This window comes from Streptomyces sp. NPDC001668 (assembly GCF_042893155.1).
Lineage (GTDB): Bacteria > Actinomycetota > Actinomycetes > Streptomycetales > Streptomycetaceae > Streptomyces.
In genome coordinates this window covers 1-56,354 of record NZ_JBIAUQ010000009.1, presented here as the reverse complement: position 1 = coordinate 56,354, position 56,354 = coordinate 1, and the positions used below count along the sequence as shown (strand labels likewise).

50 protein-coding genes and 5 pseudogenes (1 of these 55 running past the window's edge) are annotated in these 56,354 nt (G+C 68.1%); 22 read left to right on the top strand and 33 right to left on the bottom strand.

From position 1 onward, the window contains the following. The 11 genes from ACFYZ8_RS26300 to ACFYZ8_RS26250 form a co-directional block, all read left to right on the top strand. Nucleotides 1-1,391, top strand: partial view of an ABC transporter substrate-binding protein gene (locus ACFYZ8_RS26300; protein ID WP_388539750.1) — the 3' portion only. It extends 136 nt beyond the left edge of the window; the window shows 1,391 of its 1,527 coding nt (coding positions 137-1,527); the start codon falls outside the window, past its left edge; the stop codon is at nt 1,389-1,391. 43 nt (nt 1,392-1,434) lie between these two features. Continuing rightward, nucleotides 1,435-2,361: an ABC transporter permease gene (locus tag ACFYZ8_RS26295; protein WP_388539752.1), complete on the top strand. Its 927-nt coding sequence runs from the start codon at nt 1,435-1,437 to the stop codon at nt 2,359-2,361. Beyond that, nucleotides 2,358-4,130 carry a dipeptide/oligopeptide/nickel ABC transporter permease/ATP-binding protein gene (locus ACFYZ8_RS26290; RefSeq protein ID WP_388539755.1) on the top strand — a complete coding sequence of 591 codons (1,773 nt, stop codon included), beginning with the start codon at nt 2,358-2,360 and terminating at the stop codon, nt 4,128-4,130. The genes ACFYZ8_RS26295 and ACFYZ8_RS26290 overlap by 4 nt, the downstream gene beginning before the upstream one ends. A gap of 1 nt (nt 4,131) precedes the next feature. Further along, complete coding sequence (locus ACFYZ8_RS26285) at nt 4,132-4,974, top strand: ABC transporter ATP-binding protein (protein WP_388539758.1); 843 nt, start codon at nt 4,132-4,134, stop codon at nt 4,972-4,974. Then, entirely contained in the window at nt 4,971-7,064 is a 2,094-nt protein-coding gene (locus ACFYZ8_RS26280; RefSeq protein ID WP_388539760.1) for a PKD domain-containing protein, read from the top strand. Before ACFYZ8_RS26285 ends, ACFYZ8_RS26280 begins: the two co-directional genes overlap by 4 nt. 287 nt (nt 7,065-7,351) lie before the next feature. Further along, on the top strand, nt 7,352-7,663 hold the full coding sequence (locus ACFYZ8_RS26275; protein WP_388539889.1) for a GNAT family N-acetyltransferase: 312 nt from the start codon (nt 7,352-7,354) through the stop codon (nt 7,661-7,663). Between the two features lie 193 nt (nt 7,664-7,856). After that, nucleotides 7,857-8,888: a TIM barrel protein gene (locus tag ACFYZ8_RS26270; RefSeq protein WP_388539763.1), complete on the top strand. Its 1,032-nt coding sequence runs from the start codon at nt 7,857-7,859 to the stop codon at nt 8,886-8,888. Next, the gene (locus ACFYZ8_RS26265) at nt 8,885-9,793 is read left to right on the top strand and encodes a transketolase (protein WP_388539766.1); all 909 of its coding nucleotides are present in this window, start codon (nt 8,885-8,887) and stop codon (nt 9,791-9,793) included. The genes ACFYZ8_RS26270 and ACFYZ8_RS26265 overlap by 4 nt, the downstream gene beginning before the upstream one ends. Then, nucleotides 9,790-10,743 carry a transketolase family protein gene (locus tag ACFYZ8_RS26260; protein WP_388539769.1) on the top strand — a complete coding sequence of 318 codons (954 nt, stop codon included), beginning with the start codon at nt 9,790-9,792 and terminating at the stop codon, nt 10,741-10,743. Before ACFYZ8_RS26265 ends, ACFYZ8_RS26260 begins: the two co-directional genes overlap by 4 nt. Next, the gene (locus ACFYZ8_RS26255; protein WP_388539772.1) at nt 10,743-12,212 is read left to right on the top strand and encodes an FGGY family carbohydrate kinase; all 1,470 of its coding nucleotides are present in this window, start codon (nt 10,743-10,745) and stop codon (nt 12,210-12,212) included. Before ACFYZ8_RS26260 ends, ACFYZ8_RS26255 begins: the two co-directional genes overlap by 1 nt. A gap of 171 nt (nt 12,213-12,383) precedes the next feature. Continuing rightward, nucleotides 12,384-13,316 (top strand): sugar-binding transcriptional regulator, encoded by a 933-nt coding sequence (locus ACFYZ8_RS26250; RefSeq protein WP_388539774.1) that lies wholly within the window; start codon nt 12,384-12,386, stop codon nt 13,314-13,316. A 20-nt stretch (nt 13,317-13,336) separates the two neighbouring features. Here the strand turns inward: ACFYZ8_RS26250 and ACFYZ8_RS26245 are convergent. Continuing rightward, nucleotides 13,337-13,960: pseudogene (locus ACFYZ8_RS26245) on the bottom strand (transposase). A gap of 166 nt (nt 13,961-14,126) precedes the next feature. Here ACFYZ8_RS26245 and ACFYZ8_RS26240 point away from each other — a divergent pair. Further along, nucleotides 14,127-14,986 (top strand): IS5 family transposase gene (locus tag ACFYZ8_RS26240; protein ID WP_388539892.1). Its coding sequence is split into 2 segments (ribosomal slippage): nt 14,127-14,474 and nt 14,477-14,986, totalling 858 coding nucleotides; the frame shifts between segments, so codons are not numbered across the junction. Nucleotides 14,987-15,101: 115 nt separating this feature from the next. Here ACFYZ8_RS26240 and ACFYZ8_RS26235 read toward each other — a convergent pair. The 4 genes from ACFYZ8_RS26235 to ACFYZ8_RS26220 all read right to left on the bottom strand — a co-directional run bounded on the left by ACFYZ8_RS26235 (nt 15,102) and on the right by ACFYZ8_RS26220 (nt 17,776). After that, entirely contained in the window at nt 15,102-15,890 is a 789-nt protein-coding gene (locus ACFYZ8_RS26235) for a peptidoglycan-binding protein (RefSeq protein ID WP_388539777.1), read from the bottom strand. Continuing rightward, complete coding sequence (locus ACFYZ8_RS26230) at nt 15,887-16,048, bottom strand: hypothetical protein (protein ID WP_388539779.1); 162 nt, start codon at nt 16,046-16,048, stop codon at nt 15,887-15,889. The genes ACFYZ8_RS26235 and ACFYZ8_RS26230 overlap by 4 nt, the downstream gene beginning before the upstream one ends. A gap of 74 nt (nt 16,049-16,122) precedes the next feature. Then, nucleotides 16,123-16,797, bottom strand: coding sequence for a peptidoglycan-binding protein (locus tag ACFYZ8_RS26225; protein WP_388539781.1), 675 nt, complete (start codon nt 16,795-16,797; stop codon nt 16,123-16,125). Nucleotides 16,798-16,828: 31 nt separating this feature from the next. Next, on the bottom strand, nt 16,829-17,776 hold the full coding sequence (locus ACFYZ8_RS26220; protein ID WP_388539784.1) for an endonuclease/exonuclease/phosphatase family protein: 948 nt from the start codon (nt 17,774-17,776) through the stop codon (nt 16,829-16,831). A gap of 424 nt (nt 17,777-18,200) precedes the next feature. On the opposite strand from ACFYZ8_RS26220, the pseudogene ACFYZ8_RS26215 reads away from it, so the two are divergent. Then, a pseudogene (locus tag ACFYZ8_RS26215) lies at nt 18,201-18,949 on the top strand (transposase family protein). Here ACFYZ8_RS26215 and ACFYZ8_RS26210 read toward each other — a convergent pair. Genes ACFYZ8_RS26210 through ACFYZ8_RS26200 form a run of 3 tightly spaced genes read right to left on the bottom strand, consistent with a single transcriptional unit; the run spans nt 18,927 to nt 19,870 of the window. Next, entirely contained in the window at nt 18,927-19,343 is a 417-nt protein-coding gene (locus tag ACFYZ8_RS26210; protein ID WP_388539786.1) for a hypothetical protein, read from the bottom strand. The pseudogene ACFYZ8_RS26215 and the gene ACFYZ8_RS26210 sit on opposite strands and share 23 nt — an antisense overlap. 60 nt (nt 19,344-19,403) lie before the next feature. Next, entirely contained in the window at nt 19,404-19,565 is a 162-nt protein-coding gene (locus ACFYZ8_RS26205) for a hypothetical protein (protein WP_388539789.1), read from the bottom strand. Then, a complete protein-coding gene (locus tag ACFYZ8_RS26200; protein WP_389050130.1) occupies nt 19,562-19,870 on the bottom strand; it encodes a hypothetical protein in 309 nt (102 codons plus the stop codon). The genes ACFYZ8_RS26205 and ACFYZ8_RS26200 overlap by 4 nt, the downstream gene beginning before the upstream one ends. A gap of 792 nt (nt 19,871-20,662) precedes the next feature. On the opposite strand from ACFYZ8_RS26200, the gene ACFYZ8_RS26195 reads away from it, so the two are divergent. Then, a complete protein-coding gene (locus ACFYZ8_RS26195) occupies nt 20,663-21,844 on the top strand; it encodes an alpha/beta hydrolase family protein (protein WP_388539795.1) in 1,182 nt (393 codons plus the stop codon). 48 nt (nt 21,845-21,892) lie between these two features. Here ACFYZ8_RS26195 and ACFYZ8_RS26190 read toward each other — a convergent pair whose 3' ends face one another. Further along, nucleotides 21,893-23,014 carry an IS630 family transposase gene (locus ACFYZ8_RS26190; RefSeq protein WP_388539797.1) on the bottom strand — a complete coding sequence of 374 codons (1,122 nt, stop codon included), beginning with the start codon at nt 23,012-23,014 and terminating at the stop codon, nt 21,893-21,895. A gap of 581 nt (nt 23,015-23,595) precedes the next feature. On the opposite strand from ACFYZ8_RS26190, the gene ACFYZ8_RS26185 reads away from it, so the two are divergent. Then, on the top strand, nt 23,596-24,351 hold the full coding sequence (locus ACFYZ8_RS26185) for a hypothetical protein (protein ID WP_388539800.1): 756 nt from the start codon (nt 23,596-23,598) through the stop codon (nt 24,349-24,351). 9 nt (nt 24,352-24,360) lie between these two features. Here the strand turns inward: ACFYZ8_RS26185 and ACFYZ8_RS26180 are convergent. The 7 genes and pseudogenes from ACFYZ8_RS26180 to ACFYZ8_RS26150 all read right to left on the bottom strand — a co-directional run. Beyond that, a pseudogene (locus ACFYZ8_RS26180) lies at nt 24,361-24,700 on the bottom strand (IS630 family transposase); the annotation flags it as partial. Beyond that, nucleotides 24,697-25,211 (bottom strand): annotated as a pseudogene (locus tag ACFYZ8_RS26175) (winged helix-turn-helix domain-containing protein). The pseudogenes ACFYZ8_RS26175 and ACFYZ8_RS26180, both read right to left, overlap by 4 nt. Nucleotides 25,212-25,270: 59 nt before the next feature. Beyond that, entirely contained in the window at nt 25,271-26,275 is a 1,005-nt protein-coding gene (locus ACFYZ8_RS26170) for a phage tail tip lysozyme (protein ID WP_388539803.1), read from the bottom strand. Nucleotides 26,276-26,696: 421 nt separating this feature from the next. After that, nucleotides 26,697-27,103: pseudogene (locus tag ACFYZ8_RS26165) on the bottom strand (transposase); the annotation flags it as partial. Between the two features lie 219 nt (nt 27,104-27,322). Further along, on the bottom strand, nt 27,323-27,775 hold the full coding sequence (locus ACFYZ8_RS26160) for a transposase (RefSeq protein WP_388539805.1): 453 nt from the start codon (nt 27,773-27,775) through the stop codon (nt 27,323-27,325). A gap of 60 nt (nt 27,776-27,835) precedes the next feature. Further along, a complete protein-coding gene (locus ACFYZ8_RS26155; protein ID WP_388539807.1) occupies nt 27,836-28,084 on the bottom strand; it encodes a hypothetical protein in 249 nt (82 codons plus the stop codon). Further along, a complete protein-coding gene (locus ACFYZ8_RS26150; RefSeq protein ID WP_388539810.1) occupies nt 28,081-29,418 on the bottom strand; it encodes a S8 family serine peptidase in 1,338 nt (445 codons plus the stop codon). Before ACFYZ8_RS26150 ends, ACFYZ8_RS26155 begins: the two co-directional genes overlap by 4 nt. 399 nt (nt 29,419-29,817) lie before the next feature. On the opposite strand from ACFYZ8_RS26150, the gene ACFYZ8_RS26145 reads away from it, so the two are divergent. From ACFYZ8_RS26145 to ACFYZ8_RS26135, 3 genes are all read left to right on the top strand, one after another. Next, nucleotides 29,818-30,198 carry a hypothetical protein gene (locus ACFYZ8_RS26145; RefSeq protein ID WP_388539813.1) on the top strand — a complete coding sequence of 127 codons (381 nt, stop codon included), beginning with the start codon at nt 29,818-29,820 and terminating at the stop codon, nt 30,196-30,198. Next, nucleotides 30,198-31,661, top strand: coding sequence for a M14 family zinc carboxypeptidase (locus ACFYZ8_RS26140; RefSeq protein ID WP_388539815.1), 1,464 nt, complete (start codon nt 30,198-30,200; stop codon nt 31,659-31,661). Before ACFYZ8_RS26145 ends, ACFYZ8_RS26140 begins: the two co-directional genes overlap by 1 nt. 291 nt (nt 31,662-31,952) lie before the next feature. Beyond that, entirely contained in the window at nt 31,953-33,194 is a 1,242-nt protein-coding gene (locus ACFYZ8_RS26135; RefSeq protein WP_388539894.1) for an IS701 family transposase, read from the top strand. A 231-nt stretch (nt 33,195-33,425) separates the two neighbouring features. On the opposite strand, the gene ACFYZ8_RS26130 is transcribed toward ACFYZ8_RS26135, so the two are convergent. Then, a complete protein-coding gene (locus ACFYZ8_RS26130; protein WP_388539817.1) occupies nt 33,426-34,736 on the bottom strand; it encodes an aminotransferase class V-fold PLP-dependent enzyme in 1,311 nt (436 codons plus the stop codon). Between the two features lie 79 nt (nt 34,737-34,815). Further along, complete coding sequence (locus tag ACFYZ8_RS26125) at nt 34,816-36,084, bottom strand: MFS transporter (protein WP_388539820.1); 1,269 nt, start codon at nt 36,082-36,084, stop codon at nt 34,816-34,818. A gap of 87 nt (nt 36,085-36,171) precedes the next feature. Here ACFYZ8_RS26125 and ACFYZ8_RS26120 point away from each other — a divergent pair, with 87 nt between their 5' ends. After that, complete coding sequence (locus ACFYZ8_RS26120) at nt 36,172-36,645, top strand: winged helix-turn-helix transcriptional regulator (RefSeq protein WP_388539823.1); 474 nt, start codon at nt 36,172-36,174, stop codon at nt 36,643-36,645. Nucleotides 36,646-36,665: 20 nt separating this feature from the next. On the opposite strand, the gene ACFYZ8_RS26115 is transcribed toward ACFYZ8_RS26120, so the two are convergent. The 9 genes from ACFYZ8_RS26115 to ACFYZ8_RS26075 form a co-directional block, all read right to left on the bottom strand. After that, the gene (locus ACFYZ8_RS26115) at nt 36,666-37,184 is read right to left on the bottom strand and encodes a hypothetical protein (RefSeq protein WP_388539826.1); all 519 of its coding nucleotides are present in this window, start codon (nt 37,182-37,184) and stop codon (nt 36,666-36,668) included. 37 nt (nt 37,185-37,221) lie between these two features. Further along, complete coding sequence (locus tag ACFYZ8_RS26110) at nt 37,222-38,907, bottom strand: DUF885 domain-containing protein (RefSeq protein ID WP_388539829.1); 1,686 nt, start codon at nt 38,905-38,907, stop codon at nt 37,222-37,224. 70 nt (nt 38,908-38,977) lie between these two features. Further along, nucleotides 38,978-40,240, bottom strand: a complete 1,263-nt coding sequence (locus ACFYZ8_RS26105) for an acetyl-CoA carboxylase biotin carboxylase subunit family protein (RefSeq protein WP_388539832.1) — start codon at nt 40,238-40,240, stop codon at nt 38,978-38,980. After that, nucleotides 40,240-41,562 (bottom strand): acetyl-CoA carboxylase biotin carboxylase subunit family protein, encoded by a 1,323-nt coding sequence (locus ACFYZ8_RS26100; protein ID WP_389050113.1) that lies wholly within the window; start codon nt 41,560-41,562, stop codon nt 40,240-40,242. The genes ACFYZ8_RS26105 and ACFYZ8_RS26100 overlap by 1 nt, the downstream gene beginning before the upstream one ends. Further along, nucleotides 41,559-42,995 (bottom strand): acetyl-CoA carboxylase biotin carboxylase subunit family protein, encoded by a 1,437-nt coding sequence (locus ACFYZ8_RS26095; RefSeq protein WP_388539837.1) that lies wholly within the window; start codon nt 42,993-42,995, stop codon nt 41,559-41,561. Before ACFYZ8_RS26095 ends, ACFYZ8_RS26100 begins: the two co-directional genes overlap by 4 nt. A gap of 66 nt (nt 42,996-43,061) precedes the next feature. After that, nucleotides 43,062-43,814, bottom strand: a complete 753-nt coding sequence (locus ACFYZ8_RS26090; protein WP_109284699.1) for a hypothetical protein — start codon at nt 43,812-43,814, stop codon at nt 43,062-43,064. A 53-nt stretch (nt 43,815-43,867) separates the two neighbouring features. Then, nucleotides 43,868-44,167 carry a 2Fe-2S iron-sulfur cluster-binding protein gene (locus tag ACFYZ8_RS26085; RefSeq protein ID WP_388539840.1) on the bottom strand — a complete coding sequence of 100 codons (300 nt, stop codon included), beginning with the start codon at nt 44,165-44,167 and terminating at the stop codon, nt 43,868-43,870. Continuing rightward, nucleotides 44,164-45,159: an NAD(P)/FAD-dependent oxidoreductase gene (locus ACFYZ8_RS26080; protein ID WP_388539843.1), complete on the bottom strand. Its 996-nt coding sequence runs from the start codon at nt 45,157-45,159 to the stop codon at nt 44,164-44,166. The genes ACFYZ8_RS26085 and ACFYZ8_RS26080 overlap by 4 nt, the downstream gene beginning before the upstream one ends. Before the next feature lie 297 nt (nt 45,160-45,456). Next, nucleotides 45,457-46,536 carry a ParB/RepB/Spo0J family partition protein gene (locus ACFYZ8_RS26075; protein ID WP_388539845.1) on the bottom strand — a complete coding sequence of 360 codons (1,080 nt, stop codon included), beginning with the start codon at nt 46,534-46,536 and terminating at the stop codon, nt 45,457-45,459. 911 nt (nt 46,537-47,447) lie between these two features. Here ACFYZ8_RS26075 and ACFYZ8_RS26070 point away from each other — a divergent pair. Next, nucleotides 47,448-48,602: a transposase gene (locus ACFYZ8_RS26070; RefSeq protein WP_388539846.1), complete on the top strand. Its 1,155-nt coding sequence runs from the start codon at nt 47,448-47,450 to the stop codon at nt 48,600-48,602. A 114-nt stretch (nt 48,603-48,716) separates the two neighbouring features. Here ACFYZ8_RS26070 and ACFYZ8_RS26065 read toward each other — a convergent pair whose 3' ends face one another. The 4 genes from ACFYZ8_RS26065 to ACFYZ8_RS26050 all read right to left on the bottom strand — a co-directional run bounded on the left by ACFYZ8_RS26065 (nt 48,717) and on the right by ACFYZ8_RS26050 (nt 52,066). Continuing rightward, nucleotides 48,717-49,298 (bottom strand): TetR family transcriptional regulator, encoded by a 582-nt coding sequence (locus tag ACFYZ8_RS26065; RefSeq protein ID WP_388539848.1) that lies wholly within the window; start codon nt 49,296-49,298, stop codon nt 48,717-48,719. 316 nt (nt 49,299-49,614) lie between these two features. Next, nucleotides 49,615-50,382 carry an SDR family NAD(P)-dependent oxidoreductase gene (locus ACFYZ8_RS26060; protein ID WP_388539851.1) on the bottom strand — a complete coding sequence of 256 codons (768 nt, stop codon included), beginning with the start codon at nt 50,380-50,382 and terminating at the stop codon, nt 49,615-49,617. 194 nt (nt 50,383-50,576) lie between these two features. Continuing rightward, a complete protein-coding gene (locus ACFYZ8_RS26055; protein ID WP_388539854.1) occupies nt 50,577-51,446 on the bottom strand; it encodes an NAD(P)H-binding protein in 870 nt (289 codons plus the stop codon). Then, nucleotides 51,443-52,066, bottom strand: coding sequence for a ScbR family autoregulator-binding transcription factor (locus ACFYZ8_RS26050; RefSeq protein ID WP_388539856.1), 624 nt, complete (start codon nt 52,064-52,066; stop codon nt 51,443-51,445). Before ACFYZ8_RS26050 ends, ACFYZ8_RS26055 begins: the two co-directional genes overlap by 4 nt. Before the next feature lie 92 nt (nt 52,067-52,158). On the opposite strand from ACFYZ8_RS26050, the gene ACFYZ8_RS26045 reads away from it, so the two are divergent. Next, nucleotides 52,159-53,178 (top strand): ScbA/BarX family gamma-butyrolactone biosynthesis protein, encoded by a 1,020-nt coding sequence (locus ACFYZ8_RS26045; protein WP_388539859.1) that lies wholly within the window; start codon nt 52,159-52,161, stop codon nt 53,176-53,178. Between the two features lie 819 nt (nt 53,179-53,997). Beyond that, nucleotides 53,998-54,747 (top strand): transposase family protein, encoded by a 750-nt coding sequence (locus tag ACFYZ8_RS26040; RefSeq protein WP_388539862.1) that lies wholly within the window; start codon nt 53,998-54,000, stop codon nt 54,745-54,747. Between the two features lie 154 nt (nt 54,748-54,901). Here ACFYZ8_RS26040 and ACFYZ8_RS26035 read toward each other — a convergent pair whose 3' ends face one another. Together ACFYZ8_RS26035 and ACFYZ8_RS26030 are read right to left on the bottom strand one after the other, a co-directional pair. Continuing rightward, nucleotides 54,902-55,411 (bottom strand): hypothetical protein, encoded by a 510-nt coding sequence (locus tag ACFYZ8_RS26035; protein ID WP_388539865.1) that lies wholly within the window; start codon nt 55,409-55,411, stop codon nt 54,902-54,904. Nucleotides 55,412-55,714: 303 nt separating this feature from the next. Beyond that, the gene (locus tag ACFYZ8_RS26030) at nt 55,715-56,038 is read right to left on the bottom strand and encodes an FG-GAP repeat domain-containing protein (protein WP_388539867.1); all 324 of its coding nucleotides are present in this window, start codon (nt 56,036-56,038) and stop codon (nt 55,715-55,717) included. Nucleotides 56,039-56,354: the final 316 nt, after the last annotated feature.

Below are 56,354 nucleotides of genomic sequence, written 5' to 3'. Positions count from 1 at the left end.
GCATGACCCAGGACATCCAGGGCTGGGATCCGGTCAACCAGCCCAGCTACCAGGGCTGGGGCGCCTCGGCGGTGTACGACAAGCCCTTCCGGTGTGACGCTCTGGGCAAGCCCCAGCCGGCCGCCGCGAAGACCTGGAAATTCAAGTCGGACAACACCGGCGTGACCATGCACCTACGTCCGGGCATGAAGTTCTCCGACGGAACCCCGGTCAATTCGGCGGCGGTCAAGGCGTCGGTCGAGTACGCGGCGACACACGGCGCCAGCACAGCCCGCTTCGCCGGTATGAAGGTCTCCACGCCGGACAAGCTGACCGCCGTGATCTCCACGAAGTCGAACCCGCTGCTCACCGCACGCCTGTGTGACCTCGCGATAGCCAGTCCGAAGTACCTGGCCTCGGGCAACCGGAACAAGGCTCCGGTCGGCTCGGGCCCGTACACCCTCGACGCATCGGCGACGACCGGTGGCTCGGTCTACACCTTCGTCAAGAACGACGCGTACTGGGACGCCAAGTCGTTCCCGTACAAGAAGCTCGTGCTGAAGGTCATCACCAGCGAGACAGCGACGATCAACGCGCTCAAGACCGGGCAGATCGACGGCTCCCTCATCACGCAGGCGACGTACAGCCAGGCCAAGTCATCCGGACTGAAGATCCAGATGCAGCCGAGCGAGGTGGCCCGGCTCCTGCTGACCGACCACCTGGGCAAGAAGATCCCCGCTCTGGGCAACGTGGACGTCCGCCGCGCCATGAACATGGTGTTCGACAAGGACGCCATGGCGAAGAACCTCTTCCGAGGGCTGGCCACCCCGACCCCGCAGATCTTCCGTCCCGGCTCCGCGGCGTACATCAAGGACCTCAAGGACCCCTACCCCTACGACGTCGGGGCCGCGAAGGCCCTGATGAAGAAGGCGGGATATGAGAACGGCTTCAGCATCGAGATCCCGTACCTGCAGGGGCAGAACCTGGACGCGTTGATGCCGGTCGTCAAGCAGCAGCTGAGCCTGCTGAACATCAAGGTCAAGCAGGTCACCCTGTCCGGCCCGAACGCCATCAGTGAACTGCTCAGCGGCAAGTACCCCATCCCCATGTGGGTGCTCGGGAACTACGGCGAGTCGCGGCTGGACATCGCGGACTACATCCTGCCAGACGGCATCTGGAACGTCATGCACCAGACCGACCCGACAGTGGCCAGGCTCTGGGAAAAGATCGTGACCGACAACCCGCAGCAGTCGGCCAAGGATCAGCAGGCCATCAACCGCTACGTCGTCGACCAGGCCTGGTTCGTCCCGATGGTGTCCACGGGCACCATCTACGCCTACAACTCCAAGCTCAAGGTCCGGAAGTCCACCGACCCGTCCGGCCTGCACCCGCTCCTGTGGGACTTCCAGTAGCCCCACGCATGAACGATTGGAGTGCCAGGTGTTGGGTTCTGTGATGAAGAAGCTGGTCCGCTCACTGGCGGTGTTGCTCGTGGTCAGCTTCGCGACGTTCGTCCTGATGTACGGCAACGGGCCGGGGATCGCGCGGGCCGTCCTGGGCACGCGGGCCAGCGAGGCCGACGTCCGGGCGGAGGTGGTCAGACTCGGTCTGGACAAGCCCCTCATGGTGCAGTACGGCGAGTGGCTCAAGGGCGTCGTCACGGGCAACCTCGGCGACTCGTTCTTCACGGGCCAGTCCGTGACCTCGGCCCTCTCCTCCCGGGTACCGGTGACCCTCACCCTGATCGTCCTGTCGCTCCTGCTGACAGCGGTGGCGAGCATCCTCCTGGGCGTCGCCGCCGCCGTCCGCGGCGGGTGGTTGGACCGGGTGGTGCAGTTCCTGTCCGTGCTGGGAGCGGCCGTGCCGGCCTTCATCATCGCGATCGGGCTCGTCTTCGCCTTCGCCGTCTCGGTCCGGCTGCTCCCGGCGACGGGGTACGTCTCACCGGACCAGAGCCTCAGTGGATGGCTCAAGTCGGTCACCCTCCCGGTCATCGCCCTCCTTGTGGGATCCATCGCCAACGCCGCCGCGCAGTTCCGCGGAGCGGTCCTGGACACGCTCTCCCAGGACTTCGTACGAACGCTGCGAGCGCGGGGGATCCCGGAATCGCAGGTCGTCTTCCGGCATGTGCTGCGCAACGCCGCCGGTCCCGGTCTCACCGCCCTGAGCCTGCAGACCCTCGGCCTCATCGGCGGGGCGGTGGTCATCGAGCAGGTGTTCGCTCTGCCTGGCCTGGGCGACCTGAGCAACACCTCGGCGCAGAAGGGCGACGTGCCGCTGGTGATGGGGTGCGTGCTGGTGACCATCGTGGTCGTGCTCGTCGTCAACCTGCTGGGCGACCTCGTCACGGCAGCGGTCAACCCGAAAGCGAGGACGCGATGACCACGACACCCCCGCTGGAGACGGCCGTTCTTGTGCAGGCGGCCGCGAAGAAGCGGTCTCTCTTCCGGCGACTGCTCACCAATCCGCAGGGCACGGTCTGCCTGGTCTTCCTGCTCTTTGTGGTGTTCCTGGGCCTGTCCTGCTCCTGGCTGGCCCCGCACGGCCCGAACGTGACAGACCTCAGCGCCGTGGACGCGTCCCCGTTCAGTTCCGGGCACCTCCTCGGGGCGGACTCGACGGGTCGGGACATCCTGTCCCGGCTGATGTGGGGAGCCCGGCAGACGCTGCTCGCCTGTGTGGTGGTACTCGTCGTCTCCGTCGTACTCGGAGTGACCAGCGGCCTCGCCGCCGGCTTCTACCGCGGCAGGGTCGACGCGGTGCTGAACTGGGTTTCCGACGTCGTCATGTCGACGCCCGGCGTCATCCTGCTCATCGCGCTGTATGCCCGGACCGGGTCGAACATCGTCGCGGCCATGGCCGTCTACGGCCTCATCGTGGCACCGTCGTACTTCCGGCTGGTCCGGTCCGTCGTCCTCGGAGTCCGCAGCGAGCTGTACGTGGACGCGGCCAAGGTGGTCGGGCTCTCCGATCGGAGGATCGTCGGCCGCCACGTACTGTGGGCCGTCCGCGCGCCCGTCGTCATCCAGAGTTCGTTCGTCCTCGCGGCCGGGATCGCGATGGAAGCCGGCCTGGGCTTCCTCGGTCTGAGCAACCCCGCCAAGGCATCCTGGGGCGGCGTCCTGCAGGAGGCGTTCGGCAACATCTACAACAACAAGGCCGGTGTCCTGTGGCCGGCCCTCCTCATCAGTCTGACCGTCCTGGCGCTCGTCCTGCTCGGCAACGCCCTGCGCGATGTGCTCCAGTCGTCGGCCCACAGCACGACGCTGTCCCCGCGCCGGCGCCGCGAACTGACCCGGCAGGCACAGGAGCAACGCCAGTCGACCACCACAGACCCCGCAGCCGCACCGGCCGAAGCGGTCCTGTCGATCCGCGGCCTGCGCATCGGCTACCCGGACGGCGAGAACAGCGTCCGCGAAGTCGTGCACGGCGTCGACCTGGACGTACGGCGGGGCGAGATCCACGGTCTGGTGGGCGAGTCAGGCTCCGGCAAGTCCCAGATCGCCTTCTCGACCCTGGGCATCCTGCCCCGCGAGGCGGTCGTCCTCGGCGGCAGCATCGTGCTGGACGGCAAGGACCTGCTGGCCGACGACCAGCGGCTGCGCGCGGCACGCGGCCGGCGCATCGCCTACGTGCCGCAGGAACCCATGTCGAACCTCGACCCCTGCTTCACGGTCGGCGCGCAACTCACCCACGGCCTGCGCGCGGTGAAGAAGATGTCCAAGCAGGAAGCGGAAAGGGAGCTGCTGAGACTGCTCGCACGGGTCGGCATCAAGGATCCCGAACGGGTCTTCCGCCAGTATCCGCACGAGATCTCCGGCGGCATGGCACAGCGCGTGCTCATCTGCGGCGCGGTGGCCTCGAACCCCGACCTGATCGTGGCCGACGAGCCCACCACGGCCCTGGATGTGACCGTGCAGGCCGAGGTACTGGAGCTGCTGCGCGAACTGCGCGACGAACGCGGTCTCGCCGTGATCCTCGTGACCCACAACCTCGGTGTCGTCGCGGACATCTGCGACACGGTCAGCGTCATGCGGGACGGCCGCATCGTGGAACGCAGCGACGTGGACGCGCTCTTCGAGTCCCCCGCCGAGGACTACACCCGGGAACTGCTCTCGTCGGCACGCCGTGTCGAGATCGCGGAGGTATGAGGTGCCAGAGCCGGTACTGAAGGTCGACAACCTCGTCGTCCGCTACGGCGGCCGGAAGAGTGCCGGGACCACGGTGATCGACGACGTCTCCTTCGATCTGCGCGCCGGGGAGACACTGAGCCTGGTCGGCGAGTCCGGTTCGGGCAAGACGACCATCGGCCGTGCGGTCCTCGGACTCGCGCCGGTCACGGCAGGCTCGATCACCTTCCGCGGCGAGACCATCAGCAACATCTCCCGGGCCCGCCGACGCAAGGTCGCCCGCGACATCCAGGTCATCTTCCAGGACCCCTACTCGTCACTCAACCCGTCCATGCAGGTCGAGGACATCCTCGTCGAACCCCTCGTCGCAGCCGGGGCCGAGGCCGGCCGAACCCGCGTACGGGAACTGCTGGACGCCGTCGGTCTCCCGGCCGACGCCGGCGGGAGGTACCCGCGGGAGTTCTCCGGCGGGCAGCGGCAACGGATCGCGATCGCTCGCGCCCTCGCCCTCGATCCCTCGGTCATCATCTGCGACGAACCCACCAGCGCCCTGGACGTGACCACCCAGGCCCGCGTCCTCACGCTCCTGCAGGACATCCAGCGCCGGACGGGCGTGGCCTACCTGTTCATCAGCCACGACCTGGGCGTCGTGAACGAGGTGAGCGACCGGATCGCCGTCCTCCACCAGGGCCGCATCGCGGAGATCGGCAAGGCACACGACGTCGCGACGAACCCACAGCACCCCTACACCCGCAAGTTGCAGATGGCGGCTCCCGTCGCGGATCCGAAGAAGCAACGCATCCGGCGCGCCAAGCGGCTGCAACTCGACACCGCGGAGCTTTCCGACCTCAAGGGGAACTCATGAAGACACACGGAACGGTCGGTGACGACAGGTCGCACGGTTCCCCGGCAGGGGCATGGTCAAGACGCCATTTCGTCCGCAACGCGACCGCCGGCGCCGTGGTGCTGCTGGGCGCGTCGTCGATCCAGGCCCCCCGCGCCGCGGCCGAATCCCGGCCGCAGTGCACGGCGCGCGTGAACGGCGGGCCCATATGGGTCACACCCGACTGCGACGACCCCCTGTACGACCAACCTGTGATCGACAGCGAAACGGACCTCACCACACCGGTACCACACCGCAAGGTAGCGGGTCACTTCGCGGGCACGGACAAGAAGTTCACCCTCTGTCTCCCCTCGAAGAAGCAGTGGCAGGGCCGCTTCTTCCACAAGGTGTATCCGCTGCAGGACGAGAACCCAGCCGCCGAGGACATCGCTTTCGGAGTGGACAGCGGCGCCTACGTCGTGCAGACGAACGGCGGGATCGGTTACCGCGTGGAGGCGGCCACGGCCAAGTTCTCCCGGACGTACGCGGCGCGGTACTACGGCTCGAAGCGACGGATCTACGGCTACGTCTACGGCGGCAGCGGCGGCTCCTACCAGACCATCGGCGCCATCGAGAACACCTCGGGCGTGTGGGACGGTGCGGTGCCCTTCATCCCTGGCACGCCGGGCTCCATGCCCAACAGCTTCACCGTCCGCGCCCTGGCGCGGCTCGTCCTGCGGAACAAGGCTCCGCTGATCGCCGACGCCGTGGCACCCGGGGGCAGCGGCAACCCCTACGCGCGTCTCAACGAGGTGGAGCGGGCCATGCTGCGAGAAGCCACGCGAATGGGTGTTCCGCTCCGGGCCTGGGAGGACTACCGCTACGTGCTGGGGCTGACCGCCCCCGACGCCCTTCTCGGGTTCACGGCCATCGTGCGCAGCATGGATCCCACTTACGCGGACGATTTCTGGGGCAAGCCGGGCTACCTCGGCACCGAGCAGTCGCCACTCGGCGATCTGATCCGTGCCGCGCGGATCGACCATCTGGCCACGGTCAAGCAGATCAGCCGGGACACCCAGAACAAGCCGATGAGCCTTGTCCTCGCCACCGCGCCGTCCCAGCCGGACACGACGGGACTGGATTTCACCGCCTACGAAAGCGACGGCACGACGGTCATCGGAACACTCTCGGGCTCACTCGACCCGACCACACGGGTCCTCACCCTAGACAGCGGGAACAACGCCGGGGTGCTGGCCGCCCTCGGCACCGGCGACAAACTGCGCATGGACAACCGGTGGTCCCTCGCTTTCCGCGCCTACCACCGCTACCAGGTTCCGACCCGTCCCGGCTTCTACGCCTGGGACCAATACCGGGGACCCGACGGGCAGCCCCTCTACCCGCAGCGCAAGGTCCAAGTCGGCCCCGCCATCTCCGCGTCCACCAGCGGCGGCGGCACGCACACGGGCAGGATCAACGGCAAGGTCATCGTCGTCGCCAACCTCCTCGACACCGACGCCTACCCCTGGCCCGCCGACTGGTACCGCGCGCGGGTCAAGGAAGCCCTCGGTGCGGGATACGACGACAGTTTCCGCCTCTGGTTCAACGACAACGCCGACCACCTCGAAGGCCCCGTCACCGGCGCCCGCGCGGCCCAGATCGTCGAGTTCACCGGCATCCTGCAGCAAGCGCTGCGCGATCTGAGTGTTTGGGTGGAGAAGGGAGTGGCACCGGCGCGCTCGACTCCCTACAGCGTGGACGACAGCCAGGTCGAGGTGCCGGAGAGCGCCACGGCCCGCCGGGGAATCCAGCCCGTCGTCGATCTGACGGTCGGCGGCGCCGACCGGATCGATGTGGCCGTCGGCCGGTCTGTCACCTTCAACGCCAGGATCGAGGTCCCGCCCGGCGCCGGCCGCATTGTGACGACGGAATGGGACTTCGCCGGCACCGGCACTTTCACGCCCAAGTCCTTCGGGCCACCTCGCCGAACCGTCGAGGTGAGCCAGACGTTCACCTACACCAAGCCGGGCACATACTTCCCGGTGCTGAGGGTGGCGGCGCAACGGCACGGCGACGCCGCAACCCCCTTCGCCCAGGTGGCGAACCTCGGGCGGGTGCGCGTCGTCGTCCACTAGAGATCCCCTTTCGCCTCCACCAGGTCCTGCGCACAAGATGCGTCCGGTTGCGGCACGTCAGTCTGAGGCCAGCTGGGACACCGCCCGCGGAGGTGTCGCGCAGCAAGCGCTGCGCGACCCGCTCCCGACCGCTTTGCCTGCGACGCCGACGCTGAACAGAGGAGAGGGACACAGTGGCCAAGTCGAGCCCCCTCGGCCGAGCGTTGGCTGCAGCGGCTCGAGGACCTCGGCGCTCGGGGGCTGCCCTTCCTGGTGGCGGTCGCGGCGGATGAGGCGGCGGGTTACGCCTGTGCCGCGGCGCGCGCCCCGAGCCCAGCAACCGGCACGTGGCAGAGGACACCGTCTCCCTCTCGCCGACGTGCGTCGGCCGCGGCCCGGGCACGAAACTGCTGGAAGAGCTGGTGAAAGCCTCCGCCGGGTGCGGCCTGCACCAGATGATCGCGGTGATCGCCGACACCGGGGACGGTGCCTCCACCGCCCTGCATCGCCGTGTCGGCTTCCAGTACGTGGGCCGACTGACTGCCGTCGGTCACAAGGACGGCCGTTGGCTGGACACCATCCTCATGCAGCGCGACCTCATCACCGACGCGACCCCATGACCGCGGCGGCGAGGCCACGGGCAGTGACGCACAGACAGATGATGAGTACCCGGTCCCGGCCTCCAGGGTCGGCGTAGCTCAGGTTCGGCATTCCGGCAGCCTGCGGCCGTACGCCGCCCCCCTTACAGCCTCCTGCGAGCTGTGCCGACGCGAGCCCTTGACACATCGCTGGCTCATTCCTAGCGTGATGCGCATGCCTACTCATAGTCGAATAGACATTCAAGATCGGCGTGAGTCGATCTACGGCGCAGGCGTCTGGCACTTCGCCACCTACGTCGACCGCTACGCCACGGACGGATACGGCGGTCCGCGCACCGTCCTCGATGCCATCAAGGTGGCCGGAGCGGTCGATGGCCTGTCCGTCCTCGACCTGAACTGGCCCTTCCCTCCCGGCGACATCAGCACGGCCGAAGTACGCGCCGCGCTGGCCGAGCAGCAACTGCGCGCCATCGCGGTGACGCCGGAGATCTACACCGGCAAGTTCGCCAAGGGCGGTTTCACCAACCCCGATCCCGCCGTCCGCCGGAAGGCGATCGACCTGGTCGCAGCGTCCGCCGAGGTCGGTCGGGAACTCGGCGTGGACTACGTCAAGATCTGGCCGGGACAGGACGGCTACGACTATCCCTTCCAGGCCGACTACACCGATCTGTGGGCCAAGTCGGTGGACGCGCTGCGCGAGCTCGCCCAGTCGTTCCCGGACCTGAAGTTCGCGATCGAGTACAAGCCGCGTGAGCCGCGCAACCGGATGGTCTTCTCCTCCGTGGCACGCACCCTGCTCGCGATACAGGACATGGGCGTGGACAACGTCGGTGTCCTGCTGGACTTCGGCCACTCCCTGTACGGCGGCGAGACCCCGGCCGAGGCAGCACGGATGGCGATCGCTCGCGACAAGCTGTTCGCCATCGACGTCAACGACAACTTCCGGGGCTGGGACGACGACATGGTCGTCGGCTCGGTGCACCTGCTGGAGACCTTCGAGTTCTTCTTCGCGCTGCACGACGCCGGCTGGCAGGGCGTCTGGCAGCTGGATCAGTTCCCCTTCCGCGAGGACCCGGTCGAGGCCGCACGCACCGGCATCCGGACCATGCGCGCCTTCCACCAGGCGCTGGGCTACCTCGACCGGGACGAACTGGCCGCCGCCCAGTCGGCGCAGGACGCCCTGGGTGCGCAGCGCATCGCGAAGCGGGCGCTGTTTCGTGCGCTCGCGGAAAGTGAATCCGAGTGACCACCACCCTGGAGACCATGGCTCCGCTGCGGCCCGACGAGGACGCTGCCCGGATGTACCACCAGCGCAGCGCCCAGTTGCGGGCGGCATCGCCGACCGAGGCCGCCCGGGCCCTCGCCGAGATCTCGACCTCCGTCCGCCGTGACATCCTCACCACGATCCAGTCGGCGGGCATGGGCCACGTCGGCGGTGACCTGTCCGTGACCGATCTGCTGGTCACGGCTCTGTGGGGGGCCTTGCGGATGCATCCGTCCGAGCCCGAGCACCCCCAGCGCGACCGCTTCGTCCTGAGCAAGGGGCACTGTGCCGCGGCGCTGTACTCGACGTTGGCCTCCTGTGGGTTCTTCCCGCGGGCCCGCCTCAGCGAGTTCATGGCCCCGCTGTCGCCGCTCAACGGTCATCCCGCCCGGCTGAAGGTCCCCGGTGTGGAGACGAACACCGGTCCGCTCGGACATGGCTTCCCGGTCGCCACCGGTATCGCACTCGGAGCGCGACTGCGCGGCCAGACGTGGCGGACCATCGTCGTGCTGGGCGACGGAGAGATCCAGGAAGGCAGTAACTGGGAGGCCGCGATGACAGCCGCCCACTACGAACTGGCCGACCTGACGGCTGTGGTGGACCGCAACCGGCTGCAGCAGGGCGCCCGTACCGAGGACACCAAGTCCCTGGAGCCGCTGGACGCGAAGTGGGCCAGCTTCGGGTGGGAGGTCCGCGTCATCGACGGCCACGACCACGAGGCGATCAAACAGGCCTACGCGCCGTCGACCACGGGTCGCCCGGTCGCGGTGATCGCCAACACCGTCAAGGGCAAGGGTGTCTCGTTCATGGAAGACCGCGTCGAGTGGCACCACAAGGTGCCCACCGATGAACAGGTCCGACTCGCGCTCAAGGAGCTGAACCGATGACCGCCGTGGCCGCGCAGACCCCCACGTTCGACTGCCGGGCGGACTTCGCCGACGAGCTTGCCGTACTGGCCCGCGCCGATGAGCGGATCGTGGCGGTGTGCAATGACTCGGTGGGCTCCAGCAACCTCGTCCAGTTCCGTGAGGAGTTCCCCAACCGGCTGGTCAACGTGGGCACCGCGGAGCAGGACATGGTCGGTGTGGCGGCCGGCCTCGCCAACGCCGGGTTCGTTCCGTTCGTGTCCGCCGCGACGCCCTTTCTGACGGGGCGTGCGCTGGAACAGATCAAGGCCGACATCGCCTACACCTACCGGCATGTCGTGCTGTGCGGGCAGAGCCCCGGCATGGCCTACGGCGAGCTCGGCCCCACCCATCACGGCATCGAGGACCTCGCCTGGATGCGTGCGATACCCGGTCTGGAGATCATCGTTCCCGCGGATCCTGCGGAGACCCGCAGCGCGGTGCGCTGGGCCGCCGCATCGGGAAGGCCGACCTACATCCGCGTTCCCCGGTTCAAGGTCCCCGCTGTCACTCCCGATGGCACGCCGTTCGAAGCCGGCCGGGCCGCCTGTCTCGCCGACGGCACCGATGTCACCCTGATGGCCGTGGGCACGATGGTCTCGCGTGCGCTGGAGGCAGCCGAAATCCTCGGGCGGCAGGGGGTCTCGGCCCGCGTGCTCAACATGACGTTCGTCGAGCCACTCGACGTGGCTTCCGTGGTGGCCGCCGCCCGGGAGACCACTGCCATCGTCACCGCGGAGGAAGGGCTCCTCTCCGGTGGTCTGGGAGCGGCGGTCGCCAAGGTCGTGGCCGAGCACGACCCTGTCCCAGTGCGCATGTTGGGCGTGCCCACCTTCGCCCCGACCGGCAGCGCGTCCTTCCTTCTCGACCATTTCGGCCTGAACGCCGAAGGCATCGCCGCCGCCGCGCGCGAGGCCCTTGGGCGGGCCTGATGAAGCCGCACGTTCTCGCCATCGATCAGGGCACCAGCTCGACCAAGGTGCTGCTCCTGGACGCCGCCGGCGAGGTCGTCGCCCGGGCGAGCGCGTCCCTGTCGCAGTCCCACCCGGGCCCCGGCCTGGTGGAGCAGGACGCTCTGGCGCTCCTGGGCAGTGTGCGCACCGCGGTCGCCGACTGCATGAAGGCCGCTGACCCGCGCTCCGTGGCCGGCGTGGCGCTGAGCACCCAGCGTGAGTCGGTTGTCCTGTGGGACGCGGTGACCGGCCGGCCCGTCGCTCCTTTGGTCAGCTGGCAGGACCAGCGCGGATCCGAACGCGCCGACCGGCTCGCCCGCGCAGGGATGGGCGAGGCGGTCAGGCGACGCACCGGTCTTCCGCTCGACCCGATGTTCTCGGCCCTGAAAATGGCCGCACTCCTCGACCAGCACGATCCTTCCCGCGCACTCAGCGGCGCCGGCCGCCTACGGCTGGGCACCGTGGACGCGTATCTCCTGCACGCGCTGACCGGGGAGCTGGTCACCGAGGTCGGCAACGCTTCCCGAACCCAACTGGTCAACCTCACGACAAGTGAGTGGGACGACGAACTGCTCGGCCTGTTCGACGTTCCGCGCCCGGCTCTGAGCCGGATCGTCGCGTCCAACGGGCCCTTCGGCGGACTGCGCGGACTCGCCCCGCTGCTCGACGGCACCCCGGTGCTCGCGGTCATGGGTGACTCGCACGCCGCGTTGTTCGCCCACGCCGGCTGGCGGCCGGGCATCGTCAAGGTCACCTACGGCACCGGCTCGTCCGTCATGACGATTACGGACTCGACCGAACCGGTGGAACAGGTGTGCAGCACGATCGCCTGGTCCACCGGCCGGCCGGCCTTCGCCCACGAGGCCAACATCCGCTCCGCCGGGCGTACCGTCACATGGCTGGCACAGCTGCTCAATACCTCCCCCGACGAGCTCATCAGGGTCGCGGCCGGCGCGGACGCGGGCGGTGTGACGCTGGTCCCGGCGTTCGGCGGCATCGGAGCGCCCTGGTGGGACGCCGACGCCATACCCGTACTCGCCGGATTCGGCCTGGGCAGTGGCCGTGCCCAGCTGGCGCGCGCCGCGCTGGAATCGGTCGCCTACCAGGTGGCGGACGTCCTCGCCGTGCTGCCCGGCCTGCATCAGGTCGTCGCCGACGGACGCCTGAGCCGCAGCGACGCGCTCATGCAACTGCAGGCCGACGTCGCAGACGTGGCTGTGGCACGCGCCCGGCACCACGAACTCTCCGCCGCGGGAGCCGCCCAGCTGGCTGGACTCGAGCTGGGCCTGTGGACGACAGGTGACTTGGAGGAGCGCGCGGAAAGCGATATGAAGATCTTCACCTCCGGTTGGGACGACGCACAGCGCCGCAGCGCGGTCGCACGATGGCACCGGTGTCTTGAGACCGCGCGCGGCCTCGGGAAGGGCGGTGGCCACGGGCCGTCATGAATACAGCTGAGCTGCGAGGCCAGAGCTGGGGGCTGAAGCACGTTCCGCCACGTGGTCCGACGATAGTGTGTTCGGCGGCGATGATGTGCGGCCCGGCGCCGGCCTGGCCGCCAGAGCGAGGAGGAGGGTGGCACGATGGCGGCAGCGTCATCCACTCCCAGCCCTGACCACATGCGGCTGCTGGTCAAGGTGGCTCGCATGTACCACGAGCGCGGCCTGCGGCAACCCGAGATCGCGGCGCGTCTCAGCATGTCCCAGCCCCGGGTCTCGCGTCTGCTGAAGGAGGCGGTCGATCGCGGAGTCGTGCGCACCGTGGTGATCTCCCCGGACGGCGTACACGCCGAACTCGAAGAAGCCCTCGCGGAACGGTACGGGTTGCGTGACGTGGTCGTGGTGGAGGTGGAAGGCGCGGGACTGGATGTGATCCCCGCTCTGGCCGCGGCAACCGTCACCTATCTCGACGCCACACTCAAAGGAGGAGACGTCATCGGCATCTCCTCCTGGAGCGCCACCCTCCTGGAATCCGTCAAGGTCATGCGTGCCCAGACGCCGTCCACGGCACAGGAAGTCGTGCAGATGGTCGGCGGGTCCGGCAGCCCGGAAGTACAGCTGCACGCCACCCGGCTGACCAGCCGTCTGGCGGAACTCACCGGAGCGCGCCCGGTGTTCGCTCCGTCCGCCGCGCTGGTCGGCAGCAGGGAACTGCGAGACCTGCTGTCGCGGGAACCGGCGATGGCGGAGGCCATGCAGGCGTGGTCCCGCGTCACCCTGGCCGTCCTCGGAATCGGCCCGATCGAGCCGTCGCCGTTGCTGCGCCTTTCAGGCAACGCCATTACCTCAGAGGACCAACAGCAACTTAAACGACTGGGTGCCGTCGGTGACGTCTGCGCCCGCTATTTCGACGCGGATGGAGTTGCCGTCGACGCGCCGTTCAACGACCGCATCATCGGCATCGAACCGGACCGGCTGCGTGCGGTGGAACGACGGATAGGCGTCGCCGGCGGGACCCACAAGATCGCAGCGGTCCGTGGAGCAGCCCGTGGCGGGTGGATCAATATTCTGATCACCGATGCCGAGGTGGCGCGGGCCCTCCTGGCGGATTGACAACACCTGTGGGGGCGCTGTCACGTTGTCGGGCATGTGGGTATCTGACGTGGTGCCAGGGTGTGGCTGGCGACGGTGCCGGTGATCTGGTCCCAGATCGCGAAGCGGGTGGTCATCGCGGTGCGGTGGTCGGGGGCGTTCATCAGGTGCCGTCGGGTGCGGAAGCGGGGGGAGATGCCGCAGCGGCGGACAGGAACCGCTGGGCTGCGCCGACGCTGCGGAAGCCCTTCATCGCGCGTTCGCGTTGTCTGGTGGGCTGGTGGCCGTTCTCGGCCCGGTTGTTCAGGTACTTCGACTGCCGGTGCTCGACAGAGGGCATGACCTCGCGGTGGGCCGCGCCGTAGGAGCGCAGCTTGTCGGTGACAATCACCTTCGGCACTGCGGGTTCTTGTGAGAAGACGGCGGAAGAAGCGCCTGGCCGCAGCCTTGTCCCACCGGTTCTGCACGAGGATGTCGAGGACGTTCCCGTCCTGGTCGACGGCCCTGCGGCGCAGCGTGTTGGCGTAGATCTGCCCGAACTTGACGCACCAGTGGCGGATCGTCTCGTAGGAGACGACGATCCCGCGCTCGAGCGTGAACGCCTCGACCTCGCGGAAGCTGAGCGGGAAGCGGTGATACAGGCACACGCAGTGGGGGCTGACCATCAGGTACCGGTGGCCCTTGTACGACGGCGGCGTGCTCTCCACGTACGGCCCCTCCAGCGTGATCAACCCGAAGATCATCCCACGCCAACAGTCAACGTGACAGCGCCGAAAATGGCATCTAGGGTCCGTCTTCAAAGATCATCAGGTGGTGGATCATGGTGGGGTGATACGCCGCCATGAACTCACCGATCAGGAGTGGGAGTTACTCGCTCCGCTCATACCGCGGGCTGCGACAGGCCGACCGCGGGTAGAGGACCGGCAGGTCGTGAATGGGATGGTCTACAAGATCCGGACCGGGGTCTCCTGGCGTGACCTGCCGGAACGCTACGGGCCATGGAAGACGGTCTACACCCGCTTCCGCCGCTACGCCCTGGATGGCGTGTTCACCCAGGCACTCCAGCAGATCCAGGCTTCCGCGGACGCGGCCAGCGACATCGACTGGCTCGTCCAGATCGACTCCACCATCGTCCGCGCCCACCAGCACGCCGCGGCCACCGGCCGAAAAAAGGGATCCATCGGCGGGACGAACCATACGATCACGCCCTCGGCCGATCCCGTGGAGGACTGACCACCAAAATCCATCTCGCCTGCGACGGTAAAGGGCGCCCGCTCGCGGTCTTGCGGACACCCGGCCAACGCCACGACAGCATCTGCGCAGGCCCCCTCCTGGAACGGATCCGCGTCCCACGCAACGGCCCCGGCCGACCGCGCTCCAGACCTGATCAGGTCATCGTCGATAAGGCTTACAGCTCCCGAGGCTTCCGCGCCTACCTGCGCAAACGCAGCACCGCGTGCACCATCCTGGAGAAGGCCGACCAGCAGCGACACCGACGCAACCGCGGTCGCCGCGGCGGCCGGCCACCGGCATTCGACCGGCAGATCTACCGCCGACGCAACGTAGTTGAGCGCTGCTTCAACCGGCTCAAAGGCTTCCGTGGCATCGCCATAAGATACGACAAGACCGCCACCTCCTACGAAGCAGCGGTCTCTCTCGCATCGTTCCTGCTCTGGGCAAGATCCGTATGAAGACGGACCCTAGGCCGGGCGGCAGTGTCGAGACCGATCCATTGCTCGGGCACGCGATGATGCTGCAGAGAGCCAGGATGAGGCCCCGTCCACAGTTCTTGACAATTCCTCGACGTCAGACGTTGGGGACCTGTAGTTTGTCCCAACTGGTCTCGCCAGGTATGCCGTTGGCGGCGGCGCCGTCGAAGCCGAGCTTTTTTTGAAAAGCGGCGTAGGACTTCACATCGCCCGGGCCCCATACATCGGCATTCGCGTGGGACTGGTACCGGTCGCAGCCTGTGGCGACGAGTCGGTGGTGCATTGCGGCGATGATCGGTGATTTCCGTCCGGTGTGGAAGAACGACGCACCAGGGAACGGCTCAGTGTTCGACACACGGACCGGGTGTGAAGCCTTGAAGTGGTCGTACGCCTCCTGAGCCGCCGCGAGGACCTTGTCGTAGAGCGCGTCCATGTGCGGGCCGGCGCAGGCGGTTGAGGACCAGTGGTGGTGGTAGAAGAGGTTGCTCTTGCTGGGGCGTTTGCCGATCACCCTGGCGAAGAGCCAGCCGGCGAGCCGTGCGGAGTTCTTCCAGGTGGTCTCGGAGACCTTCCAGGCGGGTGCGAGCGTTTCGTTCGCCATTTCGATGCTGATCGATCTCTGGTTGCCGGCCGTGTCTCCGACGGCCCAGGCGTACTCGTTCAGTTTGACGTACTGAGCGACGGCACCGGCGGCGTCCACGTCGAAGTGTGCCGAAGCGGGACGCGTCTTCCATACGTTGAGCACGCCCTGGTGCGAAAGCCTGCCGCCGTTGTGGTGCAGCGTGACCGACGTCTTCCTGTAGGACTTGTGGGTGACGTGGCCCGTCGCGCTGAGTTTGTCGATGAAGTTCGAGACGGGGCGGTCGTAAGCGATGGTGGCGGTCATTTCGGGGCCTCCGTGTCGTTCTCGACTCCGTCCTCGGCGAAGGCGACGAAGTCGCTTGGCGGAAGGTCATCGAGGTTGTCGGTGCCGGGTCCGTCGGCGGTGTCGGTCTTCTCGAGGGCTGCCTTCACGTCCTCCTGGTCGAAGTTCTTCTCGTGCATTATGTAGTCCTTCCACTTACCACTGCTTTTGCTGGCGGTTCGACCTGTGGCCGGGGAAAAATTCTCTCGTCGCCTCAGGGAAGAACACTGGGGATTGGTTCATACGTTGGGGACCGGCAGTTTTTCCAACTGGTTCTGCGGGGTATGCCGTTGGCGGCGGTGCCTTCGAAGCCGAGCTTCTTCTGCCAGGCGGCGTAGGACTTCACATCGCCCGGTCCCCATACGTCGGCCTTGGTGTGGGACTGGTAGCGGTCGCAGCCTGTGGCGAAGAGTCGGTGGTGCATTGCGGCGATGATCGGCGACTTCCGTTCGGTGTGGGAGAACGACGCACCAGGGAACGGCTCGAAATTGGCGGGGGCGCCATCCATGTACTGCTTGTATGCCCCGTTTGTGAACGTGGACCATTGGATCCAGTCGTGTGCGTCTTTGATGGCCTTTGCCGCCTTGGCGTTGTAGAGCGGATCTTTGAGTTCTGCCTCAACCCTGAGTGTGTCCGGTGGGGAAAACTGTCCCGGGTGCTTGAGTGAGCGGATCTGGAACAAGCCTATGGACGGCCCCCACTTGTGGTCGACCAGATGCTGGTCCCCGATAATGGCCGGGTCGCCCTTTGACTCTGCCATGGCGACAGCCGCGGCGATCTTGATGTCGCTGCCGGTGAACCCTGCCTGTGTGGCGAGTGAGCGCAGCTCAGCCAGGCTCACGGCAGGCCGGGCGCGCCGCACTGAGCGGGCGCAGGCGAGTGCCGGCACGTGCTCTCCCGTCGACCCAGCCAGCGGCTGCTCAGGAGACCTCGAGGTTGAAGATGACGGGGCAGTGGTCGGATGCCTTGGGCTTGTTCTGCCCGACCCCCGGGAAGCGAAGGCCCTTGTACCGGGTGGCACGTAGCGGGGTCCCCTTACGGAAGATTTCCGGGAGCGCCTGTGGCACGGCTTGGGCGAGCGATACCGACGGCAGGAGGTAGTCCAGTTGTCGGTATTCGTCGGCGTCGTCCCAGTAGTGCGTCCACTGGTCTTCCTCGGGCAGGCGGGCGACGACGTTCTCGATCTGGCCCCAGGTGACGAGTTGATCGATGCCCGAACTCCCGTCGCCGTCCGGTTCCAGGTAGTCGTTCAAGTCGCCCAGAACGACGAACGGATGGTCTCCCGGTGCCTCGTGCCCGAAGCGGTCGGTGACTATGTCCATCACTTTCTTGGCCTGGCGTTCCCGCTTCCCGCGGGTCTGCGCACGCCCGCCAAGCATCGATTTGAAGTGGTTGACGAACAGCGTGACCGATGTGGTCTGCTGCGGGTTGACCTCGACCTCTATGTCGACCTCGAGGCAGTCACGGGAGAACAGTGCTGCCGTCGGGCTCGCCGGGTCCATGAGGTGCTGGTGCGACCGAATACGCGTGATCGGCAGCTTCGACAGCACGGCGACGTCAATCAGCCGAGGATCGTTGCCGTCAACCCCGGCGACGTACGGGTATTCCGAACGGCCCCCGAGGGCCTGAGCCCGGAAATGCTTGAGCGTGTCGATGTTTTCCACCTCTTGCAGGCACAGCACGTCGGCCCGCAGCTCTCGAACCGCTGCCCCGGTGATTGCCTTGTCGTCCACGCCCAGTTCCTCGAAACGGGTCTGGTCGACAATCCATCCCCGTGTATTGGCGGTTGCGGGATCAACATCGGCTTTGAACCGCCAGCGGGCAAACAGGTTCTCGACGTTGAACGTGGCCAGTCGCAACGTTGTCATGGGTGCTCCCGAGAAGACGGGACTGGAGTAAGGGCCGCTGCACAGCAGCGGGTACGGGTGCCGGCGCGGCAGGAGCGAAAGATGCTCTGGCGCAGTCGGCGTTCGCTGGTAACAGCACGCCCGCACCGATATGTCCAGTTTCCCGCCGGGCGCGACGGCTGGCAAACGCAGGCTGTTGCAAGCCTGACGATCTTGGATCGTCGCTGGTCAGGCCAGGCTGAAGCGGTCCAGCGGGCGGTGGAAGGGTTGTGAGGACAGCTCGCGGGGCCCGGCAGCGGTTTCCGTGTGACCTGCCACTCGTAGCTGATTGAGCTTCTTCGAGTTGGCCACCGATCAGGTGAGGGTCCACGAAGCGCAAAGAGCGAGGCCCCCGGGCTGTTGATCGAGATGTCTGTTGTCTCAACCATGCTGCTCGGGGGCCTCGTTGGTCATCTGTCCTGCCGCACTCGACCTGCCCCATGCCCTCGTGGAGTGGGTGACGATGCTGATCGTCACCCGTGAGGGTGACCGGCGCTGCAAGCTCCGCCCGTCCCAGCGCGCGACGGGGGCACTGGTGTACCTGCGCGAACACACCACCCTGGCGAAGATCGCTACCGGGTTCGGGATCAGCGAGTCCACCGCTCACGCCTACACCAGTGCGGTCATCCACCTGCTCGCCGAACGCGCGCCGGGTCTGCTGAAGGTCCTGCGCGAGACCGACCCCGACTTCGTCCTGCTGGACGGCACGCTCGCCGAGTGCGACCGGGTCGGCGACGGACGGGCCGACTACTCCCACAAGCACCGCCGGCACGGGGTGAACGTGCGGGTGGTCACCGATCCGGACGGCCGACTGCTGTGGCTCTCACCCGCCTTGCCCGGCCGGACTCACGACCTGACCGCCGCCCGCACCCACCGGATCATCCGGATCTGCGAACGCCAGGGCGTCCCCATCCTGGCCGACCTCGCCTACCAGGGCGGCGGCCCTGGGTGAGTACCGGCATCAAACGCAAGCCCCTCCAGGAACTCACCCTCACCGAGAAGACCCTCAACCGCGCGCTGTCCGCGGCACGGGCACCGGTCGAACGAGGCGTCGCACACCTGAAGTCCTGGCGCATCTTCCGCAGATCCCGATGCAGCCCCAACCGGATGACGTCAATTGCCAAAGCCATCCTCACCCTGGGGCGGCAACGCTGAAGAAGCTCAGTGATCGCGAAGCGGCGGAGGCCGGCCATGCTGTCGGGCCGTGGCCGGTGCGGATCTTGGAGGCGTCCTCGGTGAACGTTGTGTCACGGATGGAGTGCAGCCGGTTCTCGATCACCCACTGCGAGCGGGCCAGTTGTCCGATGCGCTGGGGAGAGCCCTGGCGGGCGTTGAGGTCAGTGGGTGCGCAGACGGTCTGCGGTGTCACCTTTCCGGAGCGCAGGTCGGTGCGGTGGTGAAGGATCTTCGCGGTCTGCACCGTGTGGGGGAAGTCCAGTCCGAGACCGGTGTCGGTCAGTGCCCTGGTCGTCCGCGTCTCCTTGCCGCCATGCCCCGTTTCGCGGTCGCAGCGCTGCGCGGTGGCCTGCGTCCAGGGCAGCGACCTCAACTGCCGGACAGTCCGGGCTGGTTGGCCTTGCTCAGCAGTAGGTGGTGGGCTTTCTTGTCCTCACACGAGGAACCGAGTGTGCTCGCGCTGGATGTGCAGGGCGTGGGCCGTCACAGTCACGTCGGCCAGGTCGTGCGGCCCCAGCAGGGCGGCGAAGCAGGTGATCTCGTTGGTCTTGTCCGGTACCCGCAGCTGGGTGACGGTCTGCCCGGTCCCGGTCATCGCGGCCAGCAGATGGGCGGCCGGGTCGGTGGTGGTGCGTGAGCCGCGGGCGCTCTTGCCGTGAACGGCCAGGGTGTCCGCTCCGGCCGGGTCGGCGCCGAGCAGGTCGGCGACTGCGCCGGGGCGCGGCGTTCAGGACGCTTCGGCGGTCGGGCGTGCTCGGCGCGATCCGGGCGCTGAATTCGGTCGTCGTGCGGGCGCCGAGGCGGGCGAGCGTGTCCTGTGAGGCGTTGCGGGCCCCACTGCCCGATCGCGGCGAACGATCGGGCCCCGGCCAGCACGGCCGAGCAGGCGATGAGCAGCACACTCACGAACGGGTGTCGCTTCCCCCGCCGATGCCGCGGGTCAGCCCGTGTGGCCAGCCGCTGCGGCAGTCCCGCAAGGGCGCGGTGCTGACGCGAGGGCGACTTGTTCAGACAGACACCGGCAGACGACGACACATCCAAGCTCCGGTTCGGCAAGGCGACTTGATAGATCACCGCTCCAACTGGAGCTGCATTCGTACGAGATGGGACGGCCGGCAAGCGGCGTCACACCACCGTGACTTGCAACTCACCGCCACTACTGCCACTTTGAAACAGCTTTGGCGCCACTCCCTGCCCTTCGGCACAGGGTGCTGCCGTGCGCTCAGCTGAAGGCCCGGCACCGTTGTGTCGGCTGTCCGCCGAGTCCTGCCCGCCTGATCCTGTGACAGTTGTGGCTGCGTCAGCCGCGTCTGACTCTTGACTATTGCCGTCAAGAAAAAAAGCTGTTCCAGCCGACAACGGGACCCGCTGACGGTCGAGGTGCGGCACGTCGTTCACTTCCGGCGGTTCGACCACCACGCCGACCGCCTCTCGGACTTGACTTACCTGGCCTTCGACAAGGGTGACGAGCATTTCCTCGCGCACCTAGTGCCCTGACCGCATAGGTTCACCGGGTTGGCGGGCGTGGCGGTTGAATGGGCGGTGACGTCGTCACCGGCTCGTCTCCAAGGGGTAGACCGCCCGCCCTCATCTGTGTGATACCGAGGTCTGACGGGATCCGCCGACAGGGGTACGACCAAGTACCCCTGGAGCCGGACGTGTTGTGGAGAGCCAGGGCCTAGCTTCGACTGCATGATCCCCAGACAACGCAGAGCCGCTGTGGCCACGCTGCTCACCCTGGCCCTATCAGTGCCGCTTTTGGGCGCCGCACCGGCCGTGTCCGTCAACGCCGCGCAGATTGCGCCCCAAGTCCCGTACAGCAGCCGGTTAGAACTGCCGCCCCCCACCGGCCAGTACCCCGTGGGCCGCCGCACTCTGCACTTGGTCGACCGGCACCGCACCGACCCATGGGTACCGACGGCCGGTAACCGGGAGCTGATGGTGACGGTGTCCTACCCAGCACGTTCGGCGAGTGGATTACCCGCGACATACATGACAGACGAGGAGGCGCAGCTCCTCTTGGCGGCGAGAGGACTCGACGGCGTCGTGCCCCACGAAACGGTTGCCGGGGCACGTACCCATGCGCGCGTGGGCGCTCGTCCGGCGCCAGGGCATTTCCCCATGGTGCTGCTGTCCCCGGGCTTCTCGATGCCGCGCACTACCCTCACCTCGATCGCCGACGATCTCGCGAGTCGCGGCTACGTCGTCGCCTCGGTGGACCACGCATACGAATCCGTCGGCACGGCCTTCCCCGGGGGCCGGATGCTGACCTGTGTGGCCTGTCAACGGGTCGACACTAAGGAGGAGCGGGCGGCCGTCGTGCGCGGCCGGGTCAAAGACATGTCCTTCGTGATCAGCGAGTTGACCAACGGCCGACAGGCCGGGGCGCTGTCGCATGTGATCGACCCGAGCCGGATCGGAATCGGCGGGCATTCGATCGGGGGTGCAACCGCGGCGGCAACCATGACCGCCGACCGTCGTGTGCGGGCGGGGGTTGACCTGGACGGTGACTTCTTTGTGCGCCCTGCTGCCGCCGGGCTCGGCGTGCGCCCGTTCATGATGCTCGGCGCCGAGTCCACGCACAGCCCCAGCAGCCGGCCAACCGACTGGCCTGAGGCGTGGAAACATCTGAACGGCTGGAAACGCTGGCTGACCGTGGTCGGCGCTGAACACTTCTCCTTCACGGACCTGCCGTATCTGGCCGGGCAGCTGGGCCTGTCGGACCCTGCCATACCGCTGTCCGGAGAACGCGGGTGGCGCATAACCCGCGACTACGTTTCAGCCTTCTTTGACCTCCACCTGCGGGGCATATCGCAGCCGCTCCTCGATGGTCCCAAGGCCACGCATCCTGAGGTCGCATTCCAGCGGCCGTGACCTGGCGTCCGATAATCGTGCCGCGACCGTATAGGTTCGCCCAGTTGTTCACGCCGCCGTTTTGAGGGGGCGTCCGCCCCAGCGGATGCCTTTCTCACTGCGGATGCGGGCTCGTTCCTTGCGTTCGGCGGCCAGGACGTCGCGGTGGCGGGCGTTGGCGTTGCGCCAGCGCAGGTAAGCGTGCAGGGCCCGGGTCTGCACGGTGTGGTTGGGGTGGTGGGAGTTGGCGATCGTGAACTGTCGCAGCGGCCCGAAGTGCGCCTCGATCGGGTTCGCCCACGAGGCATAGGTCGGGGTGAAGCACAGCTCGACCTTGTGCTTCTTCGCCCAGCGGCGGATGCCGCTGCCCTTGTGGGCGGACAGGTTGTCCATGATCACGTAGATGGGTGCGCCGTCAGGTCGTGCGGCGCGGATCGACTTCAGCGCGGTCAGCGTGTTCGCGGCACCGTTCCTGCAGTGGTTGACGCCCCACGGGCGGTCATCGCCGACCGAGTAGCAGCCGTGGAAGTAGCGCACGCCGTGGGTGCGGTGGTAGGTGGCAGGCAGCCGGTCGGGGTATTTCTGGCGAGCCCAGCCGGAGCCTGCGGTGGGCCTGATCCCGAGCGGGCCGAACTCGTCGAAGGCGAAGACCCGTTGCGGGAAGCGGTCCAGCACCTCTTTGATCCGGTCCAGCTTCGTCTCCCGTTCCGGGTCGGGGGATTCTTTCCACGTCTTGGTGCGCTGGAAGGTGACGCCGCGGCGGGCGAGCAGGCAGCGTAATGCTTCGCGGCCGATGTGGATGATCCGGCCGTGGACCTTCCGCAGATAGGCGACGAGTCTGCGCAGTGACCAGCGGGTGAAGGGCTGGCCGAGCTTGGCGGGTCGTTTGGTGGCCGTCTGGATGACGAAGTCATCGTCGTCAGGGCTGAGCAGGCGGGGACGGCCTCCCGCCCACCGAGGGTCCAAGCATGCCAGGCCGATCACGTTGAACCGGTGGATGACGTCCCGGACGGTGTCCTCGTCGGCCTGCACCAGCTGGGCGATCACCGGCACCCGGTTCCCGCCAGCTGAGGCCAGCAGCATCATCGCGCGCCGGTATCGCACCGAACTCGTACTGCCGCGGCGCACGATCTGCTGCAGCCGCTGCCCTTCCTGGTCGGTCAGTCTGCGCACACGGACAGGCTCGGCCACCGCGCCTCCAGCGGTCGGATCGGACGTCACCGCACATCCAACCGCCCCCGACCACCAACCCGGCGAACCTACGCGGTCACAGCACTAGTCACCCTGTCCCCGGACTTCGGCCACGTCGTTTCGATGCGGAGGGCTCCGATGCTTCGGGTGCCGAACACACCTACGAAGCACTGCAGAAGGGGCGGCCCCCCGCGATCGCTGCCAAGGCTCGACGGCCCTGGACGGCAGACTGCAAGAGGGCGACGACCAGGCGGCGTGGGCTTCGTCGACGACGGGCCTGCCGGAAGCGACCTGCGGCTCGTCACGAGGTGGGAGTTCTACCTCGAGGAAGGAGAGCACGCACACTGAGATCCGGCGTCACGGCTTGTCCTCGACGCAGCGGAACTCCGGCCCGTGGATGTGTCCGCTCCCGTCCGGCGGTGTGCGCATCAGGGCGCGGGTGGGTCACTCCAGAGCGAACATCTGGCGCGACGCGACGTCGACGTTCACGGCCCGAGGTAAAACCGCGCCTGCGTACGGGTAGATATATCCTGAAAATGTGAGGTTTTTATGTCTTCAGTATCCCGTAGGGGAGTGATGTCATGAGCCTGCTTCCGGCCGAGATCAAGGTCAACGTCGAGGGCGATGTGTCCGGTGCGCTGTCGGCTCTCGGGAGTTCGCGGGGTACGCTGACTTCGCGCCGGATCTGGTTCGCAGAAGACCGGCAAGGGACCGCCGAGGGGCGGGTCCCGTTGTTGGACAACGGCGTGATCGTGCGCTTCAGACTGGGCGGCGCATCGGAGGATCTGACGGTCAAGCTACGTCCGTGCGACCAAGAGCAGCTGGTCGGCCGGTTCTCCGACGCCTTCGAAGCGGGACCCTTCGCCTACCGGATCGAGGAGGACTGGTCGACGAACGGCCGCGTGCTGGCGGCCTCCCTGGCCCGCGATTGCCCTGCTGGGACGCTGGGAGATGCGGTAGAGCAGGAAGCCGATGCCGCCGCGGCGATGGACGCGGTGCAGGACCAGTTCCTGCATGCCTGTGCGCCCTCCGTCCGGATTGACGGGCTGGTCGCGCTGGGGCCGGTCCTGTCGACGAAGATCGAGGACGTCCCGCTCGATGACCTGAAGGCCGATCTGGAGGTGTGGTCGGTTACCGGTTTGGAGTTCCTGGAGGCCTCGATCCGGGTGAAACCCAAGGACGAGGATGATCGGGAGACGTTCACGGCGCGGGTCGAGCGCAAGCAGCGGAAACTCCGGGAGGCGGTACGGGAGCGCGGGGTGCCCCTCTCTGAGAACACCGAGAACAAGACTCGCCGCGTACTCACCGCCTTGGCGGCCGCCCGCCGGCTCGACTGAACACTCGACCGGCAGAAAGCAGCCGGTGATCCAGTCCTGGGCATCGATGAACACCCGCAGCCTGGCGTCCTTGTGTACGTTCAAGTTGTCCCAGACGAGCACAATCGGCGCGCCGAGCTGCCGATGGGCGGCGATCAGCAGGTCGTGGTACTCGCTCCGGGTGAAACTGCGTCTGCCGCCCTGTTTGTGGTCGACGTGCCGCTTGGGCCGGTAGATGAGGCGCGAGTGTTCGCCCTGCTTGGAGCAGGCCAGAGCGGGCGATGGAGAACCGGCGCTGGGAACGTCCGCGTACCCGGATGACGGGTGTACGCCCACACCTGGCCCACGTTCGGGTCGTCGGCGGCGTCATCGAGGAGCCGGCCTCGTCTTCGAAGCAGATCCAGGCCGCGAGCGCCGCCGCGGTGTTTCCACCTGGGGCCAGGTCTCCTTCACCCAGCCGCGGACGGCTTTCTCGTCGCGTTCCACCGCGCGGCGGGCCGGGACCTGCTGAAGCCGTGCCGGTGCTGCATCTGCGCGATCGCCGACAAGGTCATGGCCGTGTGGAACCGGCGCCCGATCAGGGTTCTGATCCGCGACAGCGTCCAGGTCTGGTCCGGCCAGCCGTGCCCCACCGGTCCCTTGGCCAGCTCCTGTTCCAGCACCGCGAAGAGCGCCTCACTGAACGTGGGCCCGGACAGCGGCCCCTTCGAAGCCAGGGCCCGCTCTCCACCGTCCCCCCCCCGGGCCCGGCGCCACCGCTGCACGGACCGCACGCTGACACGTAACTCACGGGCGACCGCGGCATTGCCCTGCCCAGCAGCGAACAACTCGGCCGCCTGTAACCGAATGCGCTCACGAAACGCTTGCCGCTCGGCGGTCAGCCCGCCCCCTTGCGGGTACCTCGTAGCGGCGGCCTACCGCAGCACACACTGCCTGTCAGCTACGACATCACGCCAACAAAGTCAGTGACGTTGGGGACGAGCAGCCTGTCCCAACTGGTCTTGCCGGGGATGCCGTTGGCGTCGTCGCCTTCGAAGCCGAGTGTCCGCTGCCAGGCGGCGAACGACTTCACATCGCCCGGGCCCCATATGCCGGCGTTGGCACTGGACTGGTACCGGTTGCAGCCTACGGCGACGAGCCGCTGGTGCATTGCGGCGATGATCGGCGATTTCTGTCCGGTGTGGAAGAACGACGCACCAGGGAACGGCTCGAAGGTAACGTGGCCGCCACCTGACTGGTAGGCGGTCAGTGCCCTGTTCGATGGTGAGCGACGTTGCTTGAAGACCGTCTGCACGCGGGCGTCGGCGCGCGGCAGTTTGCTGTGGCCGCTGAGAATGGCCCCCGGAATTTCGTAGTTGTAAACGACTTCGTCGCTTGCAGCCTCAACCGACACCGCGTGGCTGGAAAGAACCTGATGGACTCCCGAGTAGCTCGTACGCAATTCGCTGTCGAGATAGTCCAGTTGGGCATCCATGTTGAACAGGACGTCCACCCCGAGGGCTGCTCCGTTGTAAACGTGCCTGAAGAGTCCCGACCGCCTGGAGGGCGAAGTCCACTGGGCGAGGCCGACGCCGGGTAGCTTGGGTCCCAGATGGGGTGATTTCCGATCCATGATTTGGGCGGCTGTGAAATTCGTGGTCACTCCGGCGAAGTTCTTCGCTCGCATAGGGGTGGACGGCGAGCTGCCCTCGACGCGATTCGGTAGAATGGCCGACTCTGCCCACAGGTTCCCGACGATCCCGGCGGCGCCTGCGGGCGGATAACCGTACCGGTCGACGAGTCGCCTCATGCAGTAAAGCATGCGGTCGTCGGTTCCGACCTTTGTCCAGTCGCCAGCCGACGGAACCACCGCGACCGTGACCGGCGCGTGTCCCGGGCCGTGACCGGGATGGCTGGCATCGGCGGGAAGATGTCCTGTTTCGATGTTCGGAGATTTGCCGTTCATTTCAGGCTCCTCACGCGAAGCCCGCTTCGCCGTCGCGAGGGCGCACGGGGTCCACCACGGCTGGAGAAGCTGGGTAAGGGGAGGACAGAGACATGCTGTTGTCTAGTTGCGAACTGGTGCCGCCAGTAGCGATCGCCCCGGCCCTGTTCGAAGCCCAACCCAAGCCCAGTCTACTGCGAAGCATCGCTGCGTGCTCTGGATCACATCACGCGGCTATTGGGTAACAGCCGCCTGGCAGGTTGTCTCGCGGGGGCACACGTCTGTGAAGCGCGCGAGCGGACAACATGAGCTTCGGGCACGAGCACGCGCCAGGCGACAAACTCGTAGGTGTCGTGTCGCCGCCGGGGAGGGTGCGAATCAGCGTCTGACGCCCCCGCCGAGGCCCTTTCGGTAGCTGGGCCAGGGCCGGTTTCGTGGCCTCAATGTGTCTTCCATGGGCGCCCTCACCGCAGGAGCGGCGTTTCCACTTCTGCCGGGGCAGGCCGGGGAGCAGGTCGTGGGTGCCCAGCGGGTGACGACCGTGCCGTGTCTCGTTGTGGCCATGACGTGGAAAACGTCCGCCTGCGCCAGCTCGAACCTATCGCTACCTGCTCTTGCTGAAGCCGTAGGCGGCATCCGCGGTTACTCAGCCGAAGTGAATCCGGTCAGCGATGGCCTTTCGGCCCATCGCCTTGGCCATGGCCACCTTCTTCTCGAGGCCGAACCTCTTCGCCGATGCCCGCGCGTGGCCAGCGCTTGTGGTCGTCCGTCCAGGAGGTGGGCAGGTACAAGCGACGGTCGATCAGATTGCGTCCCGCGGCCAGTTGCATAGGCGAGGAACACACCGATCGGAAGGTGCCCAGGCCGGTGTCGTGCGGTTGCCCGCGCTCGGCGATCGCGGGCCGGATGCCGCGTTGGCGCAGGAGCCGGCGGTACTTGTCGTGGTCGTAGCCGCGGTCACGAGGAGCGTGTCGGGCCGACTGCGTGGCCGGCCGACGATTCCGGCCACTGCCGTGATCTTGTTCAGCAGGGGCAGCAGTTGGGTGACGTCGTTGCGGTTTCCGCCGGTCAGCGCCGCGGCGAGGGGGATCCTTTGGCCGTCGGTGAGGTGTGGTGCTTGCCGCTCGGGCGTGCGCGGTCGACCGGGCTGGGTCCGCTTTTGGGCCCCGACGTGCGGCCCGGACGTGGGAGGAGTCGATCACTGCCCGGGACCAGTCCGGCTGGGTCTTCCACCGCCGCTTGTTCAGTAGGAGCGCGTGCAGTTGGTCCCACACGGCCGGCCTCGTTCCAGGCCGCAAGGCGCCGCCAGCACGTCATGCCCGAGCCGAAGCCCCACTCCTGGGGCAGGTACTCCCACTGGATGCCGGTGTGCAGGACGAACAGGATGCCGCACAGGGCCTGCCCGTCGGGCACTCGTGGCCGTCCCTCGACCTGCTCAGGCGGCGGCTCGGGCAACAACGGTGCGATGAGCGACCACAGTTCGACCGACAGGCTCCACGGCCGCGACCGACGCTTCCCCATGCCCACATCGACGAGGGATCAAGCCGACAGTCACGATCAACCCGCTTCTGTTGGAGCCGGTCACTGCAGGGGGGAATCGGGCGGGGGGAGGTGGATGGCGCGGTCCCGGTCCACGGAACGGACGCCGACGACCGCCTTCAGCGCCGGGATCCGTTCCTCGGCGATGGTTCCGGACAGCGTGCCGAGAACCGGCTGCTCGCCCGTGACGGTCAGCCCGGCCTGTCGCGCCGCCTCGATCACGTCCGCGAACCGGTCGGGGTCGACGGCGAGAATGACTCCGACCGGTTCGGACCGCGAGGATTCGCTCACGGGGCCTGGAGCAGACCCGAGCCGACGTCCTCGACGGGTTGCGTCAGCGGGAACGCACCCGACAGGAGACTGGCTTTGAGGTCGGCCGCGGAGGCGTTGGGACTGGCTTCGGCGAGCAGCGCGAGGACACCCGCGACGTGCGGCGTGGCCATGCTGGTTCCCGACTTCGTCGTGTACCCGCCGCCCGGGGCTGCCGAGCGTACGTTCCTGCCGGGCGCGGCGATATTGACCTCGCCGCCCTGGCCGTTGATGCCGCCGCAGGAGAAGAACGACGTCGTGAGTGACTTGTCCAGCGAGGCCACCGCCAGGATGGAGGGGCAGTTGGCGGGTGAGTCGACGGGCTTGACGTGCTGGGGCCGCTGGCTTTCGTTGCCGGCGGCGGCGACGATCACTGCCCTGTGCTGGAGCGCGGTCTGGGCCAGTGTCTCGTACGTCTGGAGGAAGAGCCCACCTGGCTGGACGGGAGCGCCGAGTGACATGGAGATCACCCGCGCGCCGTGGGTGATCGCCCAGTCGATGCCCGCCAGGATCTGGCCGTCGGTGCCCGTGCCCGCGTGGTTGAGGACCTTCGCCGCGAGGATCCGGGCCTCGGTTGCCACGCCGTAGCGTGGCTCCTGATTCTGGGGGCTTGCCGGGCCGGCGGCGGTGCCGATGCAGTGGGTGCCGTGGCCGTGCATGTCCTCGACACTCTCCCCGAGCACGAAGGAGGCCGTCTCGTCGATGCGCCCGACCAGGTCGGGGTGGTCGGTGTCCACACCGGTGTCGAGTACGGCGATCTTCACCCCGCGTCCGGTCAGGGTGGACACGTTGGCCCGGATCGCCTGGAGGCCCCAGGTGCACGTCTCCTCGTCCCAGGCCGGGCCCTGGGCAACGGCCATCGCCGCCTCGGTGTGGCGTTCAACCACTGTGTCGTCGCTGCGGTAGGCCGGGAAGAACTCGGTCAGCGGCTGCTGCGCCGTCCCGATCACCGAGGCGTAGACCATGCGCTCCGGCTCTGCCGCGATGATCGAGGGCTCGGCCTCGGCTGCGGTCACCAGCGCGTGGCGCTGCTCGCGTCTTACTTCGACGACCGCGGCGCTGATCTGCTCGAAGTGCACGGAAGTGTCGGGGTTTTCGAGGAGTTCGGCGACGTTGGCGGTCTCCGTTCCCCGGACGCGCTCTACGGGAGCGATGTCGGCGGCGGAACGCAGTGCGTCCAGTCCGCTCTCCTGATGGTTCGGGTCGAGCAGGATCACGTACCGACCGGTGTACTCCGAGCCGTGGTCCGCGAGGGCGCCATTGGGCCGGTCCGGCTGGTCGCCGAGGCCACGCCTGTCCAAGGGTCCGTTCGCCATTGAATTTCCCACCTTTTCTATGCTTGTACGGGGTTTTCGCAGTGTTACCGGGTCAGTGGACGCGCGCCGAGGTGCGCGGTGTCAGGCTCCGGGGATGGGGGGCGCGGTGAGGCCGAGTGACAACGCGTGAGCCGTCGTCCGCGGAACTGTCCCTGCCGGGCCGCTGTCTCGGCACCGCCCTCTTGTCCACCGTCGCATCAGCTACAGGGGCCCGCAACACGGCGCACAGCCGTTCCGGAGGCGGCGACTGCCTGTTGTGGCGCCGAAGTTGACAGTGGACCGACCCCGACTCAGTGTGGTGCGTGGGGGGGTGGATTGTCTTGTTTGGGCATTTTTTGTGGAGTCCCCCTTGTCTCAGCAGCCCAGGAGACAGACGGAATCGCGCCGAAGGAGACGGCCATGAACGAACCGTCCGAACGCCCGCAGCAGCCTCCAGTGCGACAGCAGCCTCCAGGCCGGGACGCCGCGGACGCCGGAAGTGCCGGGGGTGAAAACCCCGCGGTGCGTTTCGATGCCACGGTCCACCCCGGTGTGACCAACCGCGATCTCCTCGGCGTCGCAGACCTCGATCTGGACCGGATCCCCGATCCGGAGGGCGACGTCCGGGTGGTCGTCACCGCGGACGAGTGCCGGCGTCTGCTGGAGAACGGTTACGAAGTCCGTCTGCAAGCCGCGGTGCCCGTGCGGCCCCTTCCGGCCGAACTCGTGGAACAGGACGACTCGGTGAGGGCGTGGCTGGAGGAGCGCGTCCAGGGCATCGAGCGTTCGGGAGGTGTGTGATGTACCGAACGGTCCCCCAACTCGACTCCGTGACCTCGCTGCTCGCCACGTGGTTCCCGCAGCTGTGTACAAGAACCCAACTGCCCGAGGTCTCCGTCGAGGGCCGCCCGGTGTTCGCCCTGCGGCTGCGTGCCGGCGAGGACGGAGACCGCCGAGGTGTCCTGTACGTGGGCGGCACTCACGCGCGCGAGCTGATGAACCCGGACGCCCTGGTGGAATTCGCCGTCGACCTCGTCGTGAGCTACCTGAGCGGCACCGACATCGTGTACGGCGGCCGCACCTGGACGGCTGAGGACGTCAGACTCATCCTGGAGAGCCTCGATCTCTGGCTCGTACCCTGCGCCAACCCAGACGGCCGCACCAAGGTGCTGACCGTCGACAACATGTGGCGCAAGAACCTCCGTGACAACCCGGGGACGTCGTGCGACGGGGTAGACCTCAACCGCAACGCGGCCATCCTCTGGGGGGTGACGGAGGGGCAGACCTCGTGCAGCCCCTGCACCGATATCTACGCCGGGTCCAAGGCTTTCTCCGAGCCGGAGACCCGAAACGTCAAGCACCTGCTGGACACCGAGCGCATCCACACGTTCGCGGACGTGCACTCGTTCTCGGAGCTCGTCCTCTACCCGTGGGGCCACGCCGAGAACCAGACCACCGATCCGGCGGCACAGCGGTTCACCAGCCTGCCCACCGGAACCTGCGCGCCCATCGGCATCCCGGGCTACCGGGAGTACATCACGCCCCAGGACCTGCTCCGCTTCACCACGGTCGCGCAGCGGCTCGTCGACGCGATCGCCGCGGTACGCGGGAGCGCCTACACGCCGCAGACAGGCCGGGCGCTGTACGCCACCACCGGCACCCAGAGCGACTACGCCTACAGCCGCCACATCGCGGATCCCGCGCTCGGCAAGACATACGGCTTCACCATGGAGACGGGCCCGCGGGTCGGCAGCGTCGAGGACTCCTTCCACCCGCCGGACCCCACGCCTATCAAGCTCGATGCCAAAGCGGGCATGCTGGCCCTCGCCCAGGAGAGCATCTGCGCCTTCGACCTGATCGGCCTGCGACAACTCAACCGCCAGACCGAGGTGGACACGCTGCGCCGGGTCCGTGACGACGTGCTCGCGAACACCGAGGCCGGCCGCGACTGGATCACCCTCGTCGAACGCCTCGAACTGCCCGTCGCCTCCCTGCTGTTCGCCGACGAGGGCCTGGCAGACCGGGCCGCCACGCTGATCGAACGCGCGGGGAAGCTGTTCGAGGACGAGCAGACCGTCATCAGCGACGAGGACGCCGACCTGGGGCGCGCCCTGCTGACCGAACTCACCGAGCGGCTCGGAGCCGAGAACGCTCAGGCGCGCACCGGTCTGACAGCCGTCGGCGCGGCTCTGGAACAGGCGAGAGGGGTGTCGACGGCCAAGGTGCTGCAACAACTGACGGCGCGTGGCCCGCTGCCGCAGTAGATGCGAGCCGGGATGGCCGCGGAGACGCGACGGGGCTCGGACGGTGACCGGTAGGCAGCGTGGCCCAGTTCGCAGCCACTCGTCGGGGGTGGTCCCGACGGTTGCCACATGGGCGCTGGGCGGTCGGGCCTCCAGGCTGGAGGTACGACGCACGCGAGACAAGGAGCCCGGTATGTCCGCCGGGGCACCGGCCGACGTACCGGGCCGTAATGCCGTGCCCGGCAAGGGCTAGTACTCCAGCAGCGGTTCGTGTCCTGAGCTCGCGGTTGTCGTTGTCCTGGCATGGAGGGGATGACTGAAGTCAGTTGCTGGGCTGCGGAGTTGGAGTCGGTGTTCGAGCGGGTGGCGGGCCGGTTCGGTCGGGCGGATCTGCGGTGGCGGATGCGGGACTATGTTCGCGGTCTGCTGGGCCAAGCGGCACGCAAGAACGGCTGGCAACTCGCGGAATGGGCAGGCCACCGCACTCCGGACGGCTTCCAGCGGCTGTTGAACAGCAGCGTCTGGGACGCGGACGCCCTGCGTGACGGAGTCCGTGCTTACGTTGGTGAGCGTCTCGGCCCGGACGGGGTACTGATCATCGACGACACCGGGTTCATCAAGAAGGGCACCACGTCGGCCGGGGTGGGCCGGCAGTACACCGGCACCTCGGGAAAAATCGACAACTGTCAGATCGGGGTGTTCGCCGCCTACGCCACCAGCTCGGGCCGGGCCCTGGTCGACCGGGAGCTCTACCTCCCGAAGGCCTGGACCTCCGACCGTGACCGTTGTCGGGCGGCGAAAATCCCGGATGAACGAGGCTTTGCCACCAAGGGTGAACTGGCCCGGGACATCGTCCGTCGTTGCATTGCCGCCGGCCTGCCCGCCACCTGGGTAACCGCGGACGAGGCCTACGGACAAGACTGGCACTTCCGCCGCCTGCTCGAACAACTCGACGTCGGCTATGTGGTCGCGGTTCCCAAGTCCCAGCAGATCAAGTCGCTGGCCGGGATCTGGCGCATCGACCAGCTCATCGAGGATGCCCCTGCCGATGCCTGGCAGCGGCTGTCCTGCGGCGAAGGCGCCAAGGGCCCGCGCGTCTACGACTGGGCCGCGGGCAAGCTGCCCGCCAACCTGATCTTCGACCCCGATCCGCCCACTCATCACCGCTGGGTAATGGCCCGCCGCAGCCTGTCCGACCCCGGCGAGCTTGCCTACTACCTCGCCTACGCACCCATCGGCATCGAGTTGGCCGACCTGGTCCGCATCGCCGGCTCGCGCTGGGCGATCGAAGAGTGCTTCCAGGCTGCGAAGAACGAATGCGGCCTGGACCAGTACGAGGTCCGCCGCTACGTCGGCTGGTACCGGCACATCAGCCTGGCGATGCTCGCCCACGCCTTTCTGACAGCACTCGCAGCCCAGGCCGGTGAGGCGGCAAAGGGGGCCGCAGAAACGGATCAGCCCTCGTCCCGCTCACCGTGGCAGAGATACGGCAACTCCTGGACGCTCTCCTACCCCACCCACGAGCCGACCGCAACGCCGTCGCCCACACACTGAAGTGGTCGGCCTGGAGAAGACGCCGCCAAGCCATCGCCCGCCGATGCCACTATCGAAAACGCAGCTCAGGAAACGAACCGCTGCTGGAGTACTAGGGCTGAGGGCGCCGTCAGTCGCTACGCCGCTCCGGCGCCAGTGTGGTTCACCGGACCGGGGCGACGTAGCGGCGGAGTGGTGTGACGGGGGGCGAGACGCTCTCGTCACGTTCTTCTCCGGTTCTCAGGCGCGGGATCAGGAGGCCTTCAGCGACCGGATGACGTTCAGGGTCAAGTCGATCTCTTCGGGGAAGTTGACGATCCCCGCCGACAGACGTACGTGCGGAACCCCGTACGGCGTGCTGTTGGCGATGATCCGGTTCTCGCGGAGGATCTGGGCGACCTCCTGCGGCGCGTGGCCCTCCACATCGAACGTGACGATTCCGGCGGACAGTTCCGGGTCGAGCGGCGTGTGGAGCGTCACGTGGTCCATGGCGGCCAGGCCTTCCTTGATCTGGCTGTTCAGCTCTGCGATCCGGTCTTGGATCCGCTTGCGTCCGATCTGTCGGACGAAGCGGAACGCCTCGGCGGCGGCCCACTGGTGTTCGTAGGAGAAGAATCCTCCCGGACTGACCCACGAGGCTTCCGTGGGGCCGGCCGGCCGGCGGTCCTGTCGCCACGCGGCCGAGGTCTCCTTGCTCATGAGGCTGGGAATCGTCGGTTGGAGGAGCGCCCAGTTCTCCGCCTTCGCCCACATGATTCCCGTCCCGCGCGGTCCCAGGATCCACTTGTGCGTGCCGGCGGAGAAGAAGTCGCAGCCCATCTGTGCGACGTCCTCGTCCGCGACGCCGAATCCGTGGACGCCGTCCACCACCAGCAGGATGCGGTCGTCTTCGTCGCGGTCTCGGTTGAGGTCGGCGATGGCGTCGGCGATCCTGGACATCGGCAGGCGCACGCCGGTGTTGGAATGCACCCAGGCCACGCCGAACACCCGGGTGTTGGGTCGTACGGCGGCGCGCAGCCGCGCAATGGCCTCGTCGGGGGAGAAGTCGAACGACGAATCGTAGAGGGAGATCGAGCGCATGGTCGCGCCCCACTTGTCGGCGGCCAGGCGGATCGCCTCGTGGTGCGGATAGAACTCATGCGTGGTGGTCAGGACCTCTTGGCCCGGCTTCAGCCGCAGGCCGTTGTAGGTCAGCGCAAGTCCCATGGTGGTGCTGCTGGTCAGAGCGATCTCGCTGGCCTGTCCGCCGACGTACTCGGCCGCCTCGGCGCAGACGGAGCGCCACAGCATGTCCTCTTCCCGGGCGAACATGTTGTCGTCGAGGAAGCTGTGTGGGTTCTCGTCGAACGCGCGCCGATAGTTCGTGATGGCGTCACGGACAGGCGTCGGGTTCGAGGCGAGGTAGAAGTTGGACAGGTGCACGAGGTCTGGTGACAGAAGGAACTGTGCGCGGACGGATTTCCAGTCGCCCGGATCGAAGGGCTGGGGTGTGGTCCGCTGTGTGGCCTGCGATAACTGTGCGAGGTGGGAGTCAGCCAGGCTTGCCGGGTTGGTAAGGGACATGATCACTCCTCGTGAGTGAGAGGGGCTGGGTGGGTTCCGTCGGGCTTGCCGGTTGCGGACGGGGTCGAGCCGGGCGGTTTCAGGAAACCCTGGAGCGGTCCGTCACCGGGCTGACCTGCTCCCGCTCGCTCGCCTGCTCCTCCCGCTCGCCACGGTGCGCCTGCGCCGCCTCGGAACCGACCGCCGACGTCGCGGAGCGCCGGCGTGCGTCGGTTGCCCAGACGATCAGCGCGCAGGTCGCGAATCCGGCCCCGAGGAGACTGGAGGTGCCCCAGCCGTGGGAGCTGAAGACGGAGGTGGTGGCGGCTGCGCCGAGGGCGGAGCCGAGGGAGTAGAAGACCATGTAGCCGCCGATGACGCTGCTGGTGCGGTCCGGATGCGCGGTGGTGAGCAGGTGCTGATTGCTCACGTGCACGACCTGGACCGCGAAGTCGAGCACCACGATGCCGATGACGAGCAGCCACAGGGACCAGGTCAACTGCGCGGTGGCGGCCCAGGAGACGGTGAGCAGAGTCAGCGCGAGGCCGCTGATCGGGGTCGCCCGTCCCGCGTCCGCCCACCGTCCCGCGCGTGCTGCGCCCAGTGCGCCGGCAAGTCCGGCGATGCCGAACATGCCGATCTGGCTTTCGCTCAGATGCCACGGTGCGTTCGCCAGCGGCAGGGACAGGCCACTCCACAGGGTGCCGAATGACGCGAACAGGAAGAACGCGATGAGACCGCGGGTCAGGAAGAGACGCTGCCCGAACAGCCCGCCGAATGCGACGACGGCCTGTCGGTAGCCGGCGGGCCGGCGAGAGCTGTCTTCGGGCGGCAGCGCGCGCAGGACGAGGGCGGCGAGGGCGAGCGCGAGCACACCGAGCACGGCGTACATGCTGCGCCAGCCCCACGCCTGCGCCAGCACGCCGGTGACGAACCGCGCGCCCAGGATGCCCACCACTACGCCGGACGTCACGACGCCGATGTTGCGTCCGCGTTCGGCGGGCGGTGAGACCGACGCGGCGTAGGCCACCGTGGTCTGCACCACGACCGCGAACATTCCGGCCAGCGCGAGCCCGGCGAAGGCCGTCCACGCGGCCGAAGCCGCAGCCGTCAGGAACAGGCCCGCAGCGGTGATGGCCATGTGAACCGCGATGAGCCGGCGCCTGTTGGCGACCACGTCGCCGAGCGGCACCAGCAGCACCAGTCCGGCCAGGTAGCCGAACTGGCCGGTCGCAACGATCCACCCGGCGTGCTGTGCCGACACCCCGAGGCTGTCTCCCATGGGCGGCAGCACTGTTTGCGCGGCGTAGATGCTCGCCACCGCGACACCGCACACGGTCGCGAGGAGTAAGCGTCGCCAGACGTCCATCGCACTCCTAAGGAATGAGTAGCAAAGTGAAACTAATTTGACCGTAGGGCATGATGGTTTCAATCCGCAACTCAATTGGGAGGTGTCATGCCGAGCCCCTCCACGGGCACTCCGAGCCCTGCCTGGACCGACCCCGACTGTCCGGTGGCCCGTACGCTCGATCTCGTCGGTGACCGGTGGAGCCTCCTGGTCGTCCGGGACGCGATGGACGGGGCACGGTCCTTCACCGACTTCCAGCGACGGACCGGCATCGCCCGCAACATCCTCACCGACCGCCTGCGCAAGCTGACCGCTCACGGAGTCCTGGCCCAGCAGACCGCGCCCTCGGGCCGCCGTCTGCAGTACGTCCTCACCAGCGCCGGCCGCGATCTCTTCCCCGTCCTGCTCACCCTGCGCCAGTGGGGAGAACGCCACGCCTTCGAACCTGGCGAGCCGCACTCCACACTGGTCGACCAGCACGGCGCCCGTGTGCCGGAGGTCCAGCCGACCGGCGCCGACGGTGCCGTCATCGACGCCGACACCACTCACGTGCAGAAGGTCGGCGGCGAACGGCGCCGGTGAGGTGACGGCCCACGAGACGGTCAGCGGCTGTGCTCGGGCACGCACAGCGACGCGCCGCGTCCGGCCGGTTCACGGGCGGCCCCCGCAGGCCAGACGACCTCGACGGCGATACCGCGGGCACGGGCGTAGGCGACCATGTGGGCGGTGGCGTCCTGCCCGCTGGACGGTGAACCGTCCCAGACGGCCAGCAGATGGCAGCAGCCGCTGACCAGCCGTTCGTCCGCGCTCACACAGGCGTCCCGGTCCCGCGGGTCGAAGGGAATCATCCGGATCTGCTCGGCCAGGGCCAGCAACTCCCGGTGCGCCTGCTGGTCGGGGAAGGGAGCGCCGGCGAAGGCATCGCCGCGTTCCGGGAGCAGGACCACCAGGCGCTGCCCCAGCTCGTGCACCACCCGCCCGAACAGCAGCGGCAGTCCGGCGCCGGCGCGTACCAGCGCCGTCGCGTCGGGCGGCAGGGCCTCCATGCGCTCGCGTAATGCGGCCCGCACCAGATCCCGTGTGGTCGAGGTCAGGTCGGCATGTCCTACGGCCGTGATCATCCGATCGCTCGCTTTCTCACCATGGGGTGCGCTCCGCTCATGTTCGTCCTGTCCCCGCCTGGTCAGCGGGCGCGGATGGGCCCGTCAGTTCTGCGCGCAGCAGGTCCAGGCCCATCGGCCCGAGGCTCAGCGCGTGATGGTGGAACCGCTTGAGGTCGAAGGCGGCGCCGTCGCGACGCCGGGCGGCCTCCCGTGCCTCCAGCCACACCTTCTCTCCCAGCTTGTAGGCGAGGGCCTGTCCGGGGCGGCCCAGATACCGGTCGATCTCGAACTCGACGAACCTCGCTGGGCTGAGCCCGCAGTGCTCCGTCAGGAACGCCCGGCCCAGCTCCGGCGTCCAGCGCTCTCCGTCGTGGAACCTGGTGCCCGCGGGGATGGGCAGCCGCAGGTGCAGCCCGATGTCCAGGACGACCCGTGTGGCGCGCAGCAGTTGCCCCGTGGCCAGCATCCCCAGCCGGTGGGCCGGATTGGAGAGGTATCCGAGTTCGTCCATCAGCCGCTCGGCGTACAGGCCCCACCCCTCGACGTGTCCGGGGTGCAGTTCGCACGACAGCCGCTGGAACCGGTTGAGTCCTGAGGTATTGAGCGTCGTCACGCCCAGCTGCAGGTGGTGGCCCGGGACGCCCTCGTGGAACATGGTGCTCGGCACGGTCCACGTCCGGATCGGCGTGCCCGGCTCGGGCCGGGTCCACCAGACCGTGCCGGGACGCGACAGGTCCTCGCTGGGCGCCAGATAGAAGGCGGGCCCGTCGGAGGGGCCGATGCGGCAGTCGATCCGTCGCAGAGGCTCGGGGATGGCGAAGTGAGTCCCGTCGAGGTCGGCGATGGTGGCGTTGGCGAGTTCCTGGAGCCAGTCGCGAAACTGCGCCCTGTCCGTCATCTGATGGCGGGGGTCGCTGTCCAGGGCCGCCAGCACGGCCGGCACCGGTTCGCCGGGCGCGATCTGCGCCGCCGTCACCGTCATGTCCCGCTGTATCCGGCCGAGTTCCTCCCAGCCCCAGGCGTAGGTCTCCCGCAGGTCCAGCCGGGTTCCGAGGAACTCCCGCACGCCGAGGTGGTAGCGCTCCTCGCCCACCGCGTCCAGCGTCGGCGCCTGCGCCGCGAGCTCCCGCGACAGATACGCCGCCATCCGTGTCAGCGAGCGGTTCGCGGCCGCCGCGGCCTGCTCCAGCGCGTCCCGCAGCCCACCGTCGCCATGCCCGGCGGGCAATCCGGCCAGGTACTGCCGCATGTCACGGCACTCCTGGGCGTTACGGATCACCTGACGATACGGTGCGACCCGGCCGCCACGCCGCGCCGCCTCCAGGCTCTCCCGCAGTCCCGCCAGCGCCTCCGGGACGGCCGACAGCCGCGCCAGCAACACCTCCCACGCGGTGTCGCGGCCCTGATCCAGCAGACCCACCGCCAGCCGCACGCGCTGGATGGGCCCGTCGAGGGTGTCCAGCAGCGTGCCGTAGGCACCGGTGTCGGCCAGCGCCACCTGCGTGGCGAGCCGTTCGCGCAGCACCGCCACCGCGACGCGCTCCGCATCCCCGGCCACCGGCGTGTCGTCGACCGCCTTCAGCATGCGACGCGCCGACGTCGCCCGCTCCTGCACCGCCTCGGGGCCGAAGTCGGTCAGCCGGGTCTCCTGACCGGCGATGCCCATCGCCGCGGCGAGGCAGGGGTCCAGTGCTGCCAGCTCGTCCACATACTGATCCGCGAGATCGTTGAGCGCCGTCATGAGCGGAACCGGACCGGTGACAGCGGCTCGGCGCCGGTGACGGCTGGCACGCTCGGCGTGTGCTCAGTCCTCATGCCGGCACCTGCTCCGACGGCGTGCGAACGGCCGGGCCCGTGCGGACCGAGAGCGAGGCGAACAGGTCGGTGATCCAGCGCCGACCGCCCTCGGGGGTGCCGCTCGCGACGATCCCGGCGAGTACCGTCTCGCCAGCCTGGTAGGTGATGTGGCCGGGCAGGGGTGAGCCCGGCGGCAGTTCGTTCCAGGCGACCACCGACGGGTCGTCGCGGAACGCCGCCGTCCCCTCGAGCCCCTTGAACTCCCGTCCGGCCAGGTGGTGGCCGGGGCAGACGAACCAGCCGTACAGGCGCCGGTCGGCAGGCGAATGCGGGAGCGTCCTGGCGACCCGCTCGCCCAGCAGAGCGCGCAGTTCGTACGAGGGCAGGTGCACACCGGTGGCCAGCTCGACGGTCGCCACCACGTCGGCGCCCCCCACCCGGTTGCCGACCTCCAGGAAGACCAGCTCTCCCCGGTGCGCGATCGCCTCCAGATGGAAACTGCCGTCCTCGACACGCACCGCCGCCAGGGCGCGGGACACCCAGACGCGCTCCTCCTCGGACAGCGCGAGCTGGAACGACCCCAGCGGCCTGCCCTGGGCGTACTCCAGGCAGGTGCCGACGTATTCACTCACACTGAGGACCAGGACCTGCCCGCCCTGCACCAGTCCGTCGAAGTGCCTGATCGGCCCGGAGACGAACTCCTCCACCTCGAAGTCCGCCAGGTCCCTCCCGGTGTCGAGCCGGGATATACCGGTGCGGCCCTCGGTGATGGCCGCGGCGGCCTGCCGGGGTGTGTCGAAGACGAGGACGTCCTCGCTCGACGCGCCGCGATGCGGCTTCAGTACGGTCCTGCCGTGCCAGGGGATCCGGCCGTCCAGGTCGAGGAAGCGTGGCAACGCGAGGAAGCGGGGCACGCGCAGACCCGCGTCCTCGACTGCCTGCTTCATCAGGACCTTGTCCCGGGCCAAGGCCACCTGGTCGGCCGGCGCGCCCGGCACGCCCAGGTACTCGCGCAGCAGGGCGGCATCGAGCAGCTCGTACTCCGATACCGAGATGATCCGGTCGAAGTCGCGGGGCCGGTGTGCCAGCCAGTCCCGCGCCTCCTCGAAAGCCGAGCGCAGACCCGGACGGCTCACCCGCTCGCAGCGCAGGTGCGGCGGCAGGGTGGCCAGCGCTTGGTCGGTCCCGAAGTAGGTGACCTCGTGCCGGTCGTGGGAGATGCCCCGGTGGTATTCGATCTTGAAGTAGGGCACGCGGTGCAGAATGAGGATCTTCATCAGGCCTTCCTGAGGGAAGCGGGGGAGCGGAGGGCTCGGTCCAGGGCGTCCGACCAGGCCTCGCGCAGTGCATGGACGACAGTGCGGATGTCGCCGCGCCCGCCACGCAGGACGACGCAGCCCTGTGCCGCGAAGTCCGCGTTGTCGCGGGCGACGGCATGCAGGTCGCGGCGCTCGCTCGACAGCCAGGAGAACTCCGCGGCGGCCAGTTCCCCCTCGGCCAGGCCGAGGCGTTCCGCGGTCACCTGGACGGCGTCCGCGAACGGGTCCGTGCCGGACATGACGTCGTCCGGGGAGAACGAGCGGTCGGTGGCGACGCCGAGCAGCACCGTCGCCGCCGAGCACTCGGGCACGAGTTCCGGCGCGCCGGCGGCCGTGCCGAAGGCCGTGTCGACCCAGAGGTGGTGCAGGTCGATGCCGTAGACCCAGCGGGCCAGTGACCAGATCTTCATTCCGCCCGGGCGCCGGTTGGGCTCCACCACCGCGGCGCGCAGCCCGTCGTCGCTCAGCTTGATCTCGTTGTGGAAGGGCCCGTCACACTGCCCGACGAGCAAATTCGCCTGCCGTCCCGCCCGTTCCAGCGTCGCGCGCTCGTGGGCGGCCACCCGGGCGGGCAGGACCTGGGCGATCTCGACGGGGTACCGGCCGGACGCGCTGATCTTCTCGGTGAGGAATGCCAGCGAACCCAGTCCGTCGAAGGAGTACTCCCTCCGGTACGGAATGAACTCCTCGCAGATCACCCCGCCTTCCAGATACGGAAGGACCTCGACGAACACCGCCGTGAGGTCGTCGCCCGGCCGCACCACGACGACGCCCCGGTTGTTGCCCTCCGCCGCGGGCTTGACGACGAAGCCCCGGGGATGCTCGCGGGCGAATCGCTTCAACTGGTCGAGTGAGGCGATCTCGGCGAACGCGGGCACCATGATCCGTTGCGTCTCCAGCAGGTCGGCCACGCGCGCCTCGCCGAGGCGGTAGCGGTACTTGGAGAACGCGCCCTGGGCCTGCCGCGAGGAATCGACCGGGATCCCCAGCCGTTCCAGCAGTTCGGCCCCGCTGCGTACGGCGTTGTCGGAGAAGACGATGCCCGCCTTGATCCGCTCACGCCGGTCGCCGAGCAGCTTCTCGCCCATCTCGGCGAAGTCGTCGCGCAGCGGATCGAGGTCGATCACCTCGTCGGCGATGGAGCGGTCGGCCTCCGTGGGGTCGGCGCGGATGAGGATCACCGTCGCGCCGTGGTGTTCGCGCGCGTGGTCGCGCAGGTGGCGGACCTCGTCGACGCGGCTGAGGTTGTAGTCGACGATGAGGAGGATCGGCCTGGTCATCCGCGCTCCTTTTCGTACACGATCTCGATGGCGTGCTCGGAGGCGGGCAGCAGCCGAGGGAGGACCGCGTCGCGGTCGGCTCGGTCCATGCGCCAGAGCACCTGGCCGAGGAACACTTCGCGCGAGGACGAGTGCACGACGTCGCCGGGCTCGAGCAGGATCTGCGACATGACCGGCTGCAGGGGGAGATCGTCGTTCAGCTCCACCGCGCGGATGGTTCCGGGGTCGGCGAAGAAGACCCGGAAGAACGTCGCGTTGCGGCCCGGCGCCGTTCCGTCCGCCGTGAACGACAGGTTTTTCAGCGTCTCGCCGAAGTCGGCCGGGCGGCCGGCGGCGAGCAGGGAGTCCAGCCAGAGGTCGAGCAGGCCGGGGCCGCCGGTCAGCGCCGCCACGCTGGGCGAGATCAGGCTGCCGCCCACCCGCGGGTTGACCTCGATCAGATCCCAGTCGGACGCGGCGTGCCGGGCTTCGATATGGAAACAGCCCCAGTGGAGGTCGAGGACGTCCAGCACGCTCGTTACCCAGCGGATCCCGGCGGCGATCTCCTCCTGCGACAGACTCGTGGGCGGGCTGACACAGGCATTCTCCAGCACGGTCCCCGCCGTCTCCGTGACCTGGCACTTCTCGTGCACCGCCACGACATGGGGCTCGGCGTCGACGACGATCACCTCGAAGCTGAACTCGCGCCCCAGCACGTAGTCCTCGACCAGGAACTCCATCCCGCCGGCACGTCCGTGAGCCGGGCCGGCTTCTGCACCCACGTCCTCCTCTGCGGCCGGGTGCGTGTGCGGGCCCGGATCCACGGGGCTGGCGGAGCCGGGCTGGACGGCGAAGGCGCTGGAGTAGACCGTGTCGGACCGGGCCTCGGCGGCGATGCGTTCCACGTCGGTCCAGGTCGTGCCGGCCGTGAGGGGAAACGTTCCGAAGGAGGCGATGCCGCTGACCGGCTTCACGAAGTAGCGGCCGCCCTCGCGTTGGCGTTCGGCGAGCGTCTGGGGAGTGAGGGCGCCCGCCCGGGCGCGGCTGAGTCCGGCGTCGGCGAGCCGATTTCGCAGCGTCAGCTTGTCCCGCAGTTCCGCGACCTGCTTCTCGTCCAGGTCCGGCACCCCCAGACGGGCGTTGGCCAGCGCCATCAGATGCCGGTAGCCCTCCCAGACGGTGAGGCAGCACTGCACCGCCGCACCCGCCGCCTGGAGCCGGTCGAGGTAGTCCTCGACGTCGCGGGCCGTCAGGACGTGCCCGGTGCTCACCCGCACGTCGTCGGCGAGGTCGGCCAGCGCCGCCGGCCGGGATGCCTGGTGCTGCGGTTCCGGCAACGAGCTGAGCACATAGCCCTTCAGCCCCCGCGCCGTGACCGTGCCGAGGAGGTCCTCCATGAACGAGAACCCGACATGGCTGAGCAGCAGCACTCCTGTGGCGTTTTCGGTGCTCATTCCGGCCTCCTTACCGGCAGGCGGGGGCGCGGCGCGGACACGCCGCGCCCCCGCTGGGGACGGATCTCAGGCCGGCTGCTTCTCGGCCCTGGCGATGGTGTCCAGGTAGAGCTCCTCGAAGTACTGCGCCAGGATCTGCTGGTGCTCGCGGAGGTAGCGCTTGAACGCGTCGATGTCGTCCTGGCTGCGCAGCAGGTGCCGGACGGCCGCCCACACCTCGCCGGGGTGGTCGTCGTTGATGTCGGTGTGCGAGTGGTTGATCTGGCCGCCGATGTTGGACTCGCCGACCGACTTCTTCAGCGCCTCCAGCTTCCTGGGCTCCAGCTTCACGTTCACGTACTCGACGAGGTAGGAGTACGCCACCACGCCGAGCGGGCCCTCGTGGTCCAGGAGGTAGGAGAAGTAGCCAGTGAGCAGCTTGGTCGACAGGTAGGGCTCGGTGGCCAGGAACTGCTCGCGGGACACGCCCGCCTTCTCCAGGTCGGCGATGAACAGTTCGTCGTGGAGCATCTCCTCCTGCTCGTAGTTGGCCCAGACCTGCGCCGCCTCGGGGCTGATCTTGGCGATCTCCACCAGTGCCTTGGCCTCGGAGACGCGCAGCATCCGGATGCGCCAGGCGGTTTCGATCAGGTTCCGCTTGTAGTACTCGGAGTCGACGTTCCTGCCCTCGAGGTGGGCGGCCTCGGGGACGTTGGCGTACCACTCGAGGACCTGCTGGTCGAGCTGCGCGTCGATCTCGGCGCGCAGCTCCGCCGAGGCGGTGCTGCTGAGGAAGGGGGTACGGTTCCCGTAGCCGACGTTGGTCACACGGTTGGGCATGGTTCACCTTTCGGTTGGACGCATGGACACTCGGATTCTTGGTACGAGCGGCTTCAGATGTCGTCGGCGACGCGAACGGTCGCGTCGCCCCGCAGCCGGCACTGGCAGGCAAGGCGGTGGGTGCCGCCGGTGCGGCCGAGGTCTTCCAGGAAGTCGAGTTCGTCGTGATCGGGTTCGCCGAGGGAGCCAAGGCCCTCGATCACCTCGATGACGCACGCGCCGCACGATCCGGAGCGGCATCCGAAGGGGATGGGCCGCTGCGGCGTCTCGTACTCGACTTCGGTGAGGGGGGATCCCGCAGGCAGCAGGATTTCGGTTCCTGCCGGAAGGACGGTCAACTTCTTCAGGTTCATGACAGGGGAGTGGCGTCGAGGTCGGTGGAGTGCTCCGGCGCGAGGCGCGACCCGGGGCGCAGTTCGACCGCCGCGTGGTTCGCCGCGGTCGCCGCCTCGCCGAAGGCCACCGATATGAGCGGGACACGGCCCTCGTAATGGCAGATGTCACCGACCGCGTACACCCCCGGCGTATTCGTCTGCATCGCTCCGTCGACCAGAATAAGGCGATTACTCATCCGGAGTCCCCAATCGGCGATCGGACCGAGGTTCGTGATGAATCCCAGTGCTCCCACGAGAACCTGCGCGGGTATTTTCCATTCCTGCTCCTCGGCCCGGACCCACACTTCTTCGAGGAGTTCGCTTCCTTGACAGGCCATCACCTGCGCGTCGGTCAGCACGCGAACACCGGACGCGTACATCTGCTTGACGCTGTGCTCGTGGGCGCGGAAGGCCGAGCGCCGGTGGACGACCGTGACGGACCGCGCGATCGGGGCGAGGGCGAGGGCCCAGTCGACCGCGCTGTCGCCGCCGCCCACGATCACTACGTCACGGTCCCGGTGCTCGTCGAGATGGCGCACGTGGTGGGTCACGCCTCGCCCCTGATAGGGCCTCAGGCAGGGCAGGGAGCGTGGGACCGAACGGCCGAGTCCCGCCGCGATCACGACGGCTCCGGCACGCACCAGCCCGCCGTCCTCCAGGCGTATCGCCCAGCCCCTGCCCTGCTCCGGCACCAGGGAGGTCGCCGTCCGGCCGAGCAGGAAACGCGGACGGAACGGCTCCACCTGAGCGATCAGGCCGTCGATGAGTTCCCGGCCCCGCACGGCGGGATGGCCAGCGACGTCGTAGATCCTCTTCTCCGGGTACAGGGCCGCGACCTGTCCGCCCGGCTCGGGCAGCGCGTCGACCAGCACGCTGGAAAGCCCTCGGAAGCCCGCGCAGCAGGCGGTGTACAGACCCGCCGGCCCCGCGCCGACCACAGCCACGTCCGCGCTCGCCTCCGCGTCGGCCACGGTCCTCTCCACTCGAACCCCCGCGTGGTCCATCCTGAACTCCAGGTGTTTTCTAGCGTTCGGTCGAATAACTCTGCTGCCCCATTCCGAGGGCTGGCCATCTGAATGACGTGACGTGACTCGTCTTCTCGTCGTTCGGCTTTCCTGCCGATATCCGGCACTGCTGCCGCCGAACTGCGTCCCATCATTGGACGGCTTCTGATCCGCGGTCAAGAAGGGGATTCGAAACTCCGCCGCTGCTATTCAGAAGCCGGATGGCACAAGGCCTTTCGGGTTGAGCCGGACGGGGCGGCCCGTTCACCGCCCCGAGCGTCCCGGCTGCGCCGCGCTCTCGTGTTCGTCCGCGTCACCGACTGCCTGGTCCAGAGCGCTGGCGAACCGCTGCCACTGCTGGGCGTAGTGGTTGGCCAGGTCTGCGACGACGACAGCGCAGTGGGGTGGCACCGAGGCCAGCAGCTGCCGTCCCGCTTCCAGATCGGGCGCCCGTTCGTGAAGCCAGCGCAGCAACGCGCGCCCGGACTGGGTTAATTTGAGGGACGGGTCCTTCGCCAGGGTCTCGATGGGCCGGGCCCGGCCGCTTCCCGCGCTCCGGCTGCTCGCCGGATCGCCCGCGGCGCCCGCGAGGGACCGCTCCTGTGCTGCGCGGGCGGTGTTCCGGTCCGGCGCCCTGGACTCCTGCTCGCCGTGCCGCATCCGCTGCCGGATCTCGCACGCCGTGCTGATCGACACCCCCGCCGCGGTGGCCGTCTCCTGGAGCGTGGCGGTGGGGTGCTCGGCGAGGAACGCGCGGGCGGCCTCCCGGCGTTGCGCCGCGTCCAGCGGACGAGAACGGCCGTCCGCCCCGACCCGGACCTTCAACTGTGGAAGTTCCTCACTTGAAGCACGGCGCACGGCGCCCACGGTCTTGGGGGACAGCCGGGTGATGCGCGCGATCGCCCGGTCCGACAGATCCGGGTGCTCGGTCAGGATCCGCCGGGCCGCGGCCTTTCTATCCTTGAGGGTCAGTGGCAGACCGTGGCTGACGTTGGCCGCCACGGAGTAGATGAACACCTCACTGGCCGGCCCTTCCAGATACCGGACCGGGATCGTCTCCTCGCCGCGCAGCCGGGCGGCCTGGAGACGATGCATCCCGTCAACCACGCGCCGGGTGTCCCGATGCACCAGTATCGGCTCGATGTCGCCCTGCGCGAGAACGTCGACGTGGTCCTGGCTCAGCCCCCCCAGGCGCGGCGAGTCGGCGTCCACCAGCGAGGCGACGGGCAGCAGGTGAACGTCGGCGCCCTCCGCCGGCGTCGTCGCGGCGGACTCCTGAGTCGTCGCCCGTGACCGGTCCGGCAGGCGCGTAAGGGGCGGGTTGTGTAAGAGATACGAAGACACCGAAGATCTGCTTTCTGTCGGTTTTCTGCATGTGGGGCTGCAGGCGCCGAGAAATGTCGTCGGCTCCGGTGAGCGCGATGCCCGGCACACGGGTGCCGTGCGGTGAAAGAGAGCGGAGCGGGTCTCGCGGCGACGGCGAAGACCGTCATGACGGGGCAGGACATCGCCGTAGGCGGCGCGGACGCGGTTCTGCCGGCGGTCTGACGGCGCGGTCCGCCGCAGCGGAGGTCCCACCCGGGAGCCAGCCAGGAGGGGTGGGCCGGACACGACCCGCCCGTCACTCTCCGCACTGCCGACGGGAGGGAACCAGCGCCCTGTACGGCTTCGCCCCGCGCCGGCTGCCCCCGCCGCACAGCCGAAGATCGGCTCGGCGGATACTCCCGGTGTCGGCTCGTGCAGCAGTGCCATCGGGACTTCCTCCCATGCGACGTACCGCTGTCCCCGTTCGATACGCGGCGGCTTCGCCGTCGACTGCGGGGGATCAACCGACGGCGAGGCCGAGTCAAGCATAAAGAGCACTATTTATGTGAGTGGCGAAGTGATCGCGGCGCCACTTGACCAAGTCCGCCCCGCGAACCGCCCCACCGCGCCGAACCAGAACGCACCCCGCAACAGACCGAGCGGGACAGGTGCCAGCGCGACTCCAAGGGCCAGGCCGACCCGGTCGAATCCCCGTGCCGGATGGCGAGGCGACGACTTCCGCCGTACCCGTGCGGGCCGTTGATGTGCGCCGCGCTTCGAGCGATCCGCACACACGAACGTGGCCATGTCGTGCACGGCCCCCTAGCCAAACATAAATAGCGCTATTTATGCTTGGCGCGGCCCCGCCGACGCTGAATCCCCCGTCGCGGTCGGCGGGGCCGCACACACGAATCGGGGACAGCGGAACGTCGTGTGGGAGGGAAGTCCCGATGGCACTGCTGCACGAGGCGGCGGCACCGAGAACCTTCACCGAGGGCGCCTATGGCCCTTGTCTCCGCTCGTTCGCCGCAGCCCTCTTCGGTCATCTGCCCCGGGCGGACCAGCGCAGGTGGGCGGAGCTGTACGTCAGGGCACTGCTGCGGACACCCGGCAAGAAGTCGCTGCGGCGACTGGCGGAGTCCGTCAGCGACTCACCGACGGCCGCGCAGGCTCTGCACCAGTTCGTGAACGCCAGCCCCTGGGACTGGACGGCGGCGCGCCGGAACCTTCTGCGTGAGGTGGCACCGACCGGCGAAGCGGTGACAGCCTGGACACTGGCACCCACCTTGATACCCAAGCGCGGCGAGCACTCCGCCGGGGTTCACCGCAGGTTCGACCCGGCGCTGGGCCGGCTGGTGAACTGCCAGCTCGGTCTGGTGGTGCTGGCCACGGGCGAGCATGGCCCGCTGCCCGTCGACTGGAACCTGTACGTCCCCGAGAAGTGGGCGCGAGCACAGCGGTCGAAGGCGCGGGTGCCGGACGAGGTCGGCGGTCCGCTGTGGTCCCAGGCCGCGGACCTCCTGCGACGAACCCCCTCGCCGCCCTCCGGCCGATGTGCTCCGGTCACGGCCGACCTGTCCTGGCTACCGAGCCGCGAAGCCTTCCTCGATCACCTTGCGCGGAGCGAACGGCCCTTCGTAGTGAAAGTCCCCGACACGGTGCGCGTCGTGCACGCGCCGTCGTTGTCGGCCGGCACGGCGTCGCTCACCATACGTCAACTCCTCGCGCAGCGAGGCAGCATGGCCGCCGAGGAACGGCAGCTCGCTCTCCCGGTGTTCCTGCCTCGGCCGTCGAGTGGACGCGTACGGTTGCGGTTGCTCGTCCGGCACCGGCGGAACGACGCGGCACACATCTGGCTGACGAACCTGGTCGACCGTCCGCTGCTCGACCTGCGATCGCTGATGCGGCAGCCGGGTTTGGCGGCGAACGTGGTCGACACCCTCCACGAGGACTTCGGACTACGGGACTTCGAGGGACGGTCGTTCCCGGGTTGGCATCACCACACCACACTCGTGTCCGCAGCGTTCGCCTACTCCCGCCTCCACGGTCGCCTCTCCACACGCGCGACACCGGACACGACGGCCCCGACTGGCTCTACGTGGTGAAGCCGCCAAAAACTGAGCAGCCTCCCAGGCCCAAGTGACCCTCTCGGAAGGAACGCTTCATAGCCGTCCGGCCGTACACGTCAAGTGATCGCAGGCTGTGTCAGCACGACGTGCTCAGGGCATGGGCGGTGCCAGACCGCCGAGCACGGCGCGCCAGATCTCCGCAAAGTCGGCAAGCGTCGAGCCTCTCTCGGCTGCGGCCCTTCGGGACTGCGCCGCCACTCCTTCCAGCAGGTACATGACGAGAGCTGCCGCGGTGGCCGGCCGGACGTCGACGGCCAGGTCCCGGCTGCGGGAAGCCTCCTCCAGCAGCCCCAAGACCTCCGTACGGAAGGCGCCGGGCCAGCTGGAGTTCACGTGTCCCTCCTCGACCAGCCGCACGGCGGCCCGGGCGAGTACGGCGGTCTGCAGCGCCGCGGCCACCCGGAGGGTGAGGGAGGACAGGTCACGAAGGGGCCGACCGGTTGCGGAGCTCGCCATGCTGAGACGCCGCAGCTCGCCGATGCCTTCCTCCACGACGGCCGACGCCAGCGCCGCCTTGGAGCGGAAGTGGAACGTGACGGCCCCAAGCGTGACGTTCGCCTCCGCACAAACGGAGTTGAGCGTCGTACCGACGTAACCGTGCTGGTCGAAGTGGCGCGCTGCTGCCAGGACGAGGTTCGCGCGGGTGCATGCGGCGCGTTCTCTGTTCTTCATGAAAGGGCCTCGGGGGTCACAACGACGCGGGCGGAGCGGTCCCGCGGCGGCGGCTCGACGGGCGGTCTGACCCTATGGCGAGGTCCGGGTGACGGGCACGAGAACGAGGAGAACCTGGAGCGTTTCGAGCAAGTCCGCCGCTACGGTGCGGCGAGGGGGTGTTTCGAGAGTCCCGCACGGCACCCACGGCGCCCGGCACGCGCTCTCGCCGCACCTGCCGAAAGCCCAAGTACGTCCAGTACGAGGGCTTTCGCCCGGCACGCCGAGTGCAGGCACCAGACACCGCGGGCACCGCACAGGACTCTCGAAACACCCCCTAACGGGCTGTCCATCCCCCGTCGGCTGCGATGACGGCGCCCGTGGTGAACGACGAGCGGTCCGAGCACAGCCAGGCGACCGTCTGAGCGATCTCCACAGGGTCGGCCAGGCGCTGCTGCATGGCGCGCTCGGTGAACGGCTTGAACAGCGCGGGCGTGTCGGAGAGGACCTGGTCCATCAGCTCGGTCCGGGTGCTGCCGACGGCGAGTGCGTTGACGCGGATACGCTGGTGCGCGTACTCGTCGGCCGCGGCCCTGCTCAAGCCGATGACGGCATGCTTGGCCGCGATGTAGGGAGCGGCGGCGCCGGTCGCGCGCAGCCCGGCGACACTGGAGGTGTTCACGATGGAGCCGCCGCCGTGTTCGAGCATCACGGCTATCTGTGCCCGCATCGCATTCCACACGCCTCGGGCGTTGACGTCCATGATGCGGTCGTACTCCGCGTCGTCCATCAGGTGCATCGGCGTACCGGTGGATGTCCACCCCGCGTTGTTGAAGGCCGCGTCGAGCCGGCCGTAGGCCCGCAGTGCTGTCTCCACGGCCGCGCGCATGTCACCTGCGCGGGTCACGTCCGCCACCACGGCAGTGGCTTGCCCACCCGCCGCGCCGATCCCGGCCACCAGCTTCCGCAGCCGGTCCTCACGGCGGGCGGCCAGGACGACGCGGGCCCCCTCCTGAGCGAAGAGTTCCGCCGCCGCCGCACCGATGCCGCTGCTTGCTCCGGTGATGAGGACCGTCTTGCCGTGCAACAGACCCTGTGAGGGCATGGAACTCCTTAACGTGGACGCCGCAGCGCGCCTTCGGTCGGCACAACGGGCTTGGAGATGATCTTGACTTGGAGGAGATGGGGTGGGCAAGCCGCTCACTGGTGGTTTCCGGCCCGTCCGCGACGGGACCACGCCCTTCCGGCCACACCGCGGTTCGCCGGACATGGCTGTCAATGGCCCGGCAGCCGCCGCTCTCACTCGAAACGGTCCCGGTGGCCGGTCGCCCACTGAGCGAAGGTGGTCGCGGGCCTTCCGATCAGCCGCCCCACCGTGTCCGTGGTGCCTGCCTTGGCTCCGGCCAGCTGCCGCTCGGCGCTCGCTATGAGAGCGTCGGCCATCACCGGTGAGTACCTGCGCGCATAGGTGGCGTGGGCCTGCTCACGCGAGAGCTCCCGGCAGGTGAGGGGGCGTCCGAGTAACTCGGCCAGCAGGGCCGTCTGTTCGTGGGCCGACAGTGGCTCGGGACCGGTGACCTCGTACGACTGAGAATGGTGCCGGGCGTCGCCCAGGACGCGCGCCGACACCTCCGCGACGTCTTCCGGCGCGATGCACACATTGCGGCTGTGAGGGTGCAACGCGTAGGTGGTACCGCTGCTGCGGATGCTCGACGCCCACGCCAGGGCGTGCGACATGAACGACCGCGGCTGGATCATGGTCCACGGGATGCCGCTCGACTTGATCCGGTCCTCGTTGGCGCGCTGCCACTCGGTGATCAGATCGTGCGCCGCGCTGTCGCGCACGGCCGCCGCGGAGAGTTTGACGATGTGTCCCACCGACACCTCGGCAGCCGCGCGCACGATGGTGCGGTCGTGTTCGGGGCGGGTGGGGTCGTTCGTGACGACGAACAGGGCGTCGGCGCCGCGAAAGGCGTTGATGACGCTCTCCAGATCGCCGTAGTCGCAGGTGACGTGCCGGATCCCGGGGTGCTGTCCGGTGTGCTGGGGCGTGCGGCTGGTCAGGGTGAGGCGGTGGTGCGGTGCCAGGTGCCTCACCATCAACGAAGCGATCTGCCCGGTAGCCCCGGTCAGGACGATGTGCCGCGATGCGGCCGTTGTCGCGGTCACTCGACGGGGACGCGCGTGGAGCCGACGAGGATGTCGTGCAGCACCGTTTCCGAGGCGATGCTGGGCAGCAGGAAGTCCCACATGTCGCAGACGCGTTCCATGAGGTCGGCGCGCTTGGCCGCGAGATTCGAGTAGATCTGCATGCCGGTGCAGGCGCCGACGACGAAGCGGGCCAGACGGTCGGTGTCGACTCCGTCGCGGAGTTCGCCGCTGGACCGGGCAACGTCCAGGTGACTGCACATCAGCTTGCGCCATTCCTCGAAGGAGGTGGCGTCGTTCATGCCGTGGCTGCCCTGTTCGGTGGCGAGCCGGACCCCTGCGCGCAGGACCGGATCGCGTTTGATGCGGTCCGCCCACACCAGGGTGATGTCTACCAGGCGCTGCAACCCCGTTGAGGTGAGGCGGGGTTCTATGGTCGCCGGCTGGGCGTTCATCAGGGCTTCGGCCAGGCCTTGCTTGGAGCCGAAGTGGAAGTAGAGAGCGCCGAGGGTGAGCCCCGCCCGTTCCACGATCTGGGTCACGGATGCCTTCTCGTAACCCGCCTCGTCGAAGACCTCGGCCGCCGCCAGCAGGACTTTCTGGCGGGTACGGACGGCTTGCTCCGCCTTGGCAGTCGGCACTGGCGATCACTCCTCGACAGACATAGATAGCGTAATTTATGTTTACCGCATCGCTGTCGAGCAGGCCATCGATACAGGGGGAAAGCGTCGGCGTGTCCCACTTACACGGCTCCACAAGCAACGGATCACCGTCCATCGAGAAGGTTCCTCAAGAGCTCGTCCACAAGCACGCGGCCGCCGAGGTGCTCCTCACCGACTGGACCACGCACGGCGCCAACCGGCACACCGTCTGGGCCCGTTGGCCCCACTTCCACGCCCTCTACCGTTCTCGCGACCGACACTTCGACCCGTTGCTATTCGTCGAGACCGTGCGCCAGACCTTCCCGCTTCTGTCGCATGTCGCCTACGGCGTCCCCTTCGGCAGCCATCTGGTCTGGAACGACTTCAGTTTCGAGGTCGAGCCCCAGGCGATGCTCATCCCGCAGTCCGGGGCTGCCGACGTCGTCCTGGAGATCACCTGCTCCGACGTCCGCATGAGGAAAGAGTGTCTGGTCTCGATGACCATGCACGCGGCTGTCCGCCTGAACGGCCGCCACATAGGAGTCGCCAGCACCCGGTTCACCAGCCACTCCCCGGCCGTCTATCGCAGATTGCGCGGCCAGTACGACCTCGGAGGTGGGGACCGCCGGGCCCTGCCGCTTCCGCCCGCCCTGCCGCCGGCCGCGGTCGGGCACATCCTGCGCGAGAACGTGGTCCTGGCCGAAGCGGACGCGGATCGCTGGCAGTTGCGCGTCGACCAGGATCACCCGGTGCTGTTCGACCACCCCGTCGACCACGCCCCGGGCATGCTTCTCCTGGAAGCGCTCCGTCAGGCCGCTCACGTGGTCTCCCCGGCCACGGGCACCACGGTGACAGGGATGTCCGTCACCTTCCTGGGCTGGGTGGAACTGGACGTCCCCGCCTGGGTCTGCGTCGCACCCCTGCGCCGCAACGCGCTGAAAGCCGTCATAGAACAGGACGGCAGGACCCGTCTGAGCGGCGAGGTCACCCTCGACACCGACCCGGCCCGGACCCTGGAACTGCCGTCCCCGATGCCGTCACGGCTTGGGACCGTCGATGACCACGTCATACCCGACGGCTGTTTCGCAGCTGTGAGCGAGCGCCTCGGCTGACCACTGGTGCTTGGGTCGGCCACCTCGGCACTCCGCGCCGACCTGCTCGGTTGACGAGGCGCCAGTAATCGAGACCTGGTTGCAAAACGAGTGTGGAGACGGGGAGTTGGCGGCAGGGAGTCCACCTCGAGCCCTTCCCTGCCGCTCAGCCCGGCTCTACGCTCCTCTGGTGTCCATAAGTTCCGCGGTGAGGATCTGCGCGGCAGGCCGATGGTCGGATCACGGAGGCCGGTGACGAGAGGCAACAGTGCTCCGACCAGGTCGGAGCACTGGAGGGGGGCGCCGGAGGGACTGTGTCTGCCGGCTCGAACGGGTCAGGCGGCTTGGCGGGCCTGGGCGGCGCTGTGCTGCGCGGGCCGTGGCCTTTTGCCAGGTGCGCCGGATGGTGATGACGGCGTTGTAGGTGACGGTGAGAGTGGTCAGGGTGAGGGCCATGGCGGTGTCGCTGTGGTGCAGGACGGCCGCTGATCTCGTACTGGCCGCGCTTGATGTAACGGGGGATGGGGTCGGCGGGGACGATGGGCCCACCGGCAGCCTCGCCTTCCCGGCCATCGCCACCACCGGCACCCTGCACTTCACCCAGGCACCGCCGACGCCGCGCCTCTGCGCATCGACGGCACCCGGGGCGACTGGGTTGCGATCGAGGAACTCTGGCTGGCCGGTGAACTCACCGACGACGAGTTCGAGAACCCCTTCATTGAGCTTCTTCGATGTGGCTACCGATCGGGTGAGGTGACGGTCCGTGAAGCGCAACGAGCGAAGCCCCCGGGCTGTTGATCGAGATGTCTGACGTCTCAGTCACGCTGCTCGGGGGCCTCGTTGGTCATCCATCCTGCCGCACTCGACTTACCGCATGCACTCGTGGAGTGGGTCACCATGATGATCATCACCCGTGAGGGCGACCGGCGCTGCAAGCTCCGTCCGTCCCAGCGCGCGATGGTGGCACTGGTGTACCTGCGCGAACACACCACTCTCGCGAAGATCGCCGCCGGGTTCGGGATCAGCGAGTCCACCGCGCATGCCTACACCAGCGCGGTCGTCGACCTTCTCACCGCCCGTGCACCGGGTCTACTGAAGACGCTGCGCGACCACGATCCCGACTTCGTCCTGCTCGACGGCACCCTCGCCGAATGCGACCGGGTCGGCGACGGCCGGGCCGACTACTCCCACAAACACCGGCGCCACGGCGTGAACGTGCAGGTCGTCACCGACCCTGGCGGCCAGCTGCTGTGGCTCTCGCCCGCCCTGCCGGGCCGCACCCACGATCTGACCGCTGCCCGCACTCACCGGATCATCCGGATCTGCGAGCGCCAGGGCGTTCCGATCGTGGCCGATCTCGCCTACCAGGGCGCCGGTCCGTGGCTGACCACGGGCATCAAACGCAGGCCCCTGAAGGAACTGACCCCTACCGAGAAGACCCGCAACCGTGCCCTGGCCGTTACACGAGCCCCCGTCGAACGTGGAGTCGCCCACCTGAAGTCCTGGCGGATCTTCCGCAGGTCCCGCTGCAGCCCCAACCGCATCACGTCAATCGCCAAGGCCGTCCTCACCCTGGAGCTGCAACGCTGAAGAAGCTCATTGACGACGTCATCGTCGTGGACATTGGCGAAGGCACCATGTTGGCGCGCTGAGGGTTTCCGGGTGGCTCTCGGCCGCTGACGAGATACACCTGGTGCCGCCCTTGTGTGAGGCGGTGCGCGGCCCGAGCATCCGTCAATGCACCTCAGTGCAAGGAATGGCAGGTGTTGTGGTGGGCGATGTCGAGGACGAAGCGCTCGGGGTGGTGCGGCTGCTTCGTCGTGTAGGAGGGCTTGCTGTTGAACGCGGCCCCGAAGGTGACGACGCCCTCGAAGTCGCCGGTCAGTGCGAAGCCCTTGAGCTTCGGCAGATTCAGCTTGATCAGGCGCGGGCCTTTGTAGACGTTCCTGCCCGCGTTGTTGTGGGCTGCGGCTGGTGAGAGCTTGATCTCCAGGAAGTGTTTCCCGGCCAGCGGGACTTTCTTCCCCGAGCTGTCGTAGCGGAGTTCCTTGACACGCGTGACGGTGGTCGGCGGCAGTTTGCCCTTCACATCGATGACGACCCGGTCGAAGGAGCAGTGACCGGCGATCCTGGCGTTGACCACGAGACTCGTGGACGGTGCCGGGGACGTGGCGGCGGCAGATGTCGACGCGGCGGTGCCGGCCAGCAGGAGTGCGCTCGCGGTGATGGCCATGAGGCGATGGCGGGTGTGCATGACGCCCCCTTATGAGACGTCGGGGACTGGTGGTCACAGTATGAGACATATGTGATGGTCATACGGTTGCACGTCTTGGCGAATGATTCTCATGTACTGAAGTGGGATGGCCGACCTCGACGGTCGCCGGCATGGCCGCGGTCGGCCCAGACCCGGGTGATCTGCGGCTGGGTGAGGCGCAGCCGCCAGAACACGTCGCGGGCGCGTCGCGGTCCAACCCTTTCAGGACGGCGCGCACATCCTGGGGCTTCTGCGGCATCGCCACCAGATACGAGAAAACCGCCACTTCCTACGAAGCGGCGGTCAACCTCGCGTCATTCCTGTTCTGGGAAAGATCCGTTTTCGAAGACGATCCTTAAAGAGACCCTTGTAGCCCTGCCAGCCGGTGGCGATGCGCGTGCGCGCCCCGAACGATCCCTCGCCGTCGCCGTTGTTCCGCCAGACGTTGCCCGCGCTGTCCCGCGAGACCAGGTCAGCCTTCCCGTCGCCGGTGATGTCGCCGGCGCCGACGATCACGTTGTAGGAGCTGCCCCGGTTGGAGAAGACCTTCGTGCGGGCGCCGAAGGTGCCGTTGCCGTAGTACCGGGTTGTTCGCCGTGTCCTGCGCCAGCAGGTCGCCGATGCCATCACCGTTCAGGTCCCCCGCCCGACGATCTTCTTGTACGTCTTCCAATTGTCGTAGAGCTTCACCCGGGCCGACAACGTGCCGATGCTGGCGCCCTTGTAGAGACAAACGGTCCGGTGGAGGAGTTCCGAAGGATCAGGTCCGGGCGGCTTTCCTTGGTGACGTCACCGGGCGCGGTCAGCACGTCGTACTGGTTCCCAGCCGGACGTGCCCAGCGAGGTGTACGGCGTCGACGGCTTCAGCGCGGCCCCGCATCCCGGCTTGTAGGCGCGCAGCGCCCCGCTGCTGAGGTGCACGAGGACGTCGTTGCACCGGTTC

Excerpts from the sequence above, each read along its gene's own strand:
- ACFYZ8_RS26295 (WP_388539752.1), top strand. The coding sequence starts at position 1,435 with ATGAAGAAGCTGGTCCGCTCACTGGCGGTGTTGCTCGTGGTCAGCTTC.
- ACFYZ8_RS26290 (WP_388539755.1), top strand. The coding sequence starts at position 2,358 with ATGACCACGACACCCCCGCTGGAGACGGCCGTTCTTGTGCAGGCGGCC.
- ACFYZ8_RS26280 (WP_388539760.1), top strand. The coding sequence starts at position 4,971 with ATGAAGACACACGGAACGGTCGGTGACGACAGGTCGCACGGTTCCCCG.
- ACFYZ8_RS26270 (WP_388539763.1), top strand. The coding sequence starts at position 7,857 with ATGCCTACTCATAGTCGAATAGACATTCAAGATCGGCGTGAGTCGATC.
- ACFYZ8_RS26260 (WP_388539769.1), top strand. The coding sequence starts at position 9,790 with ATGACCGCCGTGGCCGCGCAGACCCCCACGTTCGACTGCCGGGCGGAC.
- ACFYZ8_RS26255 (WP_388539772.1), top strand. The coding sequence starts at position 10,743 with ATGAAGCCGCACGTTCTCGCCATCGATCAGGGCACCAGCTCGACCAAG.
- ACFYZ8_RS26250 (WP_388539774.1), top strand. The coding sequence starts at position 12,384 with ATGCGGCTGCTGGTCAAGGTGGCTCGCATGTACCACGAGCGCGGCCTG.
- ACFYZ8_RS26235 (WP_388539777.1), bottom strand. The coding sequence starts at position 15,890 with ATGACCGCCACCATCGCTTACGACCGCCCCGTCTCGAACTTCATCGAC.
- ACFYZ8_RS26230 (WP_388539779.1), bottom strand. The coding sequence starts at position 16,048 with ATGCACGAGAAGAACTTCGACCAGGAGGACGTGAAGGCAGCCCTCGAG.
- ACFYZ8_RS26220 (WP_388539784.1), bottom strand. The coding sequence starts at position 17,776 with ATGACAACGTTGCGACTGGCCACGTTCAACGTCGAGAACCTGTTTGCC.
- ACFYZ8_RS26205 (WP_388539789.1), bottom strand. The coding sequence starts at position 19,565 with ATGACCGGGACCGGGCAGACCGTCACCCAGCTGCGGGTACCGGACAAG.
- ACFYZ8_RS26195 (WP_388539795.1), top strand. The coding sequence starts at position 20,663 with ATGATCCCCAGACAACGCAGAGCCGCTGTGGCCACGCTGCTCACCCTG.
- ACFYZ8_RS26185 (WP_388539800.1), top strand. The coding sequence starts at position 23,596 with ATGAGCCTGCTTCCGGCCGAGATCAAGGTCAACGTCGAGGGCGATGTG.
- ACFYZ8_RS26170 (WP_388539803.1), bottom strand. The coding sequence starts at position 26,275 with ATGAACGGCAAATCTCCGAACATCGAAACAGGACATCTTCCCGCCGAT.
- ACFYZ8_RS26160 (WP_388539805.1), bottom strand. The coding sequence starts at position 27,775 with ATGGGGAAGCGTCGGTCGCGGCCGTGGAGCCTGTCGGTCGAACTGTGG.
- ACFYZ8_RS26150 (WP_388539810.1), bottom strand. The coding sequence starts at position 29,418 with ATGGCGAACGGACCCTTGGACAGGCGTGGCCTCGGCGACCAGCCGGAC.
- ACFYZ8_RS26145 (WP_388539813.1), top strand. The coding sequence starts at position 29,818 with ATGAACGAACCGTCCGAACGCCCGCAGCAGCCTCCAGTGCGACAGCAG.
- ACFYZ8_RS26140 (WP_388539815.1), top strand. The coding sequence starts at position 30,198 with ATGTACCGAACGGTCCCCCAACTCGACTCCGTGACCTCGCTGCTCGCC.
- ACFYZ8_RS26135 (WP_388539894.1), top strand. The coding sequence starts at position 31,953 with ATGACTGAAGTCAGTTGCTGGGCTGCGGAGTTGGAGTCGGTGTTCGAG.
- ACFYZ8_RS26130 (WP_388539817.1), bottom strand. The coding sequence starts at position 34,736 with ATGTCCCTTACCAACCCGGCAAGCCTGGCTGACTCCCACCTCGCACAG.
- ACFYZ8_RS26125 (WP_388539820.1), bottom strand. The coding sequence starts at position 36,084 with ATGGACGTCTGGCGACGCTTACTCCTCGCGACCGTGTGCGGTGTCGCG.
- ACFYZ8_RS26120 (WP_388539823.1), top strand. The coding sequence starts at position 36,172 with ATGCCGAGCCCCTCCACGGGCACTCCGAGCCCTGCCTGGACCGACCCC.
- ACFYZ8_RS26115 (WP_388539826.1), bottom strand. The coding sequence starts at position 37,184 with ATGATCACGGCCGTAGGACATGCCGACCTGACCTCGACCACACGGGAT.
- ACFYZ8_RS26110 (WP_388539829.1), bottom strand. The coding sequence starts at position 38,907 with ATGACGGCGCTCAACGATCTCGCGGATCAGTATGTGGACGAGCTGGCA.
- ACFYZ8_RS26105 (WP_388539832.1), bottom strand. The coding sequence starts at position 40,240 with ATGAAGATCCTCATTCTGCACCGCGTGCCCTACTTCAAGATCGAATAC.
- ACFYZ8_RS26100 (WP_389050113.1), bottom strand. The coding sequence starts at position 41,562 with ATGACCAGGCCGATCCTCCTCATCGTCGACTACAACCTCAGCCGCGTC.
- ACFYZ8_RS26095 (WP_388539837.1), bottom strand. The coding sequence starts at position 42,995 with ATGAGCACCGAAAACGCCACAGGAGTGCTGCTGCTCAGCCATGTCGGG.
- ACFYZ8_RS26090 (WP_109284699.1), bottom strand. The coding sequence starts at position 43,814 with ATGCCCAACCGTGTGACCAACGTCGGCTACGGGAACCGTACCCCCTTC.
- ACFYZ8_RS26085 (WP_388539840.1), bottom strand. The coding sequence starts at position 44,167 with ATGAACCTGAAGAAGTTGACCGTCCTTCCGGCAGGAACCGAAATCCTG.
- ACFYZ8_RS26070 (WP_388539846.1), top strand. The coding sequence starts at position 47,448 with ATGGCACTGCTGCACGAGGCGGCGGCACCGAGAACCTTCACCGAGGGC.
- ACFYZ8_RS26065 (WP_388539848.1), bottom strand. The coding sequence starts at position 49,298 with ATGAAGAACAGAGAACGCGCCGCATGCACCCGCGCGAACCTCGTCCTG.
- ACFYZ8_RS26060 (WP_388539851.1), bottom strand. The coding sequence starts at position 50,382 with ATGCCCTCACAGGGTCTGTTGCACGGCAAGACGGTCCTCATCACCGGA.
- ACFYZ8_RS26035 (WP_388539865.1), bottom strand. The coding sequence starts at position 55,411 with ATGCACACCCGCCATCGCCTCATGGCCATCACCGCGAGCGCACTCCTG.
- ACFYZ8_RS26030 (WP_388539867.1), bottom strand. The coding sequence starts at position 56,038 with ATGGCATCGGCGACCTGCTGGCGCAGGACACGGCGAACAACCCGGTAC.